The organism is Pedobacter antarcticus, assembly GCF_900103515.1.
Lineage (GTDB): Bacteria > Bacteroidota > Bacteroidia > Sphingobacteriales > Sphingobacteriaceae > Pedobacter > Pedobacter antarcticus.
Genome location: NZ_FNGZ01000001.1, coordinates 1 through 57,671 on the forward strand (window position 1 = coordinate 1; position 57,671 = coordinate 57,671).

51 protein-coding genes and 1 other RNA gene (1 of these 52 running past the window's edge) are annotated in these 57,671 nt (G+C 40.8%); 17 read left to right on the top strand and 35 right to left on the bottom strand.

Features of this window, described 5'->3' with window-relative positions:
• The 5 genes from BLR53_RS20035 to BLR53_RS00025 form a co-directional block, all read right to left on the bottom strand.
• Positions 1–252 (bottom strand): ISAon1 family transposase N-terminal region protein (locus tag BLR53_RS20035; RefSeq protein WP_074586022.1); only part of this gene is annotated, 252 nt, incomplete at its 3' end.
• 117 nt (positions 253–369) lie between these two features.
• Complete coding sequence (locus BLR53_RS00010) at positions 370–1,149, bottom strand: DUF4468 domain-containing protein (protein WP_074586024.1); 780 nt, start codon at positions 1,147–1,149, stop codon at positions 370–372.
• Between the two features lie 9 nt (positions 1,150–1,158).
• Positions 1,159–1,506, bottom strand: coding sequence for a hypothetical protein (locus BLR53_RS00015; RefSeq protein ID WP_037438250.1), 348 nt, complete (start codon positions 1,504–1,506; stop codon positions 1,159–1,161).
• A 446-nt stretch (positions 1,507–1,952) separates the two neighbouring features.
• A complete protein-coding gene (locus tag BLR53_RS00020; protein WP_425312213.1) occupies positions 1,953–2,450 on the bottom strand; it encodes a YciE/YciF ferroxidase family protein in 498 nt (165 codons plus the stop codon).
• 181 nt (positions 2,451–2,631) lie between these two features.
• Positions 2,632–2,997, bottom strand: coding sequence for a SpoIIAA family protein (locus BLR53_RS00025; RefSeq protein WP_037438249.1), 366 nt, complete (start codon positions 2,995–2,997; stop codon positions 2,632–2,634).
• Between the two features lie 159 nt (positions 2,998–3,156).
• Between BLR53_RS00025 and BLR53_RS00030 the strand changes: the two genes are divergently transcribed.
• Positions 3,157–4,314: a zinc-dependent alcohol dehydrogenase gene (locus BLR53_RS00030; RefSeq protein WP_074586027.1), complete on the top strand. Its 1,158-nt coding sequence runs from the start codon at positions 3,157–3,159 to the stop codon at positions 4,312–4,314.
• A 62-nt stretch (positions 4,315–4,376) separates the two neighbouring features.
• Entirely contained in the window at positions 4,377–5,645 is a 1,269-nt protein-coding gene (locus tag BLR53_RS00035) for an Hsp70 family protein (RefSeq protein ID WP_074586029.1), read from the top strand.
• A gap of 108 nt (positions 5,646–5,753) precedes the next feature.
• On the opposite strand, the gene BLR53_RS00040 is transcribed toward BLR53_RS00035, so the two are convergent.
• The 9 genes from BLR53_RS00040 to trpS form a co-directional block, all read right to left on the bottom strand.
• Positions 5,754–6,167 carry an OsmC family protein gene (locus BLR53_RS00040; protein WP_037438246.1) on the bottom strand — a complete coding sequence of 138 codons (414 nt, stop codon included), beginning with the start codon at positions 6,165–6,167 and terminating at the stop codon, positions 5,754–5,756.
• Between the two features lie 68 nt (positions 6,168–6,235).
• On the bottom strand, positions 6,236–7,474 hold the full coding sequence (locus BLR53_RS00045; protein ID WP_037438245.1) for a nucleoside recognition domain-containing protein: 1,239 nt from the start codon (positions 7,472–7,474) through the stop codon (positions 6,236–6,238).
• An 88-nt stretch (positions 7,475–7,562) separates the two neighbouring features.
• Positions 7,563–10,403 carry a S9 family peptidase gene (locus BLR53_RS00050; protein WP_074586031.1) on the bottom strand — a complete coding sequence of 947 codons (2,841 nt, stop codon included), beginning with the start codon at positions 10,401–10,403 and terminating at the stop codon, positions 7,563–7,565.
• Between the two features lie 163 nt (positions 10,404–10,566).
• Positions 10,567–12,369, bottom strand: coding sequence for a membrane protein insertase YidC (yidC, locus tag BLR53_RS00055; RefSeq protein ID WP_074586033.1), 1,803 nt, complete (start codon positions 12,367–12,369; stop codon positions 10,567–10,569).
• A gap of 20 nt (positions 12,370–12,389) precedes the next feature.
• Positions 12,390–14,006, bottom strand: coding sequence for a CTP synthase (locus BLR53_RS00060; RefSeq protein ID WP_037438242.1), 1,617 nt, complete (start codon positions 14,004–14,006; stop codon positions 12,390–12,392).
• 461 nt (positions 14,007–14,467) lie between these two features.
• Complete coding sequence (locus tag BLR53_RS00065; protein WP_037438241.1) at positions 14,468–15,007, bottom strand: hypothetical protein; 540 nt, start codon at positions 15,005–15,007, stop codon at positions 14,468–14,470.
• Between the two features lie 47 nt (positions 15,008–15,054).
• Positions 15,055–15,795 (bottom strand): 3-deoxy-manno-octulosonate cytidylyltransferase, encoded by a 741-nt coding sequence (gene kdsB, locus BLR53_RS00070; RefSeq protein ID WP_037438240.1) that lies wholly within the window; start codon positions 15,793–15,795, stop codon positions 15,055–15,057.
• Between the two features lie 48 nt (positions 15,796–15,843).
• Positions 15,844–16,458 carry a deoxynucleoside kinase gene (locus BLR53_RS00075; RefSeq protein ID WP_037438239.1) on the bottom strand — a complete coding sequence of 205 codons (615 nt, stop codon included), beginning with the start codon at positions 16,456–16,458 and terminating at the stop codon, positions 15,844–15,846.
• Between the two features lie 45 nt (positions 16,459–16,503).
• Positions 16,504–17,502, bottom strand: a complete 999-nt coding sequence (gene trpS / locus BLR53_RS00080; protein ID WP_037438238.1) for a tryptophan--tRNA ligase — start codon at positions 17,500–17,502, stop codon at positions 16,504–16,506.
• Positions 17,503–17,721: 219 nt separating this feature from the next.
• On the opposite strand from trpS, the gene BLR53_RS00085 reads away from it, so the two are divergent.
• The 6 genes from BLR53_RS00085 to BLR53_RS19730 all read left to right on the top strand — a co-directional run bounded on the left by BLR53_RS00085 (position 17,722) and on the right by BLR53_RS19730 (position 20,729).
• The gene (locus tag BLR53_RS00085; RefSeq protein ID WP_074586036.1) at positions 17,722–18,456 is read left to right on the top strand and encodes a lysophospholipid acyltransferase family protein; all 735 of its coding nucleotides are present in this window, start codon (positions 17,722–17,724) and stop codon (positions 18,454–18,456) included.
• Entirely contained in the window at positions 18,453–18,743 is a 291-nt protein-coding gene (gatC, locus tag BLR53_RS00090; protein ID WP_037438237.1) for an Asp-tRNA(Asn)/Glu-tRNA(Gln) amidotransferase subunit GatC, read from the top strand. Before BLR53_RS00085 ends, gatC begins: the two co-directional genes overlap by 4 nt.
• 62 nt (positions 18,744–18,805) lie before the next feature.
• On the top strand, positions 18,806–19,573 hold the full coding sequence (locus BLR53_RS00095) for an ABC transporter ATP-binding protein (RefSeq protein WP_170844840.1): 768 nt from the start codon (positions 18,806–18,808) through the stop codon (positions 19,571–19,573).
• A gap of 13 nt (positions 19,574–19,586) precedes the next feature.
• A complete protein-coding gene (locus tag BLR53_RS00100) occupies positions 19,587–20,135 on the top strand; it encodes a cob(I)yrinic acid a,c-diamide adenosyltransferase (RefSeq protein WP_074586038.1) in 549 nt (182 codons plus the stop codon).
• An 84-nt stretch (positions 20,136–20,219) separates the two neighbouring features.
• On the top strand, positions 20,220–20,441 hold the full coding sequence (locus BLR53_RS00105) for a DUF2795 domain-containing protein (RefSeq protein WP_008240955.1): 222 nt from the start codon (positions 20,220–20,222) through the stop codon (positions 20,439–20,441).
• Between the two features lie 129 nt (positions 20,442–20,570).
• Complete coding sequence (locus tag BLR53_RS19730; RefSeq protein WP_139218398.1) at positions 20,571–20,729, top strand: lmo0937 family membrane protein; 159 nt, start codon at positions 20,571–20,573, stop codon at positions 20,727–20,729.
• Positions 20,730–20,772: 43 nt separating this feature from the next.
• On the opposite strand, the gene BLR53_RS00110 is transcribed toward BLR53_RS19730, so the two are convergent.
• Together BLR53_RS00110 and queA are read right to left on the bottom strand one after the other, a co-directional pair.
• A complete protein-coding gene (locus BLR53_RS00110) occupies positions 20,773–21,456 on the bottom strand; it encodes a 2-C-methyl-D-erythritol 4-phosphate cytidylyltransferase (RefSeq protein WP_037438235.1) in 684 nt (227 codons plus the stop codon).
• Positions 21,457–21,568: 112 nt separating this feature from the next.
• Positions 21,569–22,618: a tRNA preQ1(34) S-adenosylmethionine ribosyltransferase-isomerase QueA gene (gene queA / locus BLR53_RS00115; RefSeq protein WP_037438234.1), complete on the bottom strand. Its 1,050-nt coding sequence runs from the start codon at positions 22,616–22,618 to the stop codon at positions 21,569–21,571.
• Positions 22,619–22,860: 242 nt separating this feature from the next.
• On the opposite strand from queA, the gene BLR53_RS00120 reads away from it, so the two are divergent.
• Positions 22,861–24,105 carry an ABC transporter permease gene (locus tag BLR53_RS00120; protein WP_170844839.1) on the top strand — a complete coding sequence of 415 codons (1,245 nt, stop codon included), beginning with the start codon at positions 22,861–22,863 and terminating at the stop codon, positions 24,103–24,105.
• A gap of 103 nt (positions 24,106–24,208) precedes the next feature.
• On the opposite strand, the gene BLR53_RS00125 is transcribed toward BLR53_RS00120, so the two are convergent.
• Positions 24,209–25,402: a pyridoxal phosphate-dependent aminotransferase gene (locus tag BLR53_RS00125; protein WP_170844838.1), complete on the bottom strand. Its 1,194-nt coding sequence runs from the start codon at positions 25,400–25,402 to the stop codon at positions 24,209–24,211.
• Positions 25,403–25,568: 166 nt separating this feature from the next.
• Here BLR53_RS00125 and BLR53_RS00130 point away from each other — a divergent pair, with 166 nt between their 5' ends.
• Positions 25,569–26,492, top strand: a complete 924-nt coding sequence (locus tag BLR53_RS00130) for a cation diffusion facilitator family transporter (RefSeq protein WP_234797508.1) — start codon at positions 25,569–25,571, stop codon at positions 26,490–26,492.
• Positions 26,489–26,938, top strand: a complete 450-nt coding sequence (locus tag BLR53_RS00135; protein WP_037440419.1) for an NUDIX domain-containing protein — start codon at positions 26,489–26,491, stop codon at positions 26,936–26,938. Before BLR53_RS00130 ends, BLR53_RS00135 begins: the two co-directional genes overlap by 4 nt.
• Here BLR53_RS00135 and pdeM read toward each other — a convergent pair whose 3' ends face one another.
• The 11 genes from pdeM to BLR53_RS00190 form a co-directional block, all read right to left on the bottom strand.
• The gene (pdeM, locus tag BLR53_RS00140; protein WP_074586044.1) at positions 26,939–27,574 is read right to left on the bottom strand and encodes a ligase-associated DNA damage response endonuclease PdeM; all 636 of its coding nucleotides are present in this window, start codon (positions 27,572–27,574) and stop codon (positions 26,939–26,941) included.
• Positions 27,575–27,576: 2 nt separating this feature from the next.
• Entirely contained in the window at positions 27,577–30,060 is a 2,484-nt protein-coding gene (locus tag BLR53_RS00145; protein WP_074586046.1) for a ligase-associated DNA damage response DEXH box helicase, read from the bottom strand.
• A complete protein-coding gene (locus tag BLR53_RS00150) occupies positions 30,057–31,649 on the bottom strand; it encodes an ATP-dependent DNA ligase (RefSeq protein WP_074586048.1) in 1,593 nt (530 codons plus the stop codon). The genes BLR53_RS00145 and BLR53_RS00150 overlap by 4 nt, the downstream gene beginning before the upstream one ends.
• Before the next feature lies 1 nt (position 31,650).
• Complete coding sequence (locus BLR53_RS00155) at positions 31,651–32,673, bottom strand: ligase-associated DNA damage response exonuclease (RefSeq protein ID WP_037440411.1); 1,023 nt, start codon at positions 32,671–32,673, stop codon at positions 31,651–31,653.
• 316 nt (positions 32,674–32,989) lie between these two features.
• Positions 32,990–35,164 carry a S9 family peptidase gene (locus tag BLR53_RS00160; protein WP_037440409.1) on the bottom strand — a complete coding sequence of 725 codons (2,175 nt, stop codon included), beginning with the start codon at positions 35,162–35,164 and terminating at the stop codon, positions 32,990–32,992.
• 20 nt (positions 35,165–35,184) lie between these two features.
• Positions 35,185–37,053, bottom strand: coding sequence for an LTA synthase family protein (locus BLR53_RS00165; RefSeq protein WP_037440406.1), 1,869 nt, complete (start codon positions 37,051–37,053; stop codon positions 35,185–35,187).
• A gap of 61 nt (positions 37,054–37,114) precedes the next feature.
• Entirely contained in the window at positions 37,115–37,786 is a 672-nt protein-coding gene (locus tag BLR53_RS00170) for a hypothetical protein (protein WP_037440454.1), read from the bottom strand.
• A 17-nt stretch (positions 37,787–37,803) separates the two neighbouring features.
• Complete coding sequence (locus BLR53_RS00175; RefSeq protein ID WP_037440404.1) at positions 37,804–38,580, bottom strand: enoyl-CoA hydratase/isomerase family protein; 777 nt, start codon at positions 38,578–38,580, stop codon at positions 37,804–37,806.
• A 47-nt stretch (positions 38,581–38,627) separates the two neighbouring features.
• The gene (locus BLR53_RS00180; RefSeq protein ID WP_081857499.1) at positions 38,628–40,505 is read right to left on the bottom strand and encodes a ComEC/Rec2 family competence protein; all 1,878 of its coding nucleotides are present in this window, start codon (positions 40,503–40,505) and stop codon (positions 38,628–38,630) included.
• Positions 40,399–42,486 carry a helix-hairpin-helix domain-containing protein gene (locus tag BLR53_RS00185; protein ID WP_143007787.1) on the bottom strand — a complete coding sequence of 696 codons (2,088 nt, stop codon included), beginning with the start codon at positions 42,484–42,486 and terminating at the stop codon, positions 40,399–40,401. The genes BLR53_RS00180 and BLR53_RS00185 overlap by 107 nt, the downstream gene beginning before the upstream one ends.
• A gap of 46 nt (positions 42,487–42,532) precedes the next feature.
• On the bottom strand, positions 42,533–42,868 hold the full coding sequence (locus BLR53_RS00190; RefSeq protein WP_037440231.1) for a MerR family transcriptional regulator: 336 nt from the start codon (positions 42,866–42,868) through the stop codon (positions 42,533–42,535).
• 116 nt (positions 42,869–42,984) lie between these two features.
• On the opposite strand from BLR53_RS00190, the gene alaS reads away from it, so the two are divergent.
• Complete coding sequence (gene alaS, locus BLR53_RS00195; protein WP_074586052.1) at positions 42,985–45,684, top strand: alanine--tRNA ligase; 2,700 nt, start codon at positions 42,985–42,987, stop codon at positions 45,682–45,684.
• A 52-nt stretch (positions 45,685–45,736) separates the two neighbouring features.
• Here the strand turns inward: alaS and BLR53_RS00200 are convergent, their stop codons facing one another.
• From BLR53_RS00200 to BLR53_RS00210, 3 genes are all read right to left on the bottom strand, one after another.
• Complete coding sequence (locus BLR53_RS00200) at positions 45,737–47,707, bottom strand: heavy metal translocating P-type ATPase (RefSeq protein ID WP_074586054.1); 1,971 nt, start codon at positions 47,705–47,707, stop codon at positions 45,737–45,739.
• 63 nt (positions 47,708–47,770) lie between these two features.
• The gene (locus BLR53_RS00205; protein WP_074586056.1) at positions 47,771–48,193 is read right to left on the bottom strand and encodes a Fur family transcriptional regulator; all 423 of its coding nucleotides are present in this window, start codon (positions 48,191–48,193) and stop codon (positions 47,771–47,773) included.
• Positions 48,194–48,313: 120 nt separating this feature from the next.
• Complete coding sequence (locus BLR53_RS00210; protein WP_074587226.1) at positions 48,314–48,838, bottom strand: hypothetical protein; 525 nt, start codon at positions 48,836–48,838, stop codon at positions 48,314–48,316.
• 149 nt (positions 48,839–48,987) lie between these two features.
• Between BLR53_RS00210 and gatB the strand changes: the two genes are divergently transcribed.
• The 5 genes from gatB to BLR53_RS00235 all read left to right on the top strand — a co-directional run bounded on the left by gatB (position 48,988) and on the right by BLR53_RS00235 (position 55,118).
• Complete coding sequence (gene gatB / locus BLR53_RS00215; RefSeq protein ID WP_037440224.1) at positions 48,988–50,451, top strand: Asp-tRNA(Asn)/Glu-tRNA(Gln) amidotransferase subunit GatB; 1,464 nt, start codon at positions 48,988–48,990, stop codon at positions 50,449–50,451.
• Between the two features lie 147 nt (positions 50,452–50,598).
• Positions 50,599–51,729 (top strand): TlpA disulfide reductase family protein, encoded by a 1,131-nt coding sequence (locus BLR53_RS00220; RefSeq protein WP_037440222.1) that lies wholly within the window; start codon positions 50,599–50,601, stop codon positions 51,727–51,729.
• A 104-nt stretch (positions 51,730–51,833) separates the two neighbouring features.
• Complete coding sequence (locus BLR53_RS00225) at positions 51,834–52,523, top strand: response regulator transcription factor (RefSeq protein ID WP_037440220.1); 690 nt, start codon at positions 51,834–51,836, stop codon at positions 52,521–52,523.
• A 71-nt stretch (positions 52,524–52,594) separates the two neighbouring features.
• Complete coding sequence (locus BLR53_RS00230; protein WP_037440218.1) at positions 52,595–53,317, top strand: RluA family pseudouridine synthase; 723 nt, start codon at positions 52,595–52,597, stop codon at positions 53,315–53,317.
• Between the two features lie 10 nt (positions 53,318–53,327).
• Positions 53,328–55,118, top strand: coding sequence for a chloride channel protein (locus BLR53_RS00235; protein WP_074586058.1), 1,791 nt, complete (start codon positions 53,328–53,330; stop codon positions 55,116–55,118).
• 79 nt (positions 55,119–55,197) lie between these two features.
• On the opposite strand, the gene BLR53_RS00240 is transcribed toward BLR53_RS00235, so the two are convergent.
• The 4 genes from BLR53_RS00240 to BLR53_RS00255 all read right to left on the bottom strand — a co-directional run.
• A complete protein-coding gene (locus tag BLR53_RS00240; RefSeq protein WP_074586060.1) occupies positions 55,198–56,601 on the bottom strand; it encodes a sigma-54-dependent transcriptional regulator in 1,404 nt (467 codons plus the stop codon).
• A 65-nt stretch (positions 56,602–56,666) separates the two neighbouring features.
• Positions 56,667–57,048: RNase P RNA component class A (rnpB, locus tag BLR53_RS00245), an RNA gene on the bottom strand.
• A gap of 24 nt (positions 57,049–57,072) precedes the next feature.
• Entirely contained in the window at positions 57,073–57,492 is a 420-nt protein-coding gene (locus BLR53_RS00250) for a c-type cytochrome (RefSeq protein ID WP_074586062.1), read from the bottom strand.
• 3 nt (positions 57,493–57,495) lie between these two features.
• On the bottom strand, positions 57,496–57,671 hold the end of the coding sequence (locus tag BLR53_RS00255; RefSeq protein WP_074586065.1) for an SCO family protein. The gene runs 475 nt beyond the window's last position; the window shows 176 of its 651 coding nt (coding positions 476–651); the start codon falls outside the window, past its right edge; its stop codon occupies positions 57,496–57,498.

Here is a 57,671-nt window from a genome sequence, read left to right on the forward strand (position 1 = left end):
ATTTAGCCAGCGTCGACGTTTGATATGAAGAAATACCTTGTGGCCTCGAATGGGGAAATCCTGTACGGTGATGGTGGAAAAAAAACCTTTAGATAGTAATTTCTCTCCATCAGGCACATTTGGAGTAGTATTAACTTCCTGCAAGTCCAAATGAAAAACGTCTTCTTCTTTCCGAACTCCCTTAAGTTCAAAAAAGTCAAGAATAAAATCTGGTAATAGTAAGCTTATTAAAGAATGGTAACCGTCCTGCATCAAGTAAGAAATCTAAAGCAACAAAGCTAAAAATATAAGAACTGATCCACAAGTTTTTGACTTGATCCTTGATCTCTTTCGGATCGTATCGTCAAGAATCGGTTGCCTGCTGACGAATTAATATTTATTACGTTTTATATTTTTTCTAAGATCATTGACGAAGGTGTTAACGACGTTGTCTAGCGCATAACCGGTATCTGGCAATCTCATGCGTCCCTTTGACGAAAATATCGTCTGATCATATTTGTCTCCCGAAATGCCTACAGTCGTCGTTCGGTTTTTGGAACGTAATCGCGTGATACTGTTAATTTCAGGTGTTTCGACCAGGAGACGGTTATCTTCAAAATGCATGGTCAGGGTATAATCAAGAGTAAACTTACTTATATAACCTGCAACCGGAATCTGGCTATCAGTTGTATGAATAGTTATACTTTCTTCTGCAGCAGAGGTTATAATTCCGCCTGGCTCATTGTAATAATTTTGAAGATAGGCCAGAGCTTTAGTATACAGTTCATCTTTTGATTTACCGGGAAATTTTAAGATGATATAGTTCATCTTTTTATCTTCCCGATTTATGAAACCGTTAGTGGTCAATTGAAATGGTCCGGTAGAGGTTCTTGAACCAAACATTGGATTAAAAAAGTTAGTTTCTGTACCGGGTGTGGTGCTTGCATTTGTACCTGAAATTGGCGTGACAATCGTATTGTTCACAATTGTAGAATGTGTTCCATTAGGGTTCACAACGATCGACCCATGGATGGTAGAATGTGTCCCATTCGGGTTTACAATTACAGAGCCTACAACAGTGGAATGCGTTCCATCAGGATTGACCACAACTTGTCCTGAAGCCATTCCGGCTGTCAGGATCAAGGTAAAAAAGAGTGGCAATCTGTTCATGATATATTATTAATCTTCTTCATTAAATATATTGTCATCTTCCCAGGTCAGGTAATCACTATACCATTTTGCGCCTTCCAGAAAGATATCTTTTAATTTAATTTCCGTAAGAGTGGTATAATGCACAATCATCTTGTGATTTTCTTTCATACCCGAACTGTTATGATAAACGAAATCAAAAGTAATAACCTCCGGGGTAAGATTCATCTCAAGAACATCATCCATATCTACTACCTCGATGATAGTATGAGAAGGTACGTGTAAAATAATACTTCTTCCAGCAGTAATACTAGGCTGCTGGTGCTCGCTTCCATCTAGAAAGGCAAATATGGGTAACGCAAAATCATTTAATTCCATGGTTTAAAACTAGCAATATATATTCCACAAATGGAATGGTGTCAGGTTAATTGTGATCCATTTTGATAATACCCGGTTAAATAATTTATAAGCTCTATTCTACCGGATATTTTCTGGGCACTGTCGGATGAAAATAATAAATATTACCTTACAATAAGAAATGTTCGCAAGACTTATTTTTAAATAAATAATTTCAGCTTAGCAAAAAATATAACTATAGGTTCCCAGATGATCTGTGTACTATTTTCGATTGAGGAGAATCTTTTTGAAACGGATTATGTAGTAAATACTACAATGGCGAAACGGAAAGGAGCAGGCTATGTATGGATTACCGGAATTTGGTTTATGATTGACTTATTTCAGGACCACAGAGCTTTTTTGGACTTTATAAGAGTAATTAGAAGGCATCTCATCCCCCTAAACTGGGGGCGAGATGCCCTTTTTAACTATTCCTGCGCCGCTTGTTCATTAACGAAGCTTTCTGCAATACCAGTCAATGCCTCATCAGTGGCTTTTTCATTATCCAGGGTTCCCTGAAGAAGCTCGACAACATCTGTATGGCCCATGTTTTCTGCAAATGTTCTAAGTGTGCCGTATGTCGCGATTTCATAATGTTCAACCTTTTGAGCCGCGAGGATCAGTCCTGCATCTCGTACCAATGTGCCTTGATCGGTATCAGCAATAATACTGTCTGCTTCTTCCAGCAAACCGGCCATTGCATCACATTTCTTTGCCTGAGCTTTTTCGTCTAGTAATTCGAAGACCTTCTCCAGCGTCTGAATGTGCGTGTTGGTTTCTTCCGTGTGTTTTTCGAAAGCAGCAGCCAGTTCTTTACTAGTCGCTGCTTTCTTCATTTTTGGAAGCGCCTTTACCAAATGTTTTTCGGCCCAGTAAATGTCTTTCAACTCATCTACGAAAAACTGATGAAATTCTGAGTCCTGCATTTTACCGGTGTTTCCTTTCGGTTTTTTCTGAAGGGATATACTGGCAGACTTTGCTGCATTTTTAACGGTACTGCTTTGCGTTTCTTTTGCACTTGAAGTGCTGCTTTTTTTTGTTGTAGTTGCCATAATTTTGTTTTTATAGGAGATGTAGACACACATAACTAACAACTACACAAAATGTTTAACGTTTAATTACCCATTTTCTGGCTTTTTTTAAATCTTCCATTTTAAAGCCTTTAGCTTCGCCTGGGGTGATGAAGCTGAATAGGTCAGTAAATTTCTCCACGGCCGGTTGATCAGTAACAATGGCCATTTTCTTCCATCTGGTGAAGTGCTTCAACCCGGCTGTAAGATCTTGAATCCAGGCTCCCGCACTGAAGTTTTCAACACCTGTTTCTAAAACAAGCAAATAATATATTTCACCAAATTGTTCAGCCTTAACGGCAAGACCAGGTAACAAAACGCTTTTAACGTCTTCCTGATCTACTTCTCCAGAAGCGCGGATTCCCAGAACGTGGTCTGGCAGATTATGAATAAGTGTCAGCATATTTTTTCATTTAGTATCTGGATATAACAGGCAGATACAGTGTAGGTTTGAATTAAAAAAAGAATCATAAGATTTTCATTCCCCGGAAACATTTAGCTCGATCCCGTGTTCCGCAGATATCGGAGACAAAACATCTATTAGAAAATTAATCTAAATTTTATGAAAGCAGCAGTATTTCACAAACCCGGACAGATCACTTATGATCAGGTAGCTGATCCGCGTATTGAAGCAGCAGGGGATGTTATCCTCAGAGTTACTTCCACAGCTATTTGCGGATCGGATCTGCATATCTTAAGCGGTGCAGTCCCTCAAAAAGAGGAGATGATCATGGGACATGAATTTATGGGCATCGTAGAAGAAGTCGGTCCGGCAGTAAGGAACTTGAAGCCAGGAGACCGTGTTGTAGTCCCTTTTCCAATATCGTGCGGGCATTGTTTTTTCTGTAATCACGGTGCATCTCCGAGTTGTGAAAATTCAAATTATAAACATTACGGCCCTAATGGAGATCTAATGGACCAGAAAGGTGCCGCTCTTTTCGGATATACTGATCTTTATGGTGGTTATTCCGGGGGGCAGGCAGAATATGTCAGGGTTCCGTACGCAGATATAAGCCCCCGGATTATTCCAGATAACATTACCGATGAACAAGCTTTATTTTTGACAGATATATTCCCAACCGGCTGGTCTGCTATAGACTGGGCTCAGTTAAAAGGGGGAGAAGTAGTCGCTATTTTTGGTTCGGGCCCTGTCGGTCTTATGGCTCAAAAGGCTGCATGGTTAAATGGTGCAGGAAGGGTGATCGCAATTGACCCGCTGGATTACCGCCTGGAGAAAGCAAAAGCTGTGAATAAGGTGGATATTTTAAATCCGCACAAGGTTGACGTGATCGAAGCTATCCGGGAAATGACCGGGGGCAGGGGCGCAGATGTTTGTGTTGATGCTGTAGGTTTTGAACCTGAACGTAATTTCCTGGATAAAGTTAAAGCGACGGTGAATTTTGAGAAGGGAAGTATTAAAGTACTGGATATGTGTTTTAAAGCTGTACGCAGAAGTGGCACTGTATCTATTATGGGTGTTTATGGAAGTCCATATGATAATTTTCCGCTTCACCGGATTTTTGATAAAGGAATTACTATTAAGCAAGGGCAGGCACCTGTTTTGAACTATATTGATAAACTCATTGAACTTGTAAAAGAGGAAAAAGTAGTGCTTGATGACATTATTACACACACCCTTCCTTTAAGCGAGGTCGCACATGGTTATCAGATTTTTGATGAAAAACAAGAAGACTGTGTAAAGGTAGTTCTGAAACCTTAAAGAATTATTATATTTGCGGTAGGAAAAAGTTCTTTTCCTACCGCAAATATATCCCTCTTTTCATGAGTAAATACCTCTACGGAATCGATTTCGGCACAACGAACTCCGCGTTATCCATTTTTGATGAAGAAAAAAAAGAAATTCTAACAACCATCACGGTTCCATCTTTACTATACTTTCAATACGAACAAACTTCCTCCCAGCCGATGCAATATGTAGTTGGCGAAGAAGCTATAACAGCCTACCTCGCAGACGGAATGAGAGGCCGGTTCATCAAATCAATAAAACAGATTTTATCGAGAAGTAGTTTTATAGAGACACGTATTTTTCATCAGCGTTATAATGCTTCTGATCTTGTAGCCTTGATCTTGAAAGATTTGAAGACCAAAGCAGATAAAATAACTGGCGAAGATTGTCAGAAAGCCGTAATTGGCAGACCAGTTTTCTTTGATGACGACAACAGTGCCAAAGATACGCTGGCACAGAACCGGCTGAATAAAGCGGCACAGCTTTCTGGGTTCACAGAAGTGCGCTTTCAGTTTGAGCCAATAGGGGCAGCATTTTCTTATGAAAAAACGATAAGCAGTCAGCAGAAGGTGTTGGTTGCTGATTTAGGTGGTGGCACGACAGATTTCACTTATCTGGTACTGGACCCCGAACATTCTGGAAATACTGACCGTAGGGAAGATATGATAGCTTCCGGTGGCATTTACATTGGCGGTGATAGTTTTGATTCTGCTTTTATGTGGGATAAGGGGACCCCTTATTTTGGGAAAAATACAATGTATGAGGCTACTCCAGGCAAAGTACTGAATGTTCCTAAATCGCTCTTTGCCAACATTTGTACCTGGGACAAAATGAATTTTTTTAATGGTCAGAAGATTAGAAATGAGATACAGGATTATTATTATTACTCGAAAAATGACCCGAAGTTTAAAAATCTGCTGACCTTAATTGAAAACAACCTCGGCTACTCAGTATTCAGGTCTATTGAAAAAACTAAAATAGCTTTATCGGCTGCCGGCAATGCTGAATTTGCTTACCACCAAATGGATATTGATATTCAGGAAATGGTATCCAGAGCTGCATATGATCAGATTATTGAAAAGGATATCCGTAAAATTGATATTTATCTACAGGAGTTTATGGAGAAAAATAAGATCGCGCCGAAAGAGATTGATAGTTTATTCCTAACCGGAGGAAGTTCTCTGGTGGGTGGGGTACAAGAACTCTTTAAAACTAGATTTCCAGATATTCCAGTGAATTCAGGTGATAATTTTACGAGTGTAGCCAAAGGTTTGGCTTACAGTGGTTATCTTTTTGAAAATTAACAGAATTTTGGTAAAACATAAAAGCCTTTAGCTTCTAAAAAACTGAAATGCCCCCAAAAAATTAGACACTTATTGGGGGCATTTTTATGTTTTACCAAAAATCATTTGCTAGAGCTTCAATTCATGGCTTTCTATAGTGATAGGGCTAGTTAAGATCTTATGAATTGGACATTTATCGGCAATTTGCATTAGTCGTGCCCTTTGTTCTTGTGTTAGTTCACCTTCCATTTCTATTTTCCGGATAATACGTGTACTAGCATCCATTTTCTCTTCTGCGCAGATGCTAAGCTGGATTCTGATGCTCGTCAACGGATATTCCTTGCGATCGGCATACATACGCATGGTTATTGCTGTGCAGCTTCCCAAACTAGCCAATAACAGTGATCCTGGCGGCATAGCCTCGTTAGTTCCACCTTTATCTTCGGGTTCATCGGCATAAACGAGGTGTCCCCCGGCATAAATTTTTGTCAGGTAATGTGCTTGGTCTAATTCGGTGACGGCTGTAATCAGGTCTTCTGGCATATGTAAATAGTTTAAAGTTTGTTCTATCTATTAACAAACTTAGGTGCCAAATCGTTTTCAAACAGTTATTAATGGAAAAATAGGTACGCAACGAAGACGGCGGCGATAATTCCCGCCAGATCTGCAATTAATCCCATGGGAATAGCATATCTCGTCTTTTTAATTCCAACAGAGCCGAAATACAGTGCGACGATATAAAAAGTAGTGTCTGCTGAACCATTGAAAATGCAGGATAAACGACCGACGAACGAATCAGGACCAAAGGTTTTCATGGTGTCAACCATCATAGCTTTAGCACCACTTCCACTCAGCGGTTTAATTAAGGCGGTTGGCAGGGCGGGAGTAAAATCTGTATTTAGTCCTGTATGCATAAAACACCAGGTAAAACCGTCAACAATATAACCTAATACCCCAGAATTTCTTAGTACTCCAATTGCTACAAGCATGCCGATCAAATAAGGGATAATAGTGATACAGGTAGTAAATCCACCTTTTGCACCCTCAATAAACGCTTCGTAAACATTAACCTTTTTGCGTAAAGCACCGAGAATGAACGCAATAATGATGAAAAAAAGAATGAAATTTGACGCTACTTTCGATACAACTTCAATCTCCGATTTGCTCAGGTAATTGCTGAAATAAAATATTAATCCGACCAGAAATAGTGTAATTCCACCAAGCCAGGAAATAACTACTCTGTTAAATAGGTTTATTTTCTGTTTGATTGCTACAGCGATCATTCCCACTACTGTTGCAACGTAGGTCGCTATCATACAGGGAATAAATATATCTGAGGGATCTGCTGCGCCCAGGATAGCCCGTTGGGCCATAATACTCAGTGGAATAAGGGTTAATCCAGAGGTGTGCAGTACCAAAAACATAATCTGCGCATTACTCGCTGTGTCTTTATCCGGATTAATCTCCTGCAAACTTTGCATCGCTTTAAGTCCGAAAGGTGTGGCTGCATTATCCAGGCCCAGGAGGTTTGCTGAAAAGTTCATCACCATATGACCTGTTGCAGGGTGGTTTTTAGGTACTTCTGGGAATATACGGCTAAAAAACGGGCCTATAATACGCGACAGAAAGTTAATGGCACCGGCTTTTTCACCAATATTCATAATCCCAAGCCATAAAGTCATAATACCTACCAGAGGTAGGGCAATGTCCATCACACCGACTTTGGCCGACTCAAATGTTCCATCTATTATCAGTTTGAAAATTTCGGTATCGCCGAAGAATATCAGGCGGATTAGTGCAACAACAAATGCAATTACAAAAAATGCAATCCACAGGTAATTTAAAGCCATATATATGTTTGAAGCTATGAATGTAACAAAAAAGGATCTGCATTCCTGAAAATGCAGATCCTTTTTTAATTTAATATGGTGACCCAGACTAAGGTTTTTCGTCCGTTAGTTCAAAACCCCATGTTTTACCTTTTTCAGTTGCTGGAATTCCGCTTGTCATCCAAACTGGTGCTTTAGCTCCTTTGAGATAATGATCGAAAAACTGCTGCTCACGAATCTGAATGTCTTTTCTATTCTGACGAAGCACCAAATTATGTGCCTCATTATTATAGTTTAGCATCCACACTGGTTTACCTAATCTCCTCAGGCCAGTAAACATTTCAATACCCTGATACCATGGCACAGCTCCATCTGCATCATTGGCCATAACTACAACTGGTGTATTTACTTTAGGAAATGCAAATAAAGGTGAGTTTTCAATATACAATTCTGGTTTTTCCCATAGAGTTGCACCAATTCTACTTTGTGTTTTTTCGTATTGGAACTGCCTGTTCATCCCAGATTCCCAACGCATGCCGCCATACGCAGAAGTCATATTTACTACCGGAGCACCAGCCCATGCTGCTGCATACATATCTGTTTTCGTAATCAGATGGGCAACCTGATAACCACCCCAGCTTTGTCCCTGGATACCGATTTTGGTCCCGTCGACCCAAGCATTCTTTTTTAGCGATTCTACACCTGAATTGACGTATTCTTCCGCTGATCTACCTGGATAACCTGTTTCATAACTGATATCCGGTGCAAAAACAAGGTATCCATTACTTACAAAATAAGGAATATTTAATCTGGAAGGTGTAGGAGCCGGTGCATTATAAGCGTATAGACCGTCGCTTAATTTCTCATAGAAATAAGCGATCATCGGGTATTTTTTTGCCGGATCAAAATTCTCTGGTTTGTATAAAATACCTTCGGCTTGATGACCTTTAGGGGTTGTCCATTTTACAAGTTCTGCAGTTCCCCAGTTATACTGCTGCTGCTGCGGATTAGTTTGGCTCAATTTAGTTTCCGTTTTCAGATCTGCGGATGCATAAACATCAGGTGAGTTCGTATAATTTCCTTTGTCATAGAGGTAACGTTCTGCAGATTTAGCTTTAATTACTGCAGAGTATTTATATTTCGCTATAACCAGTAATTCAGGATTCTTACTATTGGAAACTGAAGTTTTATAGAAACCATTTTCTTTAGTCACCTCGTTAAAAGCGCTCAATAGAATTTCGGGCTTTTTACCAATAAAACGTTCTTGAGGATCAGTTTGTAAATAACGGAAAGTCAGTTTATTTTGTCTCCCAAATCCATTGGTCAGGTTTTTTGCTGCTGACTTGCCATCTGGTGAGAATGACCAGATATCATATTTGTCATAAATTAATACCTGCTTATCATCTGCTGTCCAACCTGCAAGACCATATTGGCCTGGCTCGTCCGGTACGTCATTATCCTCGTTCGCAAATTTCACAGTGGCAGATTCGGTTAAGGAAATAGTTTTGCCGGTAGCAACTGAATAGGATGACCAGTTTCCTGTAGCCTTATCAAAATAGGCAATGTAATTGCCTCCCGGAGATGCAAATACGCTGCCTCTCAAACCAGTGATGATTTTCTTGCGATTACCATTACGTGTGTCTACCAAATAGTAATCACGAATAGTACCTGCAGTCCATTGCATCTGTACTCGGTTGCCGAAGTCTGTAGATGCCAAAACATAATTTGCGTCTCCCTCATTCAATATACTCGCCTCAGGCAGCTTAAGATCCGTTAAAGGAATAATTTTCGGGTCACTGCTGTAAATATCAATAACAGTCAAGTAGGATCGTTTGGATTCTTTATCTGCATTTTTTAATTGCATTGGTTGCAGATAATCATCTTTATAACCCCAAATGTCAAGCTTAGCATTTTCAAAATCTACCAGGGTAGTATCTTTTTCTTTTTTAACAGGAGCAATTCCAAAATAGAGTTTATTGCCTTCTTTGCTGAATGTTAAAGTTCCATCACCGCTTACAACCCAGTTTGCTGGCATACCTTCCATTTCCTGATCGACCAGAGACTGTGCTGTATCCAGTGATAATGAGTTGAAATAAATACTGTAATCTTTAATTTCCTTTTTCTCAGGAGAGGTTTCACCCAGGAACACGACCTGTTCGCCGTCTTCATCAAATACAAATCCTTTAAAATTACCTTTTACGCCAACAAGAGTTTTAGTTGTTCCTTTTAAGGTGTTAAATAAATAAACACCGGGCTTGTTATTCTTATCTTTTTTAGACAGAGCTACAGCAAATACCAACTGTTTTCCATTTTTGCTCAGCGCATAATTGGTCACATTCGGGAATGTACGCTCTATTCCGGTAAGCAGGTTTCTTAACACGAGGTCGGAACCGTCTTTACCATCTTTTTTTACCGCATCATCATCTGCGAAAAAAGCGTCTTCAGCATCTGAATCTTTAGCTACAGCTGGAGTGACTTTCTTGCTCGTATCTAATGCAGGTTCTTTCTGGTAGGCCAGGAAACTACCCTCATTTTCAGGAAGTACAAACGATTTAACACGTCCGACTTTATATATAACTGCGGTTGTCAGGTTAATTATGCCGAGAGAATCTTTAGACATTTCAGCTGGTTTTTTCTTCTTGATTTTCTCTAGCCTGACATCTTTAAAGAAAGGCTTAATCAGGAATGCTGCAAATTTTGAATCTGCACTGAATTGCATCTTTTCGCCTCTGTTAACGTTAATTTTTCCGGAAGCTGTCAGATTCTGAAAGTATAAATTTGCGTCGCCTTCTTGTTTCAGAACGGAATAAGAAGCCCATTGTCCATTAGGAGATAGTTTTTTAACACCTATACTCTCCCAGGAGTCATAAACCGTATGGTCTAGGGGTTTCTTCTGCGCAAATACAACGCTCGCACAGAGAAGGAGAATAAAAGTAAATTTGTTTTGCATAATCAATGTTTGTGTTTGGATGGAATGTTTTAAAATTTAAAAATTGCAATTTATTCCCGGTTTACCATACATGTATGGCAAATTTTACATCTAAAGCATGAAAAAAGGCAAAAAAAAAAGGTATCCTGTAAAGGATACCTTTTTCATAAAACCAAAACCAGGATTATTTATTTTTATTCTGCTGCGTTTTAGCTTGTTGCTGCTGACGCATATAATCATCCAGACGAGTCTGGAATTTAGATTTTTTCTTTTGTTCCTCTGGTTTTTTCTTGTTCTCTTTCAGGATATTATGAATTTTTTCATCGTTAACGAGCATCTTAATCAGAAATTGCTGACCGAAAGTAAGCATGTTCGCAAGGAAATAATAATAGTTCAGACCTGAAGGGTAACTGTTTAATACACCCAGGAATACTATTGGCATGATATAACCAATGTATTTCATCTGACCTGTAGCACCCGAAACCTGGTTATTGAAGTAAGTATAAATCAATGTCGATATGGTCATCAGCACACACATTAAACTTAAGTGGTCACCAATGAACGGAATAGTGAAACCAAACTTAATGAAATCATCATACGTTGATAAATCATGCATCCAAAGGAAGCTTTGTCCTCGTAATTCGAATAAGTTCGGGAAGAAGAAGAAGAATGCCATTACAATCGGTAACTGAAGCAGCATTGGTAAACATCCGCCAAGCGGGTTAACGCCAACCTGTTTATAAAGTTTCAGATATTCTTGTTGTAAAAGTGTAGCATTGTCTTCTCCAACTTTTGCTTTGATCTCGTCCATCTCCGGCTTGAGGATTCTCATCTTCGCCATAGAGATATAAGACTTGTAAGTCAGTGGAGACAAAACAAGTTTCAGGGCTATAGTTAATACTAAAATGATAAGCCCGTAGTTCCAGCCAAATCCTTCAAGAAAGTTAAACACAGGTAATACAACAAATCTGTTGATGTATTTTAACGGCCAGTAACCCATCTCAACCAATTTCTCAATTTCCTGACCCTGCGCTTTTAATACTTTGAACTGATTAGTTCCAAAGTAGAACTTCATTTTGTAGTTCTGTGCAGCCAGCTGATTAAATGGCAAACTTAAATTTGCATGATAACCTTTAACTTGTTCGGGTGTAGTTAATACAGTAACACCTAATTTAGCCTTAGCGAATGGGTCAGCAGGGATTAATACAGCCGAGAAAAAGTGTTGTTTAAAAGCGATCCACTCGATCTTGGATTTAGAAAGGTCTTCTGTCTCATCTTTAGCAATGCTCAGGTGATCTGGATTTTTATCTACATACTTATAATAAGGCGCAGAGTACTGCTGCTCATTTTTCAGTGATTTTTCTTGTTGTAATAATACTGTAGACCAGTTTAGTGCAATGCTATCCCTCTGAATAACCTGATTCATACCATTCAGGTTAATGTTGAAACCAACGTTATGTGATTCTGGCTGCAGATCGTAAACAAATTCAATAAATTTATCAGGACTGTAGTTAGCACGCATGGCCATTGAACCCTCTGTCAGTACCGGGGTAAAGTACAAATCGTTCGTGTTAACTTGTTTGCCTCCAATAACGAGTGTTAAACCAAATTCGTTCTTGTCGCCATCAAATAAAACAACAGGTTTACCCTGGTAACTTTTTTCATTTTTAAGCTCAACGGATTTGATTTTACCCCCTTTGTTGCTGAAGGTTAATTTGAGTTCGTTGTTCTCAAGTACACTTGTAGCTTCTATACCTGAGATGTTGGCGCCAAAAGGTCCTTTTAGAGTTGCAGAATCAAGCGACGGAACTGCAGTTTGTGCAGCAGCAGCCGCAGGAGTAGTAACTGTTCCTGCTTTTTTAGCTGAATCCAGTGCAATTCGTTCACGTTCCTGTTTTAATTCAGCCTCACTTGGCTTGAAAAAATAGAAGGAACCTGCAAGAACGATCATAATCAGGAATAATCCTGTGAATGTATTTTTATCCATTATAGTTGTTTAAACGCCTTTTATTTGGTTTTTTTCTTCGCATACTCCATCGCAGCGGCGACAAATTTAACAAAAAGAGGGTGAGGATTAGCAACTGTTGATTTTAATTCCGGATGAAATTGTCCACCAATGAAAAACGGATGATTTTTTAGCTCAACGATTTCCACTAAATTACTGTCAGGATTGATACCTGAAGCTATCATACCTGCATTCTCATATTGATCCAGATATGCGCTGTTGAACTCATAACGATGTCTGTGACGCTCATTAATTCTGGATTTTCCGTATGCTGCAAAGGCTTTAGTTCCTTTTTTAAGCTCACATGGATAAGAACCCAGTCTCATAGTACCGCCTTTATGGGTAACAGTTTTCTGATCTTCCATCATATTAATTACCGGTGCTGAGGTCGTTTCATCAATTTCAGTTGTGTTTGCTTCGCTCAACCCTAAGACGTTACGGCCAAATTCAATTACCGCGCATTGCATACCCAAACAGATCCCGAAAAATGGAACATCATTCTCTCTAACGTAACGGATCGAGTCAATTTTGCCTTCAATACCACGGCTTCCAAAACCGGGAGCGACCAATACACCATCCAGGTGTTTTAGTTTCTCTTCTGCATTATCCGCATAGATATCTTCAGAATGGATATACTCTACTCTTACTTTACACTCGTTTTTAGCACCTGCATGAATAAATGCTTCTGTAATTGATTTATAAGCATCTGGCAGTTCGACATATTTACCGATCAGACCAACTCGTACTTCGGCAGTAGGATTTTTTAGTCTTCCCAGGAAATCTTTCCAGCTTTCCATATCAGGCTCGTTTTTCTGTGCAAGTTTCAGTTTACTTAGAACAGTTTTATCCAATTGCTCTTTCATCATTAACAAAGGCACTGAATAGATAGAAGAAGCGTCGATTGATTCGATTACCGCATTAACGTTTACATTACAGAATAAAGCGATCTTTTTACGGATATCTGGTGTAATATGATGTTCTGTACGGCAAACAAGGATATCCGGTTGAATACCATATTCCAGTAATGCTTTTACAGAGTGTTGAGTTGGTTTTGTTTTTAACTCTCCGGCAGCCGCCAGGTAAGGAATTAAAGTCAGGTGGATAACTATAGCATTGTTAGCTCCGGCTTCCCATTTAAACTGCCTTACAGCTTCAATAAACGGAAGAGATTCAATATCACCGACAGTACCACCTAATTCTGTAATTACAATATCAAATTCTCCTGTATCACCCAGGATTCGCATATTACGTTTAATCTCATCTGTAATATGCGGAACGACCTGTACAGTTTTCCCAAGGTATTCGCCCTGACGTTCCTTATTGATTACGTTCTGATAGATACGTCCGGTGGTGATATTATTTGCCTGAGAAGTAGGTACATTAAGGAAGCGTTCGTAATGACCAAGATCCAGATCCGTCTCTGCGCCATCTTCAGTTACGTAGCATTCGCCATGCTCATAAGGGTTTAACGTTCCCGGATCAATATTGATATAAGGATCGAATTTCTGAATGGTTACCCTGTAACCTCTAGCTTGTAAAAGTTTGGCCAATGAAGCGGAGATGATGCCCTTACCCAAAGAGGAAGTGACACCGCCCGTAACAAAAATATACTTAGTCATGTTTGTGAGTTTGTGAAATAAAAGCAGCAGTAGGCGCTGTTTTATTGCTTTTGTACGGGATACAAAGTTAACAAATATTGTGGTATAGAAAAGTAAATTTTGGAGATTATGTATTCAGCTGAGTCTGAGGAAAATGGCTGAAGACGAAAAAGACCAGGATGATCTCCCGGCCTTTTTCAATAATATATTTGGTTAGAATATGCTGGTTTAGGTAGTGCTGCATGTTTAGTGCTTAACACTAAGGTAAAGCTAATGTAAATTTTAAGATTTAGTACGTCTGAGGTGAAATAAATTACAAATAAAATGTAAGTAACTGATTTTCAGTATAAAAAAATTGATGGCCACTGCTTTTTTGTGCTTTGGCAGTAATTTCTTGCTGTCGTTTGGCTGTTAATTTATGAGCATTAATGTATAAATTTCGATCTCTAACTTAGTGTCTAACTTACACTAAGTACTGCTTTCTATTTACAGCACTCGTAGTAAGGTTTAACCTTTTTTTCTTTCTCGGACCAAGCTACGTATACCTTTGTTTCTTTACCTAAACGGTATTTAAAGCCATTGAGACCACTTTTTCTTAATTCTTCAAAAAATTCTTTATCAGGCGTATTTTTGTCTGCCAGTTCATCTTCAGTAACTGCAGGTTCCAGGAAATTCTCTTCTTCGAAGAAAAGTTTGAGTTCCTGCTCCATAAAAGCTTTTTGTTTTTTCTCCCTCGCAAGGTCTACACTTTCCTTATAATTATCCAGCAGATCTGACGCAAGTATCCGGACAGCATATACCGGTGCGCCTCCTTCGGCGGTAATATTAAACAGTAATGCCATTTCTTTTGGTTTGGATCCCTGTAATTCTATCCTGAAAGTATCAGGTTTTATTGCGTTGCTGAAATATTGAACAGTAGTTTGAACATGGTTCTTATCGGAAAGCTGCTTATCTTCTGATGATGAATTACAGGATACAATAAATAAAAGTAGTATAAAGAAGGAGTAAGGAGTAAGTCTCATAAGCAGGATTTAAAGTAATATAGGTAATTAATTATCCTTTGAAATAATTATCCCTCGAAATGTCTAATCTTATCAAGATCCTGCGGTGTATCGATGGCAATAGTTTCCAGTTCTGTAATACGTGTATGTATTTGATAACCATTTTCCAGCCAGCGCAGTTGCTCAAGGCTTTCGGCAAGTTCCAATGGAGAGGGAGGTAATCTGGTGATCTCAGCTAATGCACGGCGTGTGTAGCCATAGATTCCGATATGTTTAAAATATTGATGGTTTGCCGCCCAATCGGAAAGTTCATGAGCACGTTGAAAAGGTATGGGGTGCCGGCTAAAGTACAGTGCCTCGCCATTTGCATTAAGCACTACCTTTGGAATATTGTGGTTGAAAAGCTCACTCTCATCACTGATCTTTTTAACAAGGGTAGCGAGTTGTACGCCAGGGTTGTCCCTGAAGCATGACGCTAAAAGTTCAATTTGTCTTGGATTTATATAAGGTTCGTCACCCTGTATATTAATGATTACATCATATTCATCAAAATTGGATGCGACCTCGGCACAGCGGTCTGTTCCGCTCTGGTGATCAGACCGGGTACGTATATACGGCGCATTAAAACTTTGAAGTTCCGTAATGATCCGGTCATCATCTGTGGCGACAATTACTTTGTCAAGAAGGCTGGCTTTGCTAGCCTGTTCATAAACTCTGCGAATCATGGATTTCCCATTAATATCCACCAGAGGTTTGCCCGGAAAACGGGTTGACGCGTATCTTGCAGGAATGATCCCTAATATTTTCATTGGTATTGATTGTGTTAGTACTTTACCATTCTGCGTTATTGTTTTTCCTTAGAAAAGCCCGTTGATTTCGGCTTCGATGGACTGAATAACTTGCCCAAGGTCTTCCGGATTGCTGGTGAAATCAAGTTTGTCTTTATCAAGGATTAATAATTTACCGAGTTGGTAACCTTTAATCCATTCTTCATATTTTTCATTCAGTTTAGATAAATAATCTAAACGGATACTTGCTTCGTAATCTCTTCCCCGGCGCTGAATATTATTTACCAGTGTTGGAACTGAAGCACGTAGATAGACAAGCAGGTCTGGAGGTTTGATAAAAGTGGTGACGTTATCGAATATATCTCTGTAATTTTTGTAGTCCCTTGAAGTCATGAGTCCCATTTCGTGCAGGTTTTCTGCAAAAATATGTGCATCCTCATAAATGGTTCTGTCCTGAATTACGTTGCGCTGATTGGTTTGAATATCTACAAGCTGCTGAAAACGATTGTTCAGAAAGTAGATCTGAAGATTAAAGCTCCATCGTTTCATGTCACTATAAAAATCTTCCAGGTAAGGATTGTTATCTACTGCTTCGTAAAGGGCTTCCCAGCCATAATTTTTTGCAAGTAACCCGGTAAGGGTCGTTTTTCCGGCTCCGATATTGCCAACGATTGCTATATGCATATCTCTATTCTAATGCTTGTAAATAAATAAGTTTCGTGGACAGTACTAGAAAGGCTTAAAGCCGATCAGTTCTCTCACATCTTTTAGGGTCTGTCTCGCGCTGATCCTGGCTTTTTCTGCACCACGCTGCGCTACCTGACGGAGATAATCAGTGTCAGCTGAAATCTCCAGAATCCTTTCACGAATAGGGGAGTTAAAGACGATCATATCTTCTGCAAGTTGTTTTTTGAAATCTCCGTAACGGATTCCGCATTTATTGTATAGTTCGTCAAAATGTGCAAGCGTATCAGCCGAAGAAACGATTTTCATCAGATCAAATAAATTCTGAATAGCTTCAGGTTTTGGCTGGTTTTCCTCAGTAGGGCCGCCGTCGGATACTGCTTTTGCTACTTTTTTTCTGATTACTTCTGGAGAATCTGCCAGGTAAATACAATTGGCGTCTCCTTCAGATTTACCCATTTTACCTTTGCCGTCAAGTCCGGGAACTTTAACCAGGTTCTCGCTGTAGCTAAAAGCAAATGGCTCTGGAAAATAATCTGCGTTATATAAACGGTTAAAACGGTTTCCAAATGTTCTTGTCATCTCCAGGTGTTGTTCCTGATCTTTTCCTACCGGAACTTTAGTAGCTCTATGAATCAGGATATCGGCGGCCATCAATGACGGATAGGTAAGCAGACCTGCATTAACGTTATCAGGATTTGAGCGGACCTTATCTTTAAAAGAAGTACTTCTTTCCAATTCACCCATATAGGCGTTCATATTCAAATAAAGGTATAGTTCAGTTACTTCAGGGACATCCGACTGAACATATATTGTTGCTACTTCCGGATCTATTCCGCATGCCAGATATTCAACCAATACATTTTTTACATAACCGTTTAAATCTGTTGGTGTAGGATGTGTCGTGAGTGAGTGCAGATCTGCAATGAAAAAGAAGCAGTTATATTCATGCTGCATTTTCACAAAATTGGTTACTGCGCCAAAATAGTTGCCCAGATGTAATTTTCCTGTAGGTCTGATACCACTTAATACGATTTCTTTCATGTGCTTCAATTAGATTGCGGTAATTTGATACAAATGGAACGATTATCCATTGGGGCAAATCTCCTGGGCCGAAATTAAGAAAAAACCCTTATCTGATGTTCTATTATATTTCTTTTTGTGAATCCGGTGGTAATATTATAGAATGATATTGTGGGTCAGGGCAAGAATATCCAATTGTTTACGATAAGCTATTAATGTATTTTTTGTACGTTTGAATTTATGATTTTGCTGTTACGCCACCTGCACCGCTTTTATGTAATCGTTGTAATCCTGTTTTTTTTTGTACTCTTTTATCCCTTCTATTGGCTTGCATCGCGAAAGCCTTCCGGTTACTTCTTCTTAAATCATCTAAGAACTGCCAATAGCTGGTGCAGTAGTGTATTTTCCGGTATTTATTTCCGTTTTCATTATGAAAGCCCCCTTCAAAACGATCAGGCTTACGTATTCGCTGCCAACCACTCCTCGAACTTGGATATTATGTTGTTTTGCCAGCTGGCAAAAGGGGCTTATAGTTTCCTTGGAAAGGTAGAGCTATTGAAGAATCCAGTATTAAAGTTGTTTTTTCAAACGATTGATATCCCATTGGACAGGGCGAGTAAAATGTCGGCGTTCCGCGCGTTCAAACGGGCGGGGGAGCAGCTAAATGCGGGAAGAAGTCTAATTATTTTTCCTGAAGGCGGTATTTCGGGAGCTAATTATCCACCAACTCTGGAGCCGTTTAAAAATGGGCCATTTCGTATGGCTATAGAAACCGGAACACCTATTGTTGCAGTGAGTATCAGCGATGCCTGGAAACTCATGTGGGATGATGGTTCAAAGTACGGAACAAGACCTGGAATCTGTGATATTTATGTACATTCACCCATTGTTACAGAAAATATGTCGGCTGATGATGCCGAAAAGCTGAAAGAACGTATTTTTGAATTGATAAAGCATAAAATTGTGCAGAAATGAATATAGACCAGAAAACAATATATAAAGTGGCTGATCTTGCCAGAATTGAAATCAATGCCGATGAAGTAGAAACTCTTCAGGCGGATATGAATAAAATTCTGACCTTCATGGAGAAACTTAATGAGTTGGATACGAGTAATGTAGAGCCTCTTGTTTATATGAACCCGGAAGTAAATGTGTGGCGTGCCGATGAAGTCTTTCATGATATAAGTGTAGAAAATGCCTTAAAGAATGCGGCGGTTCATAATGAAAACTACTTTATGGTTCCTAAAATTCTGGAGAAATAAGCCGCTGTTGTAACATTAATAGAATAAGCTTGTCTAAATGTGATAACAATAAATAATACCTGATGGAGAACCCACTAATTAATATTAAAGATATCGGTCGTAAATATGTAATCGGATCCGAAGTGATTCATGCATTAAAATCAGTTTCACTGGATATTTTCAAAGGCGAATTTGTAGCATTAATGGGACCATCCGGATCGGGTAAATCTACATTGATGAACATTCTGGGGTGTTTAGATACACCAAGTAAAGGTGATTATATCCTGAATGGAACGAATGTTAGCCAAATGACTGATGATGCTTTGGCTGAGGTTAGAAACAAAGAGATTGGGTTTGTTTTTCAGACATTTAATCTTCTGCCCAGATCTACATCCCTTGACAATGTAGCTTTGCCTTTAATTTATGCAGGTGCTTCTAAGAAAGAACGTGATGAGCGTGCGCAGAAAGCTCTTGAAAATGTGGGTTTGGGAAACCGGGTTACACACAAGCCAAACGAACTTTCCGGAGGCCAGCGTCAGCGTGTAGCTGTGGCGAGAGCTTTGATCAATAATCCCTCTATTATTCTGGCCGATGAGCCGACAGGAAATCTAGACACTAAAACTTCCATTGAGATAATGGGGCTGTTGGAAGAAATTCACAGTAAAGGCAATACGATCATCCTGGTTACGCACGAAGAAGATATTGCGCAGCATGCACATAGAATTGTAAGAATGCGGGATGGTCTTATAGAAAATGATTATAAAAATACCGATATTAAAACTGTTTCACCACGGTTGAGTAAACTAAACGAGACCGGTGATGATTTTGAACAAATCGGAAAACAGTTATAGAAATATCTACGGAATGAAAATTTACACCAAAACAGGAGACAAGGGGGAAACTTCATTGATCGGTGGTACCAGAGTTCCGAAATATCATTTGCGAATTGAATGTTACGGGACGGTGGATGAATTAAATTCATATATCGGATTGATTCAGTGTCAGCGGATCGGTTCTCATTCAAAAGAGATACTGAAAGAAATACAGGACCGTTTATTTACCATCGGTGCGGCGTTGGCTGCAGATCCGGAGAAATCAAGAATGAAAATTCCAGACCTTCATCAGGAGGATATCGCGTTGCTTGAACAAGAGATGGACAACATGAATGAAGAGCTCCCCGCATTGAAACATTTTGTACTTCCTGGTGGGAGTACTGTGGTATCATGGTGTCATATCGCAAGATGTGTTTGCCGCAGGGCCGAGAGACTGACTGTCCAGCTGAGTACAGAAAGTGAGGTTGTACCCGGAGTGGCTATTTACCTGAACAGACTAAGTGATTATCTGTTCGTTCTGGGCAGAAAGATCGCACAGGACACGCAGACCGCTGAAAGTATCTGGATACCAAGGGTCTAGAAAGTGGAAAAAAAAGTTTGTTTTCGTCAGCTTTTTTAATATACTTTTGCAAAACTAAATAAGAACAATAAAATAGTAAATAATATGTATTGGACACTAGAATTAGCATCGCATTTGGAGGACGCTCCATGGCCTGCAACAAAAGACGAATTGATAGATTACGGCATCAGATCAGGTGCACCGGTAGAAGTTATTGAAAACCTGCAGGCTTTAGAAGATGATGGTGAACCGTATGAAACTATTGAAGAAATCTGGCCAGATTATCCAACTAAAGATGATTTCTTCTTCAACGAAGACGAATATTAAATGAAACATAGTTGAAAGTCCCCTCATACGGGACTTTTTTTTTGTTTTTGGAACGAAGATTGTTTTGAGAATTGTCAAGAGAGTGTCTGCTTTCTAATTATTCAAACACAATTTAAAAATCTACAAACTATGGGAAATTTACTTTATTTGGTCGCGGTGGTATTAGTTATACTATGGGTAATCGGAGTCTTTTTTAATGGCTTCGGGAATGTCGGCGGTCTGATTCACGTTTTACTGGTCATCGCAATTATAGCAATTATCCTTAAGGTGATTAACAAGGCCGCCTGATCTGAATAATTCTGAAATTATTATATAGTCACAGCCGCTGATCTTAATCAGCGGTTTTTTTTGTTTGCAGAAACCAGTCTGCAAGCTGCAGATCCTCTGTATAAGTTATTTTTATATTGGTTCTTTCTCCAGGAACTAAATGAATAGGATACCCTGCTTTTTCGACCACAGAAGCATCATCGGTAAAATCGATACGGTAAGGTTGTAGATATGCTTTTTTTAACTGTTTTAAATGAAAAGCCTGCGGTGTCTGGACAAGAAATATTTCATTTCTGTTTAATGGGGTTGCATGCTGACCCTCGATCTGGATTCTAACTGAATCTACGGCCTGTACAGCCGTTATTGCGTTCCCATCGACTTCTGCTGCCTTAAAGATAGTTTCGATTAGCTCCGGGCTTATTAATGGACGTACAGCATCGTGAATTGCGACTACTCCGTCTCCTTTAATCTTTTTCAGTCCATTTTTAACCGAATCAAATCTTTCTGCACCGCCCTTAACCAACTGGTGAGTAATTCTGAAGTTATGTTTACTACAGAGTTCTTCCCAGAATTCATGCTGATGTATATTCAGCACTAAAATGATTTCAGGCTTTAATGCGCATTTGGCGAACGCTTCCAAAGTATGCATCAGCACTGGTTTACCCTGTAGTTCCAGAAATTGTTTGGGGACCGTTTGATTCATTCGGCTTCCTTTTCCTCCTGCAACTATAATCGCAATATATTTCATTTGAGTTTGTAAGTTTCTGTTGACTCGTAGCAGCCCTAAATTTATAGAAAAATGGGTAAAAAAAATAGGAGCAACCCTTGGGTCCTCCTATTTCATATCTCTTTGGCAATTATTAGATAATTAACATTGCATCACCGTAACTATAGAAACGGTATTTTTCTTTTAAAGCTACTTCGTAAGCATTTCTTACATAGTCGTAACCACCAAATGCACTTACCATCATCAATAAAGTAGATTCAGGTGTATGGAAATTGGTAATCATCGAATTTGCGATACTAAAGTCATAAGGAGGGAAGATGAACTTGCTTGTCCAGTCGTTAGCTGGCTTAAGCATTTTACCTGAAGAAACCGCTGATTCTATTGCACGCATAGAAGTGGTACCTACTGCACAAATTTTTCTTTTTTCCTCCAGTGCTTTGTTAACGATGTTTGCTTGTTTTTCTTCAATGATAAACTGCTCTGAATCCATTTTGTGTTTAGTCAGATCTTCTACTTCTACAGAACGGAAAGTACCCAGTCCTACGTGTAAAGTCACTTCTGCAAAATTAATACCTTTCAGTTCCAGACGTTTCATTAGCTCACGGCTAAAGTGCATACCCGCAGTAGGTGCTGCAACAGCTCCTTCATGTTTAGCAAAAATAGTCTGGTAACGTTCCTTATCCTGTGCAGTTGCTTTACGCTTAATATATTTAGGGAGTGGTGTTTCACCAAGTATTTCGATGTTTTTTCTAAATTCTTCGTCTGTCCCATCAAATAGGAAACGGATAGTACGGCCACGTGAAGTAGTATTATCTACAACTTCTGCCACTAAAAGATCATCATCACCAAAATACAACTTATTACCTACGCGAATTTTTCGAGCCGGATCTACCAGCACGTCCCAAAGGCGAAGTTCTTTATTCAGTTCACGTAGCAGGAACACTTCAATAGTAGCACCAGTTTTCTCCTTATTTCCGTACAGACGTGCAGGAAAAACTTTAGTGTTATTCAGGATCATGACATCCTGATCATCGAAATATTCCAAAATATCTTTAAATATTTTATGTTCAATTTTGCCAGTGTCTTTATGCAAAACCATTAAACGGGCTTCGTCCCTTTGTTCTGAAGGATTATTGGCAACTAATGATTCAGGCAGATTAAACTTAAATTGAGATAACTTCATGTTTTAAAATAAAATAATTAAGGCCGCAAAATTACGTAATTTAATGCTTATTAATAAATATATCTTTATTCCGGTATTTTTATATTTAATTTACCCATTGTTTTCGTCCGGTAAATTGATTTTAAGCAGATATTAAACGTTTTCACAGGAAGATTGTGTGCAATGGTCAGTAAAAATATTTATAAAAAAAAACTTAGCGTTAGCTGTAACCTTTTACCCGCTTTTCCATCTAATCATCAATTATGATCATATTCAGACTTATAGGAGAGAGCTTCAGGTTTGCTGCCGATGCGCTGATACAAAATAAACTGCGTACAATGTTATCCTTGCTGGGTATAACGATCGGTATATTTACCATTATAGCTGTTTTCTCGGGCGTGGACACACTGCGGAACAAACTGCAGGAGAGCGTCGATAAGCTGGGCTCAAATACACTATTTGTTCAGAAATGGCCCTGGGGTGGATTTGGGGATTACCCCTGGTGGAAATATATGAACAGACCAGAACCAACTCTTCGTGATTATCAGGCACTAAAAGGTCGTTTGGAACATGCTGATGGAATTTCTTATGAAGTATCCAGCAGAAACAGAGTGATTAAATACAGAAGTAGTTCCGTAGAGGGTGCGACATTAAATGCCGCCACTCATGACTATCATATTACCTGGACCCTGGATTTTCAGGAGGGCAGGTATTTTACGGATAATGAGAGCCGGTCGGGTAGTCCTGTCGCTATTCTCGGTGCGGAGATAGCGAACGGACTTTTCGGCGGATCATCCGCGATGGGAAAGCAAATCAAAGTTATGGGACGAAGACTTACAGTAGTTGGTGTCTTTAAAAAAGAAGGGGAAGATATGCTGGGGATGTCTCAGGATAATAACGTATTGATTCCATTAAACTTTGCAAAGGGCTTATTTGATATACAGAATAGCAACTATGATCCGACAATCACTGTAAGGGGTAAGTCTTATATAGCTTTGGAAGAGGTCGAAAGTGAGTTGCAGGGAGCTATGCGCTCTATTCATAGAATCAGACCCGGTGTGGAAGATGATTTTTCATTGAATAAAACGACTATGATTTCTAACCAGCTGGATATTATGTTTAAGATGGTGCGTATTGCTGGATGGGTGATCGGCGGATTTTCAATCTTGGTTGGTGGATTCGGTATTGCCAACATTATGTTCGTATCTGTTAAAGAACGGACTAATATTATTGGTATTCAGAAATCACTTGGGGCAAAAAATTACTTTATTCTGCTACAATTCATGTTCGAGGCGGTTGCGCTGTGTCTGATGGGAGGTTTGCTCGGATTATTACTGGTATACAGTCTAACCCTTGTAGTAACTTATGGCTTTGGAATTAAAGTAGTACTTGACTCGGCCAATATCATTATGGGAATTTCGATTTCCGTGGTCATAGGTGTTATTTCAGGGTTCTGGCCTGCTTATTCAGCATCCAGACTTGATCCAGTTGAGGCTATCCGCTCTTAAGCCTTAACATGAATGCGGCTGGTTGTTAGTGCTCATTCTTAAAAGCATAAAAAAACTCAGTACGGAATGACCCGTACTGAGTTTTTTTATGGATAAGATTTACTTAGCTGATTTTAGCCAGGGCATCTTTAATTCTTGACACCGCTTGAACCAATTGGTCTTCTGCAGCAGCATACGAAATTCTGATACAGTCCGCATTTCCGAAAGCTTCGCCGGTAACAGTGCTAACATGCGCTTCGTTTAGTAAATAAAGACAAAGATCATCGGCTGTGTTTATCACAGATCCGTTTACACTTTTACCGAAGAAAGATTTTACTTCCGGGAAGAAGTAAAATGCGCCATCCGGTAGGTTCACTTCAACACCCGGAACTTCCTTTAGAAGGCCGTAAACCAGGTCTCTGCGTTTTTTGAATTCATTCTTCATTTCAGTTACGCTGTCCAGATTACCTTCATATGCAGCTAATGCGGCACGTTGAGCAATGGAAGAAGTTCCAGAAGTGATTTGTCCTTGTAGTTTATCGCAGGCAGCAGCGATTTCTTTATTAGCTGCCATATAACCAACTCTCCAGCCAGTCATTGCATAAGCCTTAGAGAAACCGTTAATGATAATTACGCGGTCTTTAATTGCAGGGAATGATGCGATTGAAGCATGTTTGTCTACAAAATTGATATGTTCATAGATTTCATCGGAGATGATATAAATCTGTGGATGTTTTTCAAATACTGCTGCCAGTGCGGCTAGTTCTTCATGTGAATAGACCGACCCTGTAGGATTACAAGGAGACGAGAACATAAACAATTTAGTCTTTGGCGTTATAGCCGCCTCCAGTTGTGCTGCGGTGATTTTAAACTCCGTTTCAACTGTAGCGTGGATAAAAACTGTCTCGCCTTCTGCCAGTTTAATCATTTCTGAATAAGAAACCCAGTATGGCGTAGGTACAATTACTTCTTCTCCCGGATTAACCAGGCACATTACAGCATTAGCCAGAGATTGCTTGGCACCTGTAGAAACCACGATCTGATCAAAGGTATAGTCCAGATCATTTTCGTTCTTTAGCTTAGTGGTAATCGCTTTACGCAGTTCCGGGTAGCCAGATACGGGCGTATAATAAGAGTAATTTTCGTCGATAGCTTTTTTAGCAGCTTCTTTGACGGAATCGGGAGTGAAAAAGTCTGGTTCCCCGAAGCTCAGATTAATTACATCAATACCTTTAGCTGTAAGTTCTCTTCCCAGCTTTGCCATTTTAATGGTCTGTGATTCTGAAAGGTTATTGATTCTTTGAGATAAAAATGTCATGATTAGTTGATAAGATAACAAATATAAAATCTGCGGGCGTTAAAAGCTAAAAAAATACGTTTTTAGTAGATATTCATCAGGAAAACGTATTTTTGAGCCCTAAATTCATCTAGTGAGTCCTAAAAAGAAAGCTATACTCGTTTCCCTTTTAATCAGTGTTGTACTGATGCTGGCAAAATTCGGGGCTTATTTTCTAACAGGGTCTAACGCGATTCTGACAGATGCAGCAGAAAGTATAGTTAACGTAATAGCCAGTAGCTTTGCCTTTTATAGCATTTATCTCGCTACCATCCCTAAAGATGAAAACCACCCTTACGGTCATGGGAAGGTAGAATTCTTTTCTGCATTTGTAGAGGGAGTGCTCATCGGTCTGGCCGGATTGATCATTTTGGTGAAATCGGGATATGACCTGGCTTTTCCGCGGGAGATTAAGCAGTTATTAGACGGTGCGGTTATTATAGGTGCAACAGGCCTGATTAATCTGCTTGTTGGATATTATCTGATTAATACCGGGAAAAAACATTCTTCATTAACATTAGAGGCCGACGGTAAACATTTATTAACCGATGCGGTGACCAGTGGAGGTTTGGTTGCAGGCATTATTCTTATTCAGCTAACGCAAATTTTCTGGCTTGACAGTGCAATATCTATTGTACTTGGCCTGTATATTTTATATAATGGATATAAGCTAACCAGAAGATCAATCGGTGGCCTGATGGATGAGAGTAATATAGACCTGGTTAATTCCATTGTCGTCCTTTTACAGCAAAACAGGCAGGATGCTTGGATTGATGTTCATAATTTAAGAGCCCAGCAATACGGAGCCGATCTCCATATTGACTGCCATGTTACACTTCCTTATTATTATGACCTGAATCAGGTCCATCAGGAAATTTCGGCCATAGATCATATGATCAATGGAAGCGGCGAACGTGAAACCGAGCTGTTTATACATGCCGACCCATGCCTGCCGGAATGCTGTAATTACTGTAAAATGAAAAATTGCCCTGTTCGTCAGGAACCCTTCCGGGCAGAAATTCCCTGGAATTCAGATAATGTCACTAAAAATAAAAAGCACTTTAGTCAATGAGTTATTTTAATGTAAGAGTTTACGGTTTACTGATTAATCAGGCTAACCAGATTTTGGTTAGCGATGAACTGTCAGGAGGCAGAAGTTTCAGTAAGTTCCCTGGTGGGGGACTGGAATATGGAGAAGGCCTGATCGATGCGCTCAAGCGTGAATTCATGGAAGAGTGTAATGCTGAAATTGAGGTGATCAGTCATTTTTATACGACTGATTTCTATGAGAAATCGTCTTTTAATGATAGCCAGATCCTAAGTATCTATTACCTGGTCAAAGAGAAAAATCCTTTGGAATTAACTTATAAAACGAAAGTCTTTGATTTCGATCCGGATTGTGTACAGTCGTTTCGCTGGATTAGCCTTTCTGAATTGAAAACTACAGATGTAACCTTCAAGACAGATCAGACCGTTGTTCAGATGCTGCTTTCTTTGATTGCTCAATCAGCAGATTAATCAAACCTGAAGAACCCGGTCACTCGCTATAGCATAATAGGTGCCACCATTTACGGCCGGGATCCTGCTCAATCCCGTAAACTTACTGAAAGCAGGAAGTATTGCGGTGTGGTCGCCAAAGTAAAAGCAAGGCAAATGTATGCGCTGTCTGGACCTCCCATACAGCGTTACACCCGGATGAATATGGCCGGAGATATTGTAATATTCATCCTGCCGCTTTGGGGGCTCATGGATAAAGCGATACGGAAAGCATAAATATTCTTTTTCGTAAACCTCAATATCCATCGCTATATAGTCTTCTGGAGTGAGCAGGTCATGATTACCTTTAATCAGTTTGAGATTGAGACTCGGGTATTTTTTACGCCATTCCTGGAATAGAGTGACTTCAGTATTCAACTCAAAATGGACCAGATCGCCAGTAATAAGCAGTATATCCGGGATAATATTTTCAATAAGGTCACTTAATCTTTCTAAATCATCCGTTGCAATTGTAGCAGGAACCGGAATTCCGGATTTTCTGAAATGGGCGGCCTTGCCAGTATGAAGATCGCTGATGATCAGCATTTTTTTTCGGGGCCAGTAAATTGCCCTTTCAGGCATCAGTGTGATTTGTTCGTCTCGGCAATTAATAATCATGCTTATTTCTTTCTCTTTCCTTTTTGTGATTTTTTCTCCGCTTCGGCTGTCATACGCAGTATGCGTTCCCCTAGTTCTTCAGTGCTCATCTGTTCACGCAGACTGTCAACTTTGATTGGAAAACAAAGGGGGGTATAGCTCTCAGCATAAACTACCACTATCTTACTCAATTGAATTCTGTGCAAAGCTGCGGCCAACCTTGGTTCCTCTATCTGCTGATAAAATGCTTCGTCATAAGCTTGACGCAATAATAAGTTATGTTTGTCATAATCACTGAAAACGTTGAAAAATAGTGCCGCTGAAGACTGCAGGTGTTTGTTAGCTACATATTTGCCAGGGTATCCCTGAAATACAAGTCCAGAAATACAGGCGATATCCCTGAATTTTCTGCGTGCCATTTCCGTCGCATTAATACTGGCTACGATGTCTTCACCGAGGTTTTCCGGAGTAAAAAGAGATTTCATTTCGTCTTCGCTGACCGGAATAGGTTTTTCACTCAGTAATTCAAAGCCGTAATCATTCATTGCTATAGAGAAACTGATCGGTTTGATTCTTCCCAGTCTATATGCAATAAGGGCAGCCATGATTTCGTGCACCTGCCTGCCCTCAAAAGGATAGGCGAAAAGATGATAACCGTCTCTGGTCTGAATCATTTCAATAAGAAATTCATCCGCAGAAGGTACATGTGAAACTTTAGCCTGCCTTTCAAATAACGGCTTCATCAGCGCCATTTCCTCGTCCTGAGGATTTTTATCCAAAGCCTGGTTATACTTGAAACGGAGAACTGCGCCCAGGTTGGCACTTAAAGACATTCGCCCACCGAGCCAGCTGGGCGACAGGGCGGTCTTCAATTTGCTTATCCGGACCATTACCATCATTTCCTTAACCATAATAAACTCCAGTACACGACCGGCAAGGGTAAAGCTGCTGCCTGGTTTAATTTTAGCAATAAAAGATTCTTCTACCATACCGATAAACCCACCTGTCAGGAACTTCACCTTGAGCATTGCATCGCTTACAATAGTGCCGATGTGGAGCCGGTGCCGCATGGCAATCTGGCGGCTCTTTACTTTATAAAGACCATCTTCTTTTTCTACTTTACTAAATTCGGTATAGGCAGTAAGACTGTCTCCTCCTGTTGTAATGAATTGCATGAGCCATTCCCACTCTGAGGGTTCCATTTCCGAAAAAGCATGGGTGCTTTTTACCTGCTGATATAAAGCCTCTTTTTCAAATCCATCGCCGACAGCCAATGTTACCATATATTGAATTAGAGTGTCAAAAGCCATTACAACAGGCTCTCTGCTCTCTACCTGATTGTGTTTTGCCGCCTCTTTGATAGCAGCAGCTTCTACCAGTTCAAGCGCATGAGTAGGCAGAAAATAAATTCTCGAAGTTTCGAAAGGAGAGTGTCCGCTACGTCCGGCTCTTTGAAGGAACCGCGCAACTCCTTTGGGAGATCCGATCTGTACAACTGTGTCGACTGGCTTAAAATCTACACCGAGATCCAGAGAAGATGTACTGATTACTGCTTTGAGCGCTCCTGTGTGGATAGCATCTTCAATCCAGTTCCGCAATTCAAAATCTATGGATCCATGATGGATAGCCAGTTGTCCGGCTAACCCTTCATCTAATTTTAACAAATTCTGGTACCATAATTCAGCCTGTCCCCTGGTATTACAGAAAATAAGTGTTGTTTTGCTCTTCGCAATGATAGGCAGCAGTTTATGTGCTAGTTTATGGCCCAGATGCCCGGCCCAGGGTAACATATCGATATGGTCCGGCAGAATACTTCTGATTTCAATTTTTTTCTGGATATCAGCAATAACAATGGTCTTCAATAACTCGGGGTAAGGAACCAAGACCTGCAGTGCCTGTTCCATATTACCAATTGTAGCAGAGATTCCCCAAATGCGTAAGAGTCTTTCCGGATGACGGCTGGTAACCAGTGCTTTTATTCTGGAAATAGCCAGTTCGGCCATCACACCTCTTTTACTGCCCATTAGTTCATGCCACTCGTCAGCAACAATACATTTGAGCTCATTGAAATAACCGGACGTGTTTTTTTGTGCCAGTAAAATATGCATGCTTTCGGGAGTAATAATCAATACTTCCGGCATTTGCTTTTTCTGCTTAAGTTTTTCACTTGAAGAGGTATCTCCATTTCTGACACCGACATGCCAGTCGAGCCCTAACTCGAGGCAGGCAGCCGTCATCGCTCTGGCCAGATCTTTAGCAAGAGAACGTAAAGGTGTTATCCAAAGCAATCGCGTACCATATTTGCCGCCGGGTTTATTTAATTCGTCAATTACAACAGCCAGGAAGACCGAAAATGTTTTTCCGAAACCCGTTGGTGCATTGACCAGCCCGCTATAACCCTCTGCATAGTATTGCCAGGTCTCAGATTGAAAATCAAACGGCTTTTTACGCTGACTGCGCAACCATTTCATCACCTGTTTATACCCTTTACTTTTTTCCAGTATCATAAAGTAGACGTATAAAGTTGACGGAGGTCTTCCAGGGTATTGATCTCTGCAGCGATTTTATCTTTCCTCCAGCGTGCTATTCGTGGGAATCTCAGGGCAAGCCCGGCTTTATGCCTTTTGCTGATAGCAATTCCCTCGAATGCGATTTCAAAGACAAGCTCGGGTTTAACCGTTCGTACCGGTCCGAATTTCTCGATTGCATTTTTTCTTACAAAGGAATCTACTTCTTTTATTTCTTTATCGGTTAATCCAGAATAAGCTTTGGCAATAGTGATTAACTGTTCTCCGTCACGGATGGCAAAAGTATAATCTGTAAAGTGATTGGCACGGCGTCCGCTGCCTTTTTGGGCATATATCATAACCGTATCTATCGTATAAGGATTAATCTTCCATTTCCACCAATCACCTTTCTTTCGTCCGCTATGATAGGCTGAAGTCAGTTTTTTAAGCATTATTCCTTCACTGTTCATAGCGCGCGATTCTTGCCGGATCTCTGCCAGTTCTGTCCAGTTTTCATAAGTAATCACTGGAGATAGGACTGCTATATCTTTGGTTTTGAGCTGCATGGTTATCTCTTCCAATAACGCCCTGCGTTCACTTAAAGGCTGCTCCCTTACGTCCTTCGCCTTGTATTCCAGTAAGTCATACATGAAAAAGCCTACTGGAATTTCATTTAACTGATTTTTGCTGATTGTTTTTCTATTCAGTCTTTGCTGAAGTATACTAAAGGGTTGTACTTTACCATCTTTCACAGAGAGAATTTCACCGTCCAGCACAGTACCATCCGGAAGTTCATCCATCAAAAAACTGAGTTCCGGAAACTGGGCTGTAACCAGCTCTTCTCCTCTGGACCAGATAAAAAGCTCTCCGTTTCTTTTAACAATCTGCCCGCGAATACCATCCCATTTCCACTCTGCCTGCCACTCCTGCGGTTGCCCCAAGTTATCTGCTTCTGCCTCCAGTGCATAAGCCAGGCAGAAGGGATAGGGCCAGGAGCTATCTGTATTAACATGTACACCTTCAATCAGTTCCGTATATGTTATCTCCGATGGATCCCATTTTCCCATGATACTGTGCATAATTTTACTGCTATCGGTATCACTTTGTTTAGCCAGCGCATTGACCAGCATTTTAGAAGATATGCCGATCCTGAAGTTTCCGGAAATCAGCTTATTGAATATAAATCGTTCTTTAGTATTCAGCTGGTCCCATGCATCCAGGATAAATGTTTTTTTTTCTTCATCAGTTTGCCCGTTTAACTGCGCAAGTTCTGTAATCCATTGATTTAAAGGTTTATCCGTCTGTTTCGAGGCAGGGGGGAGAATTAAGGCGATCGTTTCGCTCAAGTCTCCAACACTGTGATAACTCTCGGCAAACAGCCAGTCGGGTATCTGACTCAGCTGGGTAGCCCATTCACGTATTAGTGCTGTAGATACCGGTCGCCTTGGTTTTTTACCTGTAAAAAGAGCAATGACATAAGGTTTGTCCTTATCATTGGCGGTACTGAAGTATCCAACTAAAGCCGCAAGCTTGTCATTGGTCTTATTGCTGTTTTCCAGCTCATGTATGAGTTGTGCGAATCTTTTCAATTTATGCTTCCTTTAAATTGGTTACTGTTTCTGCAGTTTCCTCTTCTTCCTCTCCGTATCTGGTCTGTACTTCACTGGCAGTTATACCAATTTCATTCAGGTATTTGGTAAATGGGGAAACGAAACCATGTGTTACATATACTTTTTCCGCGCCTGTTTCGTGTATAGCCTGCAACAAGCCCTGCCAGTCAGCGTGATCACTCAAAGCGAAGCCGGCATCCGCAGAGCGCCACCTTCTGCCTGCACGCACCTGCATCCAGCCGGAGCAAATACCTGTAGCAGCAGATTGCAGACTCTTCATCCATTTCCCATCTGCCAGTGCAGGCGGAACAATAACGATTCCCTGCTGTAAGGTTTCTTTTTTAATTTCCGGCGTAATACGAATCGTTTCTGGCAGGTCTACACCCGCTTTGATCAATCCCTCATTCAGGTTTGCTATGGAAGAATGTACATAAATCGGGCATTGAGCTGACAGATTTTTAATTAAGCGCTGAGCCTTACCCAGACTGTAAGCGATTAATACACTGGTTTTCTGCTGATCATGGTTGTCGGAGACCCAGTTGCTGATTTCTTTAAAAATCTCCTGTTGTGGCTGCCATTTATAGATAGGAAGACCAAATGTACTTTCGGATACAAATGAATGGCATCGAACCGGTTCGAAAGCAGTGCTGATCCCGTCATATTCTACCTTATAGTCACCTGAAACTACACAGATTTCTCCTTTATATTCAAGTCTGATCTGTGCAGAACCAATAACATGCCCCGCAGGGTGCAGCGAGACTTTTACTCCGTTGATTAAGATCTGTTTGCCGTAAGGAAGCGTTTCTACCGGTAAATCCAAACCCAGCCGCTGTTTTAGAATAGGTTTGGTTAAGTCATGGCATAAATAGGCTTTGTTTCCCCACTTTACATGATCTGCATGCCCATGTGTTGTAACTGCGAGGTCTACAGGTTGCCATGGGTCTATATAAAACCTGCCCTGTGGACAATAAATTCCTTTTGAGGTAAATTCGATAATTGCCATGTTGACAACAACAATACCCGCGCGCTAAAGTTTGCCGGTATAACCGAAGGCGATTTGTATATGACATCTGCCTTTTTATAACTTATAGTCTTGTGAAATGTTTTTTCAATGTAAATTCATTATCTGTTCAATATTCCTTCAATTCCGATTGAATAAACAATGAAGAAGGAATGAAGGAACAATGAAGGAACTATGAACAAACCCTTGGCAAAACCAGAAGATGGACAGCGCTTAACCCTGAGTTAAATCGAAGCATTCTTAAAAATAACAGCACAAAAAAAGGGGAGCTAAAAGCTCCCCTTTAAAGGAATTGGATTTATTTACCACCCGGAGGACAAAATTGCTGCAGGAATGTGGTATAAGTTTTGGCGAGATGTTCACTTGTTCCGGCTCCTTCGTTAATACTGTGACTCCGGTTCGGATAGGACATTAATTGAAAGACCTTACCATTTTTAATCAGCTCGTTAATCAGCAACTCGGCATTTTGATAATGCACATTGTCGTCACCTGTGCCGTGAATATAAAGCAGGTGGCCCTGCAGGTTCTTTGCGTAAGTAATAGGGGATCCTTTAATATAAGCCTCTTCTGTCTTCAATGGAGAGCCCATATAACGCTCCTGATAAATATTGTCATAGGTCAGTTGGCTGCCAACTGCTGCTATAGCGACACCGGTTTTGTAGATTTCCGGATACTGGAAAAGCAGGTTTAACGTTGACGAACCGCCACCACTCCAGCCCCAGACTGCTACGCGGTCTTTGTCTATAAACGGCCAGTTAACGATTTGTTTTGCCGCCTGTGCCTGATCTCGGATATTGAGTGTACCTATGTTTTTATAAATACTTTTTCTAAACTCTCTTCCTTTTGGCGCTGGCGCACCCCGGTTTTCGATAGAAATATAAACATAGCCATCTTTAGGCATATCACCATAATACAGAAAATTGTAACCGGTGCCGTAAGTGTCCGTAACAGTTTGTGCCGCCGGTTCACCATATACATAGAATACTACAGGATATTTTTTTGTGCGGTCAAAATTATCTGGTTTCTTCATCCAGCCATCCAGTTCTACACCGTCCTCGGTTTTAATTTTAAAGAATTCGACTTTATTAGCAGGCGGTTTCACTGCAGCAAGTTGATTTGTAATACTACCTTCCATAGTGAAAGGATTGCCGGTATTCAACCGCATCCATTCATGAATCGGTTTGATCTCAGCACTTTCATAAGTGTGTTTTGCAAAAAGACCGTTCGGAGAGATATCGTATTCATGTGTCCCCGGCAAGATAGAAGGGGTTACCATTTCTGCGGTACCCTTGCCATCCAGTCTGGTCTGATACAGATATTTCTGAGTAGCATTGGTTGGTGAAGCCATAAAATAGAATTTATTGTTCTTCTCATCTACCAGGCTGCTTTCTATCACATCGTAATTACCTTTGGTAATTAAATTTTGTTTCTTACCATCTTTGGAAATACTGTACAGGTGTCTCCATCCGTCTTTTTCACTAGTCCAGAGAAACTCCTTATTGTTGTTAATCCATTTCCAGTCTTCAGCCGCATCTATCCATGCTTTGTCATTCTCAGTCAGAATTGCGGTCACATTACTGGTTTCAGCATTAGCGACAAATAGTTTACTTGTATTCTGTTCGCGATTGAGCTGCTGCAGGATAATCTCGTTTGAATTTGGTATCCAGTTCATTCTGGGAATATAATGCTGAATGGCATCACCAGGAACCTTTAACCAATTTGTAGTTGCAGTAGCGACGTTAACCACACCTATTTTACAGGACGAAGGGTCTTCGCCAACTTTCGGATATTCTACCGGAATTGTAAAAGGATAAATGGAGTCTGTGTTATTAATCATTAGAAAATTGCGGATTTTCCTGGCATCGAGCTGCCAGTAGGCAATAGTTTTACTGTCCGGGCTCCATTTGAATCCATCGCGGCAATCAAATTCTTCCTCGTATACCCAGTCGAACGTTCCGTTGATAAGTCTGTCGGTACCATCAGAAGTCAGGGCCTTTGGATTGCCTCCGGAAGCCGGCTCCACAAAAATATTATGACCACTCACGTAGGCAACCTGGTTTCCGTCAGGCGAAAATTTAGCGAACATCAATGATGATGCAGGCTTATCTGTCCCTAATTGGTGCAGAGCGTTGCTTTTAAGGTCTACCACCCAATAATCTCCACGGGTTTCATACCGCCATACTTTTTTACTATTCGTGTAGATCAGAACTTTAGAACCATCAGCTGAAAGCTGAAAACTCTTAACTTCCAGAGGGGGGGCACCCTGCGGCCTTAGCAATGTACTGTTAACTACCGTTTTTCTTTCATTTGAGGGTAGGCTCACCAGTGTGATATTCCCATTGTAAATCTGATAATAGCCATTACCATCAGCAGCCCAGTTAATGCCTTTGTTCGGCTGAGCAAATAATACTGAAGTGTAAAAGCATAAAAAGAGTGTGAAAGTGAGTCTGAAATAATGAAAGGGATACCTCATAAGATAAACTGTTTTTTTTTTTAAAGTGCCAGAAACGATTCATAAACCTGCTGCAAGAATGATTTACTGTTATTAAGCAGCTCAGTTGTACGTTCTTTTAGTTCAGGATGCGTGTTGTAAAGGATTCTCTGTCCTACATTATCAAATGTAACACATTGCTGGTTATCAATAAAGCCCATCCCGTTGTCCCAGCTAAAAAAAGCAAATGGTTTAGTCTGCGGATCAAGCAGGTTTTTGCTCCAGGTATAGGGCTTTGCATCAAGTCCAAGCTGGTGCAACAGGGTGGAAGCGAGGTCTATCTGGCTTCCTACCTTATCAATTATTTTACCTTGGTATTCTTTTTTAATCACGTCACCAAAAAACAACATCGGTATGTGATAGCGCTCCGGTATGTAAATTTCTTCTCTCCCTTTAGGCTGAATATGTCCGTGGTCAGCCAGCATAATGAATAACGTATTTTTATACCAGTCCTGCTTCTTTGCAGATTCTATAAACGCATTCAGGCAGGAGTCGGTATAAAAAGCCGTGCTTTTAAACTTCTGGAGATTGTCTGCATTACCAAATTTATAAGCTCCCGGAAGTTCAAAAGGTTCGTGATTCGTAAGTGTAAGCTGAACAGAAAAGAACGGTTTGGAAGCCTTATTCAGTTCTTGCAGCTGACGATTAAATACAACGCCATCATACGCGCCCCATTTGGAATTCATGTCTTTTGCGTCAAAATTGCTTTTGTCGACCACCATCTCTATATCATGGCTCAACATAAAAGCCTTGTAGTTATCGAATTCAGACTGTCCGCCATAGAAAAAAGAAGTATGATAGCCCAATTTTTTAAAGGCTTGTGGTAAAGCTGGTATCTTTTCCATTTTGTCGGTGTATTTTACGACATTTTCGGCAGCCATAGTGGGGAAGCCAGCTAACGTGCCAATTACCCCCTTATCCGTACGGTTCCCGGCAGAGTAGATCTTGCTAAACAGGATGCCGGATTTGATCATTTCATCAAAGTTAGGCGTAATACCTTTTTCCTGCCCTAAAGTTTCAGTCAAGTCTGCCGTGAAACTTTCCATGATAATCAATACAATATTGGGGCGGTCTGTATTGAGCATTTTGACTGTCGAATCTGCTTTTATCGGATATAGAGCCTGCATTTCCCTGCTCACCTGATCCTGCGGGAAGAACTGATATTCATTCTTGTGTTTGCTGTTAGACTTAATCAGGCTATAAACCAAATTCCATTCTGTATTAACAGCTGCATGATTAAGTGTGAGTACTTCGCTATAATAGGCCATGCTCAGATTATTGGTAGATACACCAATACCACCACGGACCATTAGAAAGTTTACGCCTAATAATAATGTGCCGTATATGATTTTAATCCAAAACGGGCTCTTCTGCGGACTTATCTTATCCTGTATAAGTACTTTATTCAAAAATATACCAGAAGCGATCAGGATAGCTAAAAACAGCAGGTTCTGGAGGATGGGGGAGGACGCACTGGAGGCCAGGGCCTCATTTGGCGTGCGGAACGCAAATTCTAATGCTTTTGCATTAATTTTGCTACCCCACTCTCTGTAAATATTCAGGTCGGCGACGGCAATTATACCGAATACGACCACAAGAACGGTGTTATAGATCTTTATCCACCTTAACTGTATATGGTGCTTGCCAGCCACATAACAGGCCAAAAGGTATAATAGCGGGACAGCAGAAACATAACCTGTCATGGCCAGGTCGAGCCTCAACCCATGATAGAAGGCAGCTATGCATTCGGTTAAAGTAGTACGACCGGAGATGCTGCTATAAAAGACACTCAGAAAAATAACTCGTTCCAGAAAAAAGAACAGCATCCACAACAGCAGGAAGCGCGTAAAAAAAATCAGGCTTTTTAACATCGCTCCAAATTTAATGAAATGCGATGTTAAAAAGCCTGAACCTTTAAATTTATTAAACCGGTTATTGTCCGCCCATTGAACGCAGTGCATCCATTGTGGTCAGCTCATAAGAAGGAGGTACATCCAAGGTTAAAGGACCTACTTTGTCTTCGTTCAGGTTTTTAATAGTAACAGTTGCTTTTACACCATTTTGCGTACGGGTAAATACTACCGGAGTACCTTTTACAGCTTTAAATTCTTCTCCAATAATACCTTCAGGCAACTGAATATCTGTAGTAGCCCAAAGCTCATTTTGCACACCTTTATCATCCTTATAAGTGTATTTTTCGGTATCGTATGTACCTATTTTTTTCTTTTCTCCGGTGGCTTTAAAGTCCGTCAGAACAGGTGTTTTACCCATCGATTCCTCAGTTTCTTCTTTAGTTACTTTTACGGCAAATTGTTTTTGTGCAATCGGCACATCCACCAGAAGTAAACCAGTTTTTTGAAGACCGTCTGACAGTATGGTTATTTTTGCCGGTCCTTGTTCCATTTCTATCTTCAGGATGTTACCATTAAACTTGAACTTTGTCTCTGCAGGCAGTTGAGATGCCATAGATTTTTGTTCAGGCGTAAGTTCGTAAGTCATGCCATAGGTAAGGGTTCCTTCGTTTACTTTTTTCTGAGCCTGTGCAATAACGGCCGTGCCGATCAGTATTGCTGCAACGACAGTAGTTTTAATTGATTTTAACATATTTGTTTGAATTGATTTTACCATTTAATCTGCTCTTTCTGAAGAAAGGCGGCAATACCTTTTTTGAAGTCTTCACTTTCCCTGACCCTTGCATTTAACTGCACTGCAATATTCAGACTCTTTTCCAATCCAGGATTAGTCGTTTGGCCTATGAGTTGCTTTGTGATCATCAGCGAGTTACCTGATGTTTCGCTGCACAGTTTTAAGGCATACTTCCTGACTTCGTTCTCTATTTCATCTTTAGGGTAAATATAATTGATCAAATTATAGGCCAGAGCTTCACCCGCAGTGAATAAATCTCCGCTAAGCAGAATTTGTTTGGCGATTGTTTCAGAAGTCTGGCGAACAAGAAAGCAGGAAACAATTGCAGGAACGAAACCCAATTTAACCTCTGTATAGCCAAACAAAGCCTCAGGGACGGCAAAAGTGAGATCGCATATGGTAGCTAAACCGCATCCTCCGGCTATCGCATGTCCTTCTACCTGGGCAATTACAACCTTGGGCAGATAATATAGCGTAGTGAATAGTTTTCTCAAATTCTCGGAATCACGTACATTCTCTTCGAAGGTGTTATCACTCAATTCCTGCAGATAGGCCAGGTCTGCGCCTGCGCTGAACACAGATCCTTCGGCTTTCAAAATTACAACTTTAACCTGTTCGTCTTCGGCAGCCCTGAGCAGGGCCTGCGTTAGTTCACTGACAAGCTCCGGACTAAAAGCATTTCTTTTTTCCGGCCTGTTCAGTGAGATGGTTGCAATTCGTTCCTCAACAGAATAAAGCAATAGTTCGTTCATCTACCAAATATGCCGTATTTTTTGATAAAAAATATGGGCTGAATAAATTATTTCGGGAAGATAAATACCTTTTTAATTCCCATGCTGTCTAAGGCAGGTTGAATATAGTATGCAAAAGTGGGGTCACTTTGATTAAGGTTAGTTATGATGTAAGCACGGTTGGCTTGAATATAGGCAAGGGTGGACGGATAGGGCGTGTTAAAATGCATCATTTGGCTTTGCTGGCGGATTGATACTTTCCTACATACGATTGTAATTTGTAGTAAAATCATCAGGGTAGCTATCCCGAACAGCCTGTTTTTAGCAGATCCTGGAATCAGTAATAGGATTAAAAGAAGATAAAGGATCGCTACCTGAAATTCGGTCGGCCAGAGTCTTTCAATGACCGGGTAGGGGAGATTGTTAATCTGTATAAGTCCTTCGTTTAGCAGTGTAATCTGCCACTCCAGAAAGATTGCAAGATACTGTGATTTCAGTATTATAACTAATATTCCACTATACATAATCAGCGTAACTGGTATGGTTATAAATATATTACTGATAATGAATGACATTGGAAACAAATGAAAATAGTATATGCTTAGTGGGGTGGTGAAAAGTTGGGCGGCAATGGAAAGGGATACGAGCTCTCCCAATTTTTTACTTGGCGGAGTTTGCCAGTTCAGCGCGTTGCAAATTAACGGGTATAGGTAAATGATGCCGGCAACAGCGAGAAAAGAAAGCTGAAATCCGATATCCCACAGCCAGTATGGATTATAGTGCAGCATACCAAATGCTGCAAGAAAGATCAGGTTTTGATAAGCAGACGTACGGCCCAGGGTTTTGCTGATCAGAAAGATTGATAGCATTACTGCCGCTCTGATTACCGAAGCAGCGTAACCAGTTAGGATTGTATAGAACCAGATAAGACTTAATAAAATAAATAACTTCAAATGTCTACCCGTTCTGGTCGTATTGAGGTGTAGCAATAGCCAGTCGAGTACAATATATATAATTCCTACATGCATACCGGAAACAGAGAGTACATGGATAGTTCCAGTTCTGGAGTACGCAGAAACCAGTGCCCTGTCCAGCTCTGCACGGTATCCTAGAATGAGTGTGCTCGCAACATCAACAGCGTCCTTTTTTACCAACAGCTTACGGTAAAGGTCTACCTGTTTTTTTCGCCATTCAACAGCGTGTGACAAAAGTTTATTCCCCGCCCGCTGGTTGAGTAGTAAAACATCTTTTTCTTCGATTAGATATTGATGATGAACTTTTTTTCTGGCGAGCCATTTTTTGTAATCGAACATACCCGGGTTGAGGGGGCCGGCAGTAAGTTCGTAATTTCCGGGTGCCCATAGAAGTTGCCCGAAACTCAGGTCTGAAAGTCGCATTTTAATTGGCTTTATCTTTATTAGAATCCGGCCTGACGCCTTCGTTCTCCGACCCTCTTTCTCTATTGATTTTACCATTGCCGTAAATTGAATTTGGCCGAAGGATAGGACTGGTTCCGTAAGAATTTCCAGCAACAAAAAATCCGGGTTTTTTTTGGAGAAGTGTTCGGAATTTGTGAGCTCATCATTGATCCTTCCTAAAATAAAACCATGCATTAGAACAAGGAGGCCAATAACAAAGAGGCTTCCATTCATATAATGTTTTATCTTAGTTGAGGTATGTAATAGGTTGATTATTATTAATGTAAAAATGTAGTATATTACCAAATAATCTTCAGGCAAATTTAATTTGGTAAAAATACTGTGCTGGGAAATGTAAATTCCAACCAAAAATTGCGGAATAATCCTGGCGAAAAAAGGAATTGATACTGGAGTGTCCATCCTAAAAAATATAGCGAACCTGGAGCCTCGTTTCACTCTTTTTACTGCCCTGGATCTGCTCCATTCCGGTACCTGTTTTTTCTTTGTCAGGCTGCCAGGTAAGGGCATATCTCAACCACAGTCTAAATTGACTGCTGATCCTAAAATTTATGTTGAGATAAGTTCTGAATCCTTGTCCCTGGTAAGGGACTGAGCTACCTGCAAAAAGCACATTGTTTTCATAACGGTAAATCCGGTTATCATAGGACGGGATTTTGAACCACGTTACGCGTATATTCCCTGCGAAGGGGCCGGATGCAACTTTATAATGCAGGTCGTGTCCCAGTAGAATGCCGTACCCCGCGGACTGCCGTCCTTTACTGTATCTTGTGATATCGGCCAGGTGTTTGAACCTCATGTGTTCACCCACCGGATAGGCTGCATCCAACTTTATTAATTGAACTTGAATATTGTCAAGAGCCGGTATTTTAAGCCCGGATTTTACGTTTTGCTCCCTCGATGACGATCTGTATTGAAAACTATATTCGGAGCCTCTGACGGGTCTGTAGAATAGTTTTACTGTGTATTCATTTCCTTTTGATGGGAGGTCTACTCTGTATTTGGCAAACGGAAAGCTGAAAAAGTCCAGATAACCGGCTATATTCCACTTATTGCTAGCGCGGTGGTTTATTCCGGTGTACCATCCCTTTTCGTTCATAGCGGAACTGTTTTTGCCAAAAGGCATACTGTAGAAGCTGTTATGATCTATACCATAATTACGAAAAACAACTACTGCTGAAGTAGAAGAACTAATAGCGGAGATCAGTCCTTGAATCCAGGCCTGTCCTCCAGGATGACTGTGGGCAAACTCCCCGAAAGTATAGGTGTTCAGAAAAGTATAGTTATAGTGAAAAGCGTAATTTTCCCTGAATGAGCCCTTGAAATTATTGGAACGGTATAATGCGTCTCCTGTAATAAAAGGCAGACTGTAAGCGCTCCTATACGCTGTAATCCCAGCTCTGAAAAACGGGCTGTTATATTGTGCTGCTGTACCGGTAACAGTCTCTTTAATTGCCCCCTTATTTCTTATTTCAGATTCAGTTCTGTGTAATCCACTGTTGCTGATATTACTGACTACTGCAGTTTTATTGGACAGATAACTAACGGAAGCATCTGAGTTCTTTATTGATATAAAACTAGTTAATAGTATGTTTTTAAATAATTTATATTCGAAAGAAACCCCTCTGAAGTAGTTTTGTTCCCCTGCTGAAAAGTAAGGTTGCAGACCCATATCCTTTTTTGCAGCACCAGCAACATCGGCTCCCCGCCCGAATGAAGTCCCGCTCCAAAGACTGAGCCCCTGACCAAACTGCAGGCTGTAATCACCTATAATTAATTTACTGATCCTCCCTTTTCCCGTATAAGTGATATTGGCAGAAATGAAATCAAATCCGGAAGGATTACTGCCCTTAAGGAATTGTTCACCCGGGTCTTTCTCCATCAGCAGCATGGCCTTAATTCCAGGCTCCAGGGCAAGCCTGTATTTAAGCAGCAGATGATCCGGGCTTCCTGAATAATAGGATTTACCTTTTTGAGTATAACCTTTTTTCCGCTGGTGAATTCGTGAGTGCCGCAAGATGAGCTCCTGGTCACTTTTATTGAGTAGGTCTTTGAATTGCGGAATTTTGCCTTCAGCCTGATCGCAGGTTATATAGGGGGAGATCTGTCTGATGAATTCCGGACTGAAACCACGAACTATCTGGAGCTCGGAGATTTCCTTAAGCGGACCATTTTTAAGGATATGCTGTAAAAGATCATAAACCTGAAGAGGCGTAAGAAAGAATATTTGAGAGAGCCCTTTCTCACCTGCTTGATTAAGGGCGATTGGTTTTTTGCGGAGTTGTTCGAGTTTTTGGGTCAATATGGCCAGCTGCTCTTCAGATTGCTCTTCTTCTCCCAACCAGGTATAAAAAGACAAGGCCTGTTCTGTTTCCTGTGCATAGCAGAACGAGCAGGTCAGGAACAGGAGGATCAGCGCCACTTGTCTCAGGCAAGGAAGATGGCTGGGAGCCATTTCGCTTAAGGGTGTGGTACATAACTTTGGCTTCATAAAAGCCAAAGTAATACCCTTAAAAATTATTTAGTTAACCTACTATTTATATTTCGTCGTTAAGCTTTACGAGGAAGTCCTTTAGCCGTTCCAATGAAGCGATGATTTTCTGGTTTTCTTTTACATCTCCACTATTGTTTTTCAGATGGTCTTTAGCACCTTTTAGGGTGAAGCCTTTGTCGTCTACAAGGTGAAAGATGATCTTCAGATTTTCTATATCCTCAGGAGTGAACAGACGGTTACCCTTCTTGTTTTTCTTAGGTTGAAGGACGTCAAATTCTTTTTCATAAAAACGGATCTGAGAAGCATTTACACCGAACATTTCCGTCACTTCCCCCATTGTGTAATACATTTTATTAATTTCCCGTTCCTTATATGGCATAGTTGATGATTGATTGTTAGTGGATTATGGCATTTATATAAAGCTTTCAAATGTAATGGGATTTTAGTAGAATACCGCAATAAAATTTTAATTTTGTTGTATATATTTTACTAGGAATGACAGCAAAAGAAATCAGAAAAGCATATTTAGAATTTTTCGAATCGAAACAGCATCAGATTGTAAATTCAGCACCTATCGTAGTCAAAAATGATCCGACCCTGATGTTTACAAATGCGGGTATGAATCAGTTTAAAGATATTTTCCTGGGAGAGGCGCCGGCACGTTATCCAAGGGTAACTGATACCCAGCGCTGCCTTCGTGTTTCCGGTAAACATAACGACCTGGAGGAAGTAGGTATTGATACCTATCACCATACCATGTTTGAGATGCTTGGTAACTGGAGTTTTGGTGATTATTTCAAGAAAGAAGCTATCGCCTGGAGCTGGGAACTTCTCACTAAAGTATACGGTATACCGGAAGATCAATTATATGTTTCAATTTTTGAAGGAGATGAAAAAGAAGGCTTGCCGCGCGATGAGGAAGCTTATGAAATCTGGAAACAATTTGTACCGGAAGACCGGATTATCCTCGGTAATAAAAAAGATAATTTCTGGGAGATGGGCGATACAGGGCCTTGTGGTCCTTGTTCTGAAATACATGTGGATTGCCGTCCTGAACTCGAGAGAAAGGAACTCTCTGGAAAAGAACTTGTCAATGCAGATCATCCTCAGGTAATTGAAATATGGAATAATGTATTTATGCAGTTTAACCGCTTGAAAGACGGTTCTTTACAGCCTTTACCCGCAAAGCATGTTGATACAGGGATGGGGTTTGAACGTCTGGTGCGGGTTCTGCAGAAGAAAGCTTCCAATTACGATACAGACGTATTTCAGCCGTTGATCCAGTTTATCTCTGCCAAATGTGGGATTACTTATGGAGCTGCTGAAAAAACAGATATAGCCATGCGCGTTATGGCAGATCATGTCCGCGCTATTTCGTTCGTCATTGCCGACGGTCAGTTGCCGGCGAATAATAAAGCCGGCTACGTAATACGCCGGATTCTGCGCCGTGCGGTGCGGTATGCTTATACCTTCCTGGATTTGAAAGATCCATTCCTGAACGAGCTGGTACCGGTATTGGCAGAACAGTTCAAAGGAGTTTTCGACGAGCTGTATCTGCAAAAGGAATTTGTACAGAAAGTTGTTCTGGAAGAAGAAATATCTTTCCTGCGTACACTGGCTACAGGTATCCACCGTTTCGATAATTACACAAAAAAACAAGGTGATTTTCTGATGTCGGAGAATGCTATAGATCTGGAGAAATCTTTCGAAGATAACTGGGTTTACAGTATCCTGAAAGATCAGATGGTTATTTCAGGTGCCTTTGCTTTTGAACTTCAAGATACTTACGGTTTTCCGATCGACCTTACCGAACTGATGGCGAGGGAGAAAAGATGGACCGTCGATATGGAAGAATATCAGCGTGCGCTGCAAGAGCAGAAATCGAGATCGAGGGCTGCGACTGCTATTGATACCGGCGATTGGATTACTATAAACGAAGATCCTGAAACCGAATTTGTAGGTTATGACTTACTGGAAATCGAAACCCGTATTTTAAAATACAGACAGGTAACTGCAAAAGGAAAAGAACAATATCAGATTGTCTTAAAGAAAACCCCTTTTTATGGTGAAGGGGGCGGACAGGTCGGGGATACAGGCAGACTGGAAGATCATAGTCGTATGTTCTCTGTTGATATTACAGATACGAAAAAAGAGAACGGCGTTATTGTTCATTATACTGATACACTACCTGAAGACCTGGAAGGTCAGTTTTGGGCTGTTGTAGATGAAGATAAGCGTCAACAGACAAATAATAACCACTCTGCTACGCATTTGCTACACGCAGCCTTAAAACAAGTTCTGGGGGATCATGTTAATCAGAAAGGGTCTCTTGTTAATCCGGATTATCTTCGTTTTGACTTTTCCCATTTTGCCCGTGTCACCGATCAGGAACTTGCGAAGATTGAACATATCGTTAATAAAAAAGTAAGGGAGAACATTCCTTTGCAGGAACAGCGTATGGTTGCCTATGATACTGCTGTAAATATGGGAGTAACGGCGCTGTTTGGGGAAAAATATGGTGATTTTGTAAGAGTAATTACTTTTGATGATCATTATTCGAAAGAACTTTGTGGCGGGACACATGTGCAGGCAACCGGTGAAATAGGATATTTTAAGATTATGTCTGAAAGTGCTGTAGCAGCAGGTGTGCGTCGTATCGAAGCAATTACAGCGAATAAAGCAGAAGCATTTATTATTGCCCAGGATCAGGAAATCAGTGAACTTAAATCTCTTTTGAAGGGTAATAAGGATCTTCCTGCGGCGGTTACGGCATTGATAGAAGAGAATTCGAAATTAAAAAAGGATGCCGAAAAAGTACTCATTGAACGTGCTGGAAACCTGAAACATGAATTAGTTCATCACATGAAGACCATTAACGGGGTTAATCTGATTGCAGTACAGGTAGATCTTCCACATGCCGACGCAGTGAAAAATCTGGCCTACAGTCTGAAAGAAATGGTTGACAATCTGCTGCTGGTGTTAACTACAGTTATTGACGACAAACCAGGGATTACAGTAATGGTTTCTGAAAATCTGGTTGCAGAAAAAGGATTAAATGCTTCAGCAATAGTAAGGGAGCTTGCGAAGGAAATTCAGGGTGGAGGTGGTGGACAGCCATTTTACGCGACTGCCGGTGGTAAGAATCTAGCTGGATTGCCTGCGGTAATAGAGAAAGCTGCAAAGTTGCTTATTTAGGCTAAATCTCAAAATAAAAATGGGGCTGTTCCAACCCGGAACAGCCCCATTTTTATACCTTCATATTTTGTATTCTCACAGCATTAAGGATCGCCAGCAGTGCAACCCCTACATCGGCGATTACGGCCTCCCACAAAGTAGCTATACCTCCTGCGCCCAGTATTAGAACAATGATCTTAATGGACATGGCCAGCGCAATATTCTGCCAAACAATTTTTTTAGTCAGGCGCCCGATCTGAATTGCGGTAACGATTTTACCGGGCTGATCATTCTGAATTACGATATCTGCAGTTTCAATAGTAGCATCGCTGCCTAAACCACCCATTGCAATACCAGCATCTGCAAGTGCTACAACAGGTGCATCGTTAATTCCGTCACCTGCAAAAGCAATATGACGTCCCGCTCTCTTCAGCTGCTCCAGCCGGCTTACTTTATCTTCCGGAAGCAGACCGCCATAGGCTTCGTCTATACCAAGGAGTTTGGCTATTTTATCCACTACAGACTGTTTATCTCCACTGAGCATTACCGTATGCAGTCCTTGTTTATGCATCTCAAGAATTGCTTCTGCTGCATCTGGTTTAAGTTCATCGGCAATCAGAATATGGCCTGCATACTGATTATCAATTGCAATGACGACTATCGTTTCTTCCTCGTCTTTTAAAAGCGCGGGGTAGCTCACCTTAAACTGATCAAGGAGCGCGGTGTTGCCAGCTAAAATTCTTTTACCATCTATTTCGCCACTGAGGCCTTTACCAGCTACTTCAGTTGTTTCCACCTGCAGGGGGATAAAATCTTTTCCCGCATAAGCCACAATGGCCCTGGCAATCGGATGTGTCGATTTATTTTCTACGGTGGCAGCAATTCTGATCAGTTCTTTTTCATCACCAGATACAGAGAAAACTTGCTGTACTTTGAACACACCTTTAGTGAGTGTACCGGTTTTGTCCATAACCACAGTGTCGATGGTTGTCATTACATCCAGAAAATTTGAACCTTTAAATAAAATCCCATTTTTACTGGCCAGGCCGATGCCTCCAAAATATCCCAGGGGAATCGAAACGACAAGGGCGCAGGGACAACTTATGACCAGAAACACCAGTCCGCGGTATAACCAATCTCTAAAGACATAGTCTCCCACAAATAAAAATGGTAGAAATACCACCATTACTGCCAATGCAAATACTATAGGCGTATAAACTCTGGCAAACCTGGAAATAAATAACTGTGTTTTAGATTTTCTGGAAGTAGCATCCTGAACCATTTCCAGGATCTTATTGAGTTTACTGTCTTTGAACAGCGCAGTTACCGTTACTTCGACGGCGTTATTGAGGTTAATCATTCCCGCCAGGATACGTTCACCTGTAATTTTAGTGTCGGGTTTACTCTCACCAGTTAAAGCAGCAGTGTTAAAGCTGCCTTTCGCAGATTTCAGATCGCCATCTAAAGCAACTTTTTCACCTGCCTTAATCACTATGATTTCTCCAATTTGTACGTCAGATGGTGCAACAACACCCTCTTTTCCATCTCTCAGTACTGTTACTGTGTCTGGTCTTATATCCAGCAAGGCTTTGATACTTCTTTTTGCTGAATCCACTGCAGAGTCCTGAAACCATTCGCCGATAGAGTAAAAGACCATAACGGCAACTCCTTCGCTGAAAGATCCTATAGCAAATGCGCCGATCGTTGCAACACTCATCAGGAAAAATTCGTTAAAGAAATCCAGTCTGATTGCTTTTCTGAAAGCGAGGTTCAGAACCTGATAACCGGAAAGGAGGTAGGCTACGCCGAAAATGAAGAATTCGATGAGCTGACTGAATCTGATTTTAAATCCATAATCAAGAACCAGCATTACCATAAGGATCGTTAAACCGCCTAATAAAGGAAGGTGAGATTTCCATCCCGGTTCACCGCCGCAACATCCGCCACCATGATCATGTTCGTCGGTATCGGTATGTACGTGTTTACTTTCTTCTTTATGGTCTTGCGTATGAGGAGTTTTATCTTTGGGGTCTGATGTACACATAGGAATAGGTTTTGCAATTATTTAATGCAGTAATACAAAAGTATTAAATAACGTAGCGCAATGCTATTGCAAAGTATAGCAGAGGTTGCAGGTTCCTTTGACCACAAGACTCACTTCTTCTTCATGAAAACCTTCGGGTAAAGACACCTGCGGTATCTGTGTTTTTGGCAGGCAGGAGGTTTGCTTACAGGTATTGCAGAAAAAATGTACATGAAGGTCGTGGTGATGCCCTGGATTGCACTCTTCCGCGCAGAATGCATATTTTGTGATACTTGTGCCGTCATCAATGTGATGAACCAATCCTGACTCTTCAAATTTCTTGAGCGCACGGTACACGGTGATTCTGTCACAAGGTTCCAGTCCTTTTTCCAGGTCAGTGAGGCTGATTGCCGAAGGCTGGTTCATCAGAAAGTCAAGAACCAGCAGGCGCATTGCAGTAGGTTTGATGTTTTTTCTTTCCAGAATTACAGGGAGCTCTTCGGACATTGATTTTTATTTTGAAATTATTAACACCAAATATCGGAATAAAAAAAAATGTTATTTACAATCTGATCCAGAATTGTAAATAACATTTAAATGTATTTTGGTTGCTTTAATATTTATTCTTTAGTGTCTGTCCCTGTGTCCGCGGCCGTGGTCTCTTCCACGTCCATGATCTTTGTGTCCTTTATTCTTCTTTTCATATTTGCGATAGTCAGAACCATTACCGCGTCCGTTATTACGGTAACGCTGGTTATAATTTCTATCGTGACGCTCGGTGTAAACTACGCCGTTAGGTCTCACCGTATAATAATTATTCACATACCTGGTCCGGTATGTATTGTGGTTTACCCAAGGTCTCGGAGAATTTATAACGATTGCCCTGCCGTTGTAAAGATCGTAATTGCGGTATCTTGATGGCAGTCGTTTAGCATGTATCCATCTGTTTCCACTCCGGTAAACAAACTGCCGGGTAGGCACATAGTAATAACTCTGGATGTCAGGGAGATAATAATAATCTACGTAGTCGTAACCCCGGGGCCCCCATTGGGGTTGCGAGCCGATGTTTACACTGACGTTAACCTGTGCTTTAGCTGGTTGAGCTGCCAGGGAAATCAATCCCAGTACAGCGACTAAAAGTAATTTTTTCATCAGATTTAATTTAAGTTTCAGATTGTGTGTAATCAAGCCTGTTCAAAGTTTATGCCATAATTATTATTCCCCCCTGTAAACCTGCTGGTTAACTTATTTGGTTATATTTGTTTGATTTATTAAGGGTTTTTTATAATTATCAGCGATCAATGATTAAGCATACTGCAGCGCCTGACACTACATTCGAACTGGTATCAGGATTAGAGATACATGTTCAGCTAAATACAAATACAAAAATATTTTCTTCAGATAGTGCAGCTTTTGGTGCCGGACCTAATGCACATATCTCTCCGGTTTCCCTGGCATTGCCGGGTGCACTTCCAAAATTAAACAAAGAGGTAGTAGCTAAAGCTGTCCGAATGGGCCTTGCTTTAAACTGCCATATTAATCAGACTAATTTTTTTGACCGTAAGAATTATTTTTATGCCGACCTGCCTAAAGGCTATCAGATTACGCAGGATAAATTACCCGTTTGCCAGAATGGATTTATTGATCTGACTCTTCAGGATGGCAGCGTAAAAAGGATCGGAATCAACAGGATTCATATGGAGGAGGACGCAGGGAAGAGTATGCATGATCAGCATGATCAGTATTCATTCGTCGATCTAAACAGGGCAGGGGTTCCACTGATTGAAATAGTCACCGAACCTGATATCCGTTCGGCAGAAGAGGCATCGGTATTATTAACAGAGATGCGTAAGCTCGTAAGACACCTGGAAGTAAGTGACGGTAATATGGAAGAAGGGAGTTTACGTTGCGATGCTAATATCTCCATCAGGGAAATAGGAAGCAGTACATATGGTACACGTTGTGAGGTGAAAAACCTCAATTCCATCCGAAATGTCCGCAGAGCAATGGATTTTGAGTTCAACAGGCAGAGAGAACTCATTGCAGCCGGCGGCGTAATACAGCAAAGCACTTTAACTTTTGATGCAGAACAAGGCACTACAGCGCCGATGCGAACAAAAGAAGAAGCAAACGATTATCGTTATTTTCCTGATCCGGATCTTCCGCCCATCTATATTAGTGATGAATGGCTGGCCCAAATGAAGGCGGCAATGCCCCTTTTACCTGCCGCTATCAGTGCAGCATTGCAACAGCAATACGGCATATCGGCAGCGGAGGCTACCATATTTGCAGAAGACAAGGAACTGATGCAATACTTCCAGGACGCTTTGCCAGGAGTGTCTGCACCTAAAACTTTAATAAACTGGTTAAGCGGGCCGGTAAGGGCATTGTTAAATGAACAGCACCTGACCATCGGAGCTTATCAGGTTAAACCTTTAGCACTGTCAGAGGTAATTACTCTGGTAGAATCCCGTAAAATAAATCAGCATGCAGCTTTACACCAGTTGTTACCAGAATTGCAGCAGCATCCGGAACACGGGGTGGCTGAAATTGCCGAAAAGCTAAATCTTTTTCTGGAAGATAATACAACTGAACTTTCTGGATTTGCCGACCAGGTACTGGAAAAATATGCGGCGCAGGCAGCAGCTTACAAAAAGGGCAAAAAAGGCGTCCTTGGCCTTTTCGTAGGAGAAGTGATGAAAATGGCAAACGGTAAAGCAGATCCACAGCAATTGAATCAATTATTACAGGAAAAATTAAAATAAACAGCGGCAGAGGGGACCAGTTTAGCCGATTTCAGTAATCACAATTTCATATTACAGAGAATGGGGGCCTGCAAGCCATATAAATTTGAACGGTCCTGGGCAAAAGCATATTTTAGAAACAAAAACTGATAGTAAAACAATCACATAATGAAATCAACAATTTTAAATCACTGGAAAAGCTTAAGTTTTATCTTATTCATCAGTTTGCTGGGCATGGCCTGCAAGGATGAAAGTAAATTTGAGATCAGCGGAAAATTTACAAATGCTCAGCCAAAAACAAAGGTTTATCTATTTGGTGTAGATAAAAACAGTGAAACACCCGTAGATTCTACCGTGCTTTCAGATAAAGGAGAATTCAGATTTACCAGAAGTACGCCAGATGTAGACTTTTTCAGGGTTAAGATAGACAACAGCGAATATATGTTAATTGCCAAAAACGGTGATAAGATACAGCTGTCAGCGGATCTGGCCGATCCGACCTTAGTTTACCAGCTTTCGGGTGCAGAAGAAGCAGATAAACTAGAAGAACTTAATAAAAATAAAAATAGGTATACGGCTAAGATTGCCGCTATTCAGGAGCAATTTGAGCAGACGGTAGCTAGTCAGCCACATAATCGTGAGGCAATAGTAAATCAGATGCGTCCTGCGCTGATTAAAGAAAATGAAGGCCTTGTAGATTATATTTTGAAATTTGCTACGGATAATACCAACTCGCTTGCAGGTTTTTATGCAATCAACTCACTTAATCCGGGAGATTATGAGCAGGAGCTGATCGCTTATGCGGATAAAATAAAAAGTAAATTCAATAATAATGCTGCTGTCACTGAATTTCTGGTACGCATGACTAAATTGAAAGCTGTTCAGGTTGGACAGGTTGCGCCAGACTTTACCATGAACAGCATGGAGGGAAAACCTGCTAAGCTTTCTGAGTTTAGAGGTAAATATGTGCTATTAGACTTTTGGGCATCATGGTGCCAGCCTTGTAGAATGGAAAACCCAAACCTGGTTAAAGCGTATCAGCAGTTTAAAGACAAGAACTTCACTGTAGTAGGTGTTTCATTAGATAAAGACCCGGCTGCCTGGAAACAGGCCGTTATCGCTGATGGATTGAACTGGACTCAGCTAAGTGAATTAAAAGATTTCGACAGCCCTACAGTTAGATTATATCAGATTGACGCTATTCCAAGTAGTTTTCTGTTAGATCCTTCAGGAAAAATCGTCGCTAAAAATTTAAGGGCTGACCAATTGGTCGAATTCTTAAGCAAAACTTTACGCTAATCCTAAATTCAGGTTAACCTAATGCTATACTTAACAATTTGTTAACCTGACTTTAACTTTATATTGTAACTGATTACTTAATTTCGTAACAAATATTTAAAGACATGAGCGCCGTAAAACAAAAGATCCTGATTGTAGATGATGAACCAGATATCCTGGAACTAATTGAATACAATCTGAAAAAAGAAGGCTATCAGGTTTTCCTGGCCAGTAACGGGCAGGACGGAATTACAGTAGCCAAGAAAGTACACCCTGATTTAATCATTCTGGATATTATGATGCCGAGGATGGACGGAATTGAAGCCTGCAGATTAATGCGTGCTATTCCGGAGTTCAAAAATACGTTTATGGTATTTCTGACGGCAAGAAGTGAGGAGTATTCAGAAATTGCAGGATTTAATGTAGGTGCAGATGATTATATAGCGAAACCGATTAAACCAAGAGCGCTTGTTAGCAGAATCAATGCTATTCTGAGAAGAAATAGCAGTCAGGACGAAGTCTCAGATAATAAGGTGGAAATTGGCGATCTGGTTATCGACAGGGAAGCTTACCTTGTTTTTCAGGCAGGAGAAAAAGTAGTGCTGGCGAAAAAAGAATTTGAATTGTTATATCTGCTGGCTTCAAGACCTGGAAAGGTTTATACCAGAGAATCGATCCTTAAGAATATATGGGAAGATTCAGTAGTAGTAACCAACCGGACAATAGACGTGCATATTCGTAAGCTAAGAGAGAAACTTGGCGAAAATTATGTAGCGACTGTCAAAGGAGTGGGCTATAAATTTGAACTTTCGTAATCAATTGCAATCTGATGTCCGATGCTAAAGGATGAAATTGTACTTTTGTATAGTTTTATAAATCGACACCATTGAAATATCCTTCCTTTAAAGACCTGATCCTATTTGAAGACGATCATCATATCGTTGTAAACAAACCGCCATTCGTTGCTTCGCTGGATGAACGTGGCGGTTCAGGCGAAGTTAATATCCTGCGCCTCGCCAGACAATACTCGCCCGATGCGCAGGTGTGCCACCGTCTCGACAAAGAGACTTCCGGTGCAATTATTATTGCCAAGACACCTGAAGCGTACCGTTCGGTATCTATGCAGTTTGAGAAACGCAGGGTTAATAAAACCTATCACGCTGTTGTAGATGGTTTGGTTACTTTCAAAGAGCTGTTTATCGATCTGCCAATTCTCAACGACGGGAACCGCAGTGTTACCATTGACCGCAAAGAAGGTAAACGGGCGGAGACTATTTTCAACTCCATTAAATTCTATAAACATTATACATTGGTGGAATGCAAACCGATTACCGGCCGTATGCACCAGATTCGTATTCACCTGGCGACCCAGCGTGCGGCAATCTGTGGTGATTCCCTTTACCGGGGTAAACCTGTTTTCCTTTCTGCAATAAAAAAAGGGTACAGAATTGCTAAAGACGATGAGGAACAGCCTATCATGAAGCGATTTGCTTTACATGCACGCCACCTTGTATTTAAAGGTCTGGATGAAAAGGAGATTGTTATTGATGCACCTTATCCAAAAGACTACGCAACGCTGATTAAGTTGTTGGATAAATTTGATTCTTAAGAATTAGCTTATGTACGCCAAACTGGTTAATTATCTGGATGCTATTAATCATTACCGGAAAACGAAGATTTCCAACAGGAATTTCCTTGTCTTAGCCGCACTGGTTGTGGGGGTCCTTGCCGGTCTTGCCGCTGCATTACTAAAATCCATTACCCATCATATCGAAGACTTCCTGCAGGATGGTTTTCACTGGGAATACAAGTATTATCTCTTTATCATCTTCCCTTTTATCGGAATTCTGCTATCTGTTATGTATGTGCGCAGATTTATCCGGAAGGGCAAGTTTGAAACAGGGCTGACTCCTCTCATCTACACGATTTCCCAAAAATCAAGTAGGGTAGAGCCACATAATATCTATTCTCAGATTATTACTGCAGCGCTCACTGTTGGTTTTGGAGGGTCTACTGGTTTGGAGGCACCTATAGTTACCAGCGGCGGCGGAATTGGTTCCGCAGTCGGGAGGTTTTTAGGCTTATCCTACAGGGAAACGACTATGTTGCTTGCCTGTGGAGCTGCTGCCGGAATCGCGGGTGCATTTAATAGTCCCATTGCAGGGATCGTATTTGCAATTGAGATTTTGCTGCCTGAATTTACCATACCTGCATTTATTCCTTTACTGCTGGCATCAGCTACGGCTGCGGTGGTAGCAAGGTTCTTTTACAACGAACAACTGTTTTTCCTGGTCACTGAAGGGTGGCAGTTTAATGCATTAATTTGGTATGTACTGCTGGCTGTTCTGATTGGCTTGTTTTCCATTTACTTCAGTAAGATAAATTACTTTGTGAAAACATCATTCTATAAGATCAAGAATCCTTATACGAAAGTTATTGTTGGTGGTGCACTACTCGGGATTATGGTTTTTCTGTTTCCAACATTATACGGGGAGGGATATATAACTATCAAGAATCTGCTGGGGGGTAATTACAGTTCAGTGATCACCAACAGTATATTCGCTTCTTACAGTAATATGCCTGCCGTTATTATTGGTTTCACGATTATCACTGTATTCGCGAAGTCAGCAGCTACTTTAATTACTTTATCTGCGGGAGGTAATGGAGGTACATTTGCACCCAGTTTAATTATGGGTGGTCTGATCGGATTTGTAATGGCCTTTACCATTAATACCTTGGGTATTGCACATGTAAACGTGGCTAATTTCATTGTTGCCGGCATGGCTGCATCTTTAAGTGCAATTATGCATGCACCATTAACTGGTATATTCCTGATTGCAGAAATTACTGGTGGTTATGTGCTGATGGTACCTTTAATGATCACCTCGGCAATTGCTTATCTGATTAACCGGAGTAAGAGTAAATATTCTATCTACACGCAGGCTTTAGGTGAAAGCGGCGAACTAATGTCCCATGAAGACAAGGATACGCTGGTGCTGCATATGATGAAGCTGAAATATCTTGTTGAAAAGGATTATGTTGTCCTGTATGAAGATGAGCTGATCTCAGAACGTTTGCCGGAGATTTTGCAGTCTAAAAGAAATTTATTCCCTGTTATTGCCCAGGATAAAACTTTTCGTGGAATGATCTCTGTTGAAGACGTGTTGAAGAAAGCCATTAATAACCCCGCCAGTTCTGGTTTGAGCGTTAAGGAGTTAATGCAAACAGCACCAGATGTGATCTACATGAGAGATCCGATGAAGACGGTTCTTAAAAAAATGGAAAAGGAAAATGCCTGGTTGCTACCGGTAATCGATGAACGGGAAGAGTTTGTAGGATTTGTTTCCAAGACAGCGATCTTTAACAAATACAGGGCGCTGCTCAGCAGACAGGCCGATTATATGGAATAAGAAAGATAAAAACAAAAAAGCGTTTCCGGATATCCGGAAACGCTTTTTTGTTTAGTATTCCCTTCAGGGAAATTTATAATTATTCGGTAACCCTTTTGAGGCCGAACTTCTCTATTTTACTATACAGGTGACTACGCTGGATATCGATATCATCTGCTGTTTTTGATACATTCCAGTTGTTCTTCTCCAGTTTGAATTTAATATACTCTCTTTCTGCGTGATCCTTATAATCCTGGAAGTTGTTGAAGCTGTCATAATCAGGCGTAGCAGCTGTAATCTGAATGTTATTGCTCTGACTTCCTGCGGCGCCGATATTCGTTCCACCGCCTGGATTGGCAAATGCAGTAACTTCATATTCAGTAATGATCTTATCACTTAATATGATCAGCCTTTCGATCATATTATGCAACTCACGTACGTTTCCTGTCCATGGTAAATTTTGTAAAGCAACCATACCGGCATCACTGATCTTTTTAACTGGCATACCATAATCTTTACAGATGTCTTCCAGGAAGCTGAGTGCGATCTCCGGAATATCCTCGCGGCGTTCGGTTAGATGAGGTACATGTATATTAATTACATTAAGCCTGTGGTAAAGATCCATACGGAAGTTTCCGTCTTCAATTTCCTTCATCAGGTCTTTGTTTGTTGCTGCAAGTACCCGAACATTTACTTCCAGTTCTTTCTCTCCACCTACGCGGGTTATCTTGTGTTCCTGCAACGCACGAAGTACTTTTGCTTGTGCAGAGAGGCTCATGTCACCAATCTCATCAAGAAAAAGTGTTCCACCGTTAGCCAGTTCAAATTTACCGATCCTCTGTTTTACGGCTGAAGTGAAAGAGCCTTTCTCATGGCTAAATAATTCACTTTCAATTAATTCCGACGGAATCGCTGCACAATTCACTTCAATAAGCGGACTTTCACTTCGTTGCGACTTCTCATGCAGCCAGCGGGCTACAAGTTCTTTACCACTACCATTTGCACCTGTAATCAATACCCGGGCTTCTGTAGGGGCAACACGTTCAATTGTCTCTTTTATTTTATTGATATTTTCCGAGCTGCCGAGTATATGACGTGTTTTACTCGCTTTTCTTTTCAGTACTTTGGTTTCTGTAACCAGGTTGCCACGATCCAGTGCGTTGCGTACTGTAATCAGTAACCTGTTCAGATCCGGTGGTTTGGAGATAAAGTCGAATGCTCCTTTTTTACTGGCTTCAATTGCTGTTTCCACAGTACCATGACCAGAGATCATGATAAACGGTAGGTCCGGACTGTGGGCAAGTGCCTGTTCCAGCACTTCCATACCATCCATTTTGTTCATCTTGATATCACAGAGTACCAGATCGAATTTCTTTTTCTTGATCAGGTCTAAGCCATCTACACCATTGTCTATATCTTCTACTTCGTAGTTTTCATATTCCAGTATTTCTCTCAGTGTACTTCTGATCGCGCGCTCATCATCAATGATTAGTAGTTTTGCCATAGGGTTATCCAGGTGTGTCCGAAAACGAATATATTCAGAAATGTCAAATAATAAGGAAATAAATTAAAAAATGCAAGCCTGTAAGCCGGGTTCTGTACCTTATTGCTAAGGCTTCTACCATTAATCTACTATAAATGTCGCCATTTATCTCTAACGACCTACCCACTGACATCGGACGAGCAGCCCTACATACGTCAGCCTATTTGGTCTTTCAACTCCCGGGGTTTACCAGATCTCCGGTCACCCGGAAAAATCGTGAGCTCTTACCTCACGTTTTCAACCTTACCTGTGCCTAAGCCATCGGCGGTTCATTTTCTGCGGCACTTTCCATAATTCAGGTATTCATTCCTAAACCTCTTCCCGTTAGGAAGCGGGATGCTCTGTGTTGCCCGGACTTTCCTCTTTAAGTTGCAAAGCATTACTTACAGCGATAGAACGGCTTGCATTTTGGGCAAAGATATAAAAAAATGGCTATTTACAGTTCCCCAGGTCAGTAGTAACCTGTTCGGTGGTATACATGCCCTGTTGGTGGCCGAAGCCATTGGTAATATATACGATAACCTGTGCCAGATCAATAGTAGCCAGGTTTAGCGGCTCCATCTTGCCCTCATATACTTTTCCGTGGACAGTAAGTTTTTCTGAGACTCCGTTTTTAATATAACAGGCCAATTTCTGTTTATTGATTTTCATGAAAACGCTGTCTGTCAGCGGGGGAATCAATTCGCCCAGGCCTTCACCTTTAGTCCCATGACAATTCTGGCAATGGTTGATATAAAGATCTCTGCCATTGACATAGTAAGCGTCCTGCTGAATTGTTTCAGCAGTCTGGCAAGAGTAAAACATGCCGGAAAAAATCAGGACAGTTAAAAAAAGGATTGTAAGTTTACGCATGATTTATTTCTTGTATTCATCCAGCAGTACAGGAATATCCTTACGCAATTGTTCCACCTGCTCCGGATTTGTACCGTCATAAGCACCTCTGATTCTTCTGTCTTTATCGATCAGAACCAGAAATCCCTGGTGGACATAGCCTTCACGGTCATTGCTGTCAACCTGAACGGCGACGAGAT

What these genes read in the sequence shown, in the direction of transcription:
- BLR53_RS00010 (WP_074586024.1), bottom strand. Translation starts at nt 1,149, where the DNA reads ATGAACAGATTGCCACTCTTTTTTACCTTGATCCTGACAGCCGGAATG.
- BLR53_RS00015 (WP_037438250.1), bottom strand. Translation starts at nt 1,506, where the DNA reads ATGGAATTAAATGATTTTGCGTTACCCATATTTGCCTTTCTAGATGGA.
- BLR53_RS00020 (WP_425312213.1), bottom strand. Translation starts at nt 2,450, where the DNA reads ATGCAGGACTCAGAATTTCATCAGTTTTTCGTAGATGAGTTGAAAGAC.
- BLR53_RS00025 (WP_037438249.1), bottom strand. Translation starts at nt 2,997, where the DNA reads ATGCTGACACTTATTCATAATCTGCCAGACCACGTTCTGGGAATCCGC.
- BLR53_RS00030 (WP_074586027.1), top strand. Translation starts at nt 3,157, where the DNA reads ATGAAAGCAGCAGTATTTCACAAACCCGGACAGATCACTTATGATCAG.
- BLR53_RS00035 (WP_074586029.1), top strand. Translation starts at nt 4,377, where the DNA reads ATGAGTAAATACCTCTACGGAATCGATTTCGGCACAACGAACTCCGCG.
- BLR53_RS00040 (WP_037438246.1), bottom strand. Translation starts at nt 6,167, where the DNA reads ATGCCAGAAGACCTGATTACAGCCGTCACCGAATTAGACCAAGCACAT.
- BLR53_RS00045 (WP_037438245.1), bottom strand. Translation starts at nt 7,474, where the DNA reads ATGGCTTTAAATTACCTGTGGATTGCATTTTTTGTAATTGCATTTGTT.
- BLR53_RS00050 (WP_074586031.1), bottom strand. Translation starts at nt 10,403, where the DNA reads ATGCAAAACAAATTTACTTTTATTCTCCTTCTCTGTGCGAGCGTTGTA.
- yidC (WP_074586033.1), bottom strand. Translation starts at nt 12,369, where the DNA reads ATGGATAAAAATACATTCACAGGATTATTCCTGATTATGATCGTTCTT.
- BLR53_RS00060 (WP_037438242.1), bottom strand. Translation starts at nt 14,006, where the DNA reads ATGACTAAGTATATTTTTGTTACGGGCGGTGTCACTTCCTCTTTGGGT.
- BLR53_RS00065 (WP_037438241.1), bottom strand. Translation starts at nt 15,007, where the DNA reads ATGAGACTTACTCCTTACTCCTTCTTTATACTACTTTTATTTATTGTA.
- kdsB (WP_037438240.1), bottom strand. Translation starts at nt 15,795, where the DNA reads ATGAAAATATTAGGGATCATTCCTGCAAGATACGCGTCAACCCGTTTT.
- BLR53_RS00075 (WP_037438239.1), bottom strand. Translation starts at nt 16,458, where the DNA reads ATGCATATAGCAATCGTTGGCAATATCGGAGCCGGAAAAACGACCCTT.
- trpS (WP_037438238.1), bottom strand. Translation starts at nt 17,502, where the DNA reads ATGAAAGAAATCGTATTAAGTGGTATCAGACCTACAGGAAAATTACAT.
- BLR53_RS00085 (WP_074586036.1), top strand. Translation starts at nt 17,722, where the DNA reads ATGATTTTGCTGTTACGCCACCTGCACCGCTTTTATGTAATCGTTGTA.
- gatC (WP_037438237.1), top strand. Translation starts at nt 18,453, where the DNA reads ATGAATATAGACCAGAAAACAATATATAAAGTGGCTGATCTTGCCAGA.
- BLR53_RS00095 (WP_170844840.1), top strand. Translation starts at nt 18,806, where the DNA reads ATGGAGAACCCACTAATTAATATTAAAGATATCGGTCGTAAATATGTA.
- BLR53_RS00100 (WP_074586038.1), top strand. Translation starts at nt 19,587, where the DNA reads ATGAAAATTTACACCAAAACAGGAGACAAGGGGGAAACTTCATTGATC.
- BLR53_RS00105 (WP_008240955.1), top strand. Translation starts at nt 20,220, where the DNA reads ATGTATTGGACACTAGAATTAGCATCGCATTTGGAGGACGCTCCATGG.
- BLR53_RS19730 (WP_139218398.1), top strand. Translation starts at nt 20,571, where the DNA reads ATGGGAAATTTACTTTATTTGGTCGCGGTGGTATTAGTTATACTATGG.
- BLR53_RS00110 (WP_037438235.1), bottom strand. Translation starts at nt 21,456, where the DNA reads ATGAAATATATTGCGATTATAGTTGCAGGAGGAAAAGGAAGCCGAATG.
- queA (WP_037438234.1), bottom strand. Translation starts at nt 22,618, where the DNA reads ATGAAGTTATCTCAATTTAAGTTTAATCTGCCTGAATCATTAGTTGCC.
- BLR53_RS00120 (WP_170844839.1), top strand. Translation starts at nt 22,861, where the DNA reads ATGATCATATTCAGACTTATAGGAGAGAGCTTCAGGTTTGCTGCCGAT.
- BLR53_RS00125 (WP_170844838.1), bottom strand. Translation starts at nt 25,402, where the DNA reads ATGACATTTTTATCTCAAAGAATCAATAACCTTTCAGAATCACAGACC.
- BLR53_RS00130 (WP_234797508.1), top strand. Translation starts at nt 25,569, where the DNA reads ATGCTGGCAAAATTCGGGGCTTATTTTCTAACAGGGTCTAACGCGATT.
- BLR53_RS00135 (WP_037440419.1), top strand. Translation starts at nt 26,489, where the DNA reads ATGAGTTATTTTAATGTAAGAGTTTACGGTTTACTGATTAATCAGGCT.
- pdeM (WP_074586044.1), bottom strand. Translation starts at nt 27,574, where the DNA reads ATGATTATTAATTGCCGAGACGAACAAATCACACTGATGCCTGAAAGG.
- BLR53_RS00145 (WP_074586046.1), bottom strand. Translation starts at nt 30,060, where the DNA reads ATGATACTGGAAAAAAGTAAAGGGTATAAACAGGTGATGAAATGGTTG.
- BLR53_RS00155 (WP_037440411.1), bottom strand. Translation starts at nt 32,673, where the DNA reads ATGGCAATTATCGAATTTACCTCAAAAGGAATTTATTGTCCACAGGGC.
- BLR53_RS00160 (WP_037440409.1), bottom strand. Translation starts at nt 35,164, where the DNA reads ATGAGGTATCCCTTTCATTATTTCAGACTCACTTTCACACTCTTTTTA.
- BLR53_RS00165 (WP_037440406.1), bottom strand. Translation starts at nt 37,053, where the DNA reads ATGTTAAAAAGCCTGATTTTTTTTACGCGCTTCCTGCTGTTGTGGATG.
- BLR53_RS00170 (WP_037440454.1), bottom strand. Translation starts at nt 37,786, where the DNA reads ATGTTAAAATCAATTAAAACTACTGTCGTTGCAGCAATACTGATCGGC.
- BLR53_RS00175 (WP_037440404.1), bottom strand. Translation starts at nt 38,580, where the DNA reads ATGAACGAACTATTGCTTTATTCTGTTGAGGAACGAATTGCAACCATC.
- BLR53_RS00180 (WP_081857499.1), bottom strand. Translation starts at nt 40,505, where the DNA reads ATGCCCTTACCTGGCAGCCTGACAAAGAAAAAACAGGTACCGGAATGG.
- BLR53_RS00185 (WP_143007787.1), bottom strand. Translation starts at nt 42,486, where the DNA reads ATGAAGCCAAAGTTATGTACCACACCCTTAAGCGAAATGGCTCCCAGC.
- BLR53_RS00190 (WP_037440231.1), bottom strand. Translation starts at nt 42,868, where the DNA reads ATGCCATATAAGGAACGGGAAATTAATAAAATGTATTACACAATGGGG.
- alaS (WP_074586052.1), top strand. Translation starts at nt 42,985, where the DNA reads ATGACAGCAAAAGAAATCAGAAAAGCATATTTAGAATTTTTCGAATCG.
- BLR53_RS00200 (WP_074586054.1), bottom strand. Translation starts at nt 47,707, where the DNA reads ATGTGTACATCAGACCCCAAAGATAAAACTCCTCATACGCAAGACCAT.
- BLR53_RS00205 (WP_074586056.1), bottom strand. Translation starts at nt 48,193, where the DNA reads ATGTCCGAAGAGCTCCCTGTAATTCTGGAAAGAAAAAACATCAAACCT.
- BLR53_RS00210 (WP_074587226.1), bottom strand. Translation starts at nt 48,838, where the DNA reads ATGAAAAAATTACTTTTAGTCGCTGTACTGGGATTGATTTCCCTGGCA.
- gatB (WP_037440224.1), top strand. Translation starts at nt 48,988, where the DNA reads ATGATTAAGCATACTGCAGCGCCTGACACTACATTCGAACTGGTATCA.
- BLR53_RS00220 (WP_037440222.1), top strand. Translation starts at nt 50,599, where the DNA reads ATGAAATCAACAATTTTAAATCACTGGAAAAGCTTAAGTTTTATCTTA.
- BLR53_RS00225 (WP_037440220.1), top strand. Translation starts at nt 51,834, where the DNA reads ATGAGCGCCGTAAAACAAAAGATCCTGATTGTAGATGATGAACCAGAT.
- BLR53_RS00235 (WP_074586058.1), top strand. Translation starts at nt 53,328, where the DNA reads ATGTACGCCAAACTGGTTAATTATCTGGATGCTATTAATCATTACCGG.
- BLR53_RS00240 (WP_074586060.1), bottom strand. Translation starts at nt 56,601, where the DNA reads ATGGCAAAACTACTAATCATTGATGATGAGCGCGCGATCAGAAGTACA.
- BLR53_RS00250 (WP_074586062.1), bottom strand. Translation starts at nt 57,492, where the DNA reads ATGCGTAAACTTACAATCCTTTTTTTAACTGTCCTGATTTTTTCCGGC.